Raw genomic sequence first — 56,962 nt, 5'->3', positions numbered from 1 at the left:
ATAACGAGTGTGGCTAATAAAAAAATACTTGGATGGATAAACTCTAACCCATAATAAATAAGTGTTGGTACAACTCCTCCTGCAATCCAAGTCCCAATAAGAGCACCGACCGAAACGAGAATCAATATAGCTTCAAGACCATTCGAGATGCCACTGGTAATAGCTCCTTGTAATTCTTGGTATCGGTGTCCTAAACGTAATCCAAGTAAAATGACAAGGAACCATGAAATAAATAACGCTAGCTGTATAGGTAAGTCAAAAATTACGGTAAAAGAAAAGACGATTCCTAAAAATAATCCCAATGTGCAAATAATCTCTAACATAGACGGTAATCGTACGTTTTTCATAGTAGTTCCCCCCCCCTTAAATAAAGCGTTTTCATAATTTTGCTATAAAAAATATATTTATTTGGCTTTCTTCTCTTAAATATTTCGGAATGAAATATTATTTATAAAGGAAGCATTCAGTATTCCTGTAACCTTCTTGGAATTCAGTTTTTTGTCTAACATGCATATCAATTTAGCAACGCTCACTTCTCGTGTTCATGCTTCTCGAATTTGTAATGATAGCCCGATGTATTTTTTCTTCCTCAATGCATATAGAAACATGCCTTATCTTTTGTTTAAACATGGGTTAGTAATGACGATAGATATTTCTATATTTTTGAAAACACTTAATTGTTTCATCATGTTTATTCTTTAAAATAAAATGATACCGTTTTTAAAATGTGTTAATTAAAATCTCTCTCCATATATTCCCTAGACATTTAAAGAATTCAGGCTCTATTTCAAGATGTAATTTCATTATAGTGAATCTCCTTCTTTTGTATAGAGGAAATATATTGAAGATAATCAGAGAAAAATAGAAAATATACTTCTAAGTTTTAATGTACTCCTTTCGCGTACTTAAGTTACATTATATTTATAAAGAGAAGATAAATCAAGTAATTTATTATTCATTTCGCGTACAATTCATTTGATTTTGATGTAGAGTTAATTTATACAAATGGGAAATATGCAGGGGAAATTGTTCAATAAATAATTGATAATATTAATTAGAATATGTATATATTCAAACAAAAGTAAAGGTAACAAATCTAAAGAATTATCATTCTTGGATTCGTTCTTCTCACCTCCCCAAAAATCCATTATGTTAAGTAAATTGTAACGTATTTTATAAAAATAATTGGTTTAAGTATGTACTTTAACTGACGATGACTACACCTTTTTTCTTCAAAATAAATAGTAGTTAAAAGGTTTTATCATTCAATTAATGATATTGGTGTTTTTTATTTGTCTCACTATAATGGAGCAGTCCCCTCACTGCCACAAGGGTTCTTTTTTGTGGTGTCTACCGGAAAGAGTGATTATGGTAACTAAGATTGTATATTGCATACATTATGGAACATACAATTATAAAGGTGATTTATTCACCAAATATCTATATACTTAACCACTAACAATATAAGTTAACAAAGGGAGTTGATGGGGTTTTGGAACGAGAAATAAATATCCTCGTAATTGATGAATTGACGATTGAGTATTCAATTGTTGGAGAGGGGACACCAATTCTTATGTTTCATGGGGGGCATTCCAATTGTTACGAAGAGTTAGGATACACAGATCTTTTGAAACAAGGATTCTCTTTAATTACCCCTTCCAGACCTGGATATGGAGCAACGTCTAAAGAGATTGGTGAGAATCTTTTTAATGCTTCTAAATTTTATGCGCAATTACTAAATCATTTACACATAGATAAAGCTCATCTATTTGCTGTTTCTGCGGGGGGACCAAGTGGAATAAGTTTTGCAGCTCATTTTCCTGAACGAGCATTAAGCCTTACTTTACAGAGTGCTGTAACAAAAGAGTGGTTGACTAAGAAGGACAAGGAATATAAGGCTGCACAAATCATGTTTCATCCTAATGTTGAGAAGTTTACATGGAAGCTAGTCGCTTTGCTTAATAATTATTTTCCCACATTTACTTTTAGGTGCTTTATTCCTTCATTTAGTAAGCTTTCTTCTAAAGAGGTAATGCTTCAAATTGATAAAGAGAGTATTGAAGCTGTACGTAGAATGAATAATCATTATCGTTCAGGACATGGATTCTTGATTGATTTAGTACAAATCAATCAACTTTCTTCTACAACGTTACAAGCTGTTGCTTGTCCAACTTTTATTATGCATAGTAAAAATGATGGTGCTGTACCGTTAGAGCATGCTTATTTTGCACATAGCAAAATAGAAAAAGCTGAACTCTGTTTGTTGGATTCTTGGGGGCATCTAATTTGGCTAGGCGATAAGGCTTCAGGCGTAAATAAGAAAGTAGTATCATTTCTTCATAGGAATTAATACTACTTTCTTATTTATTAAGGTATTTCTAATAATTGGTACTATGTGAATTAGATATTTATATTATAATCGTCAATTTGAAGAGAAAATAAAAATGCAAAGGAAATTTTGGTATTAATGATTTTTAATAGCTTTTTATTTGGCAGTATACTTTACATCTTATTTGCTACACCATAAAAAAATATAGAAACCTCTTCTTACACTATGTTTATAAAAAATGTGTAATAAAACACCCTACTAATAAAACTTATCATTGACTCCTTTAAACGCTCATTTTCATCTGTAGATCTCTAAAAAAGTAACAATTGACCTGGACAGACTGTTGAATTATTAAGTCCTTTTAAGGAAATGATAAAGGAAGGTTGTATTCAATTCTTTGAGAATTTATAGCGAAAGAAGTTGAAAACGATGGACTTGGTAAAAGAGATGGTGATTGTCTTAGGTAGAATTGTTACGATTATACCTCTACTTCTTATTATTACATTAGTGATGGGCAGAAGATCTATAGGAGAGCTACCAGTATTTGATTTTCTTGTGATTCTTATCTTAGGAGCTGTTGTAGGAGCTGATATTGCAGATCCTAATATTGAACATTTACATACTGCGGTAGCCATTGTTCTAATTGGAGGATTACAAATGCTTATTGCTAAATGGGCAATTACCCATCGGAAGTTTGGTAGGCTAATTACCTTTGAACCTACAATTGTTATTAAAGATGGCCAGCTATTACGGGATAATATGAAAAGAATACGCTACTCTCTAGATAATATCTTACAGATGTTAAGAGAAAACGATATTTTTGATGCGAGTGACGTCCAACTAGGAATTATTGAATCTAATGGTAAACTAACAGTTTATAAAAATCCAAATAAAGGGAATGTTACAGTTGAAGATTTAGGGATTAAAAAACCAAGTGAGGGTATTTCCTATCCAGTGGTTATTGAAGGGGAAATTTATTCCACGGTCCTTAAAGATTTGAATCTCGATAGCAGCTGGTTGAAAAATGAGTTGTCTAAACAAGATATTTCCAATATTGAACAAGTGTTTTATGCGTCGGTCAGTAAAGATAAAAAACTTCATATCTCACTCTATAAACAAAGTTCCTCTGTAAAGCCCGAAATTCTGCATTGAAAATTCTTTTATCCACAATTTGGATTACTAATAATATAAAGGAGTAGTCATAGAAATATGTTTGCTTTCAAAAGAGCACCTGACTGTAATGTTAAGTGCTCTTTGGCTTTTTGTTTAAAATTTTTTTAGTAAGGCTCATCATCACCATAATTAAGCCTATAAAGCTCAATATAAAGTCTAGAACATAAAATTCACGCTCTCGAATATATCCTAGAAAGAATTCACTTCCAAATATTAATAGCAATATAGTTCCTAAATAGATGGCTGGATTTTTCATAAACCAACTTATTTTAGAATCCACCTACTCTCCTCCTTGTAAACTCATCATTGTATATCTGCACCTTTTAAGTGGAGATTATAGAATGATTTATTTCCAGATGGTTATACGGAGCAGCCTGCTAATAAGTTTCAAAAATAAAATCATTTATGTTCTTATTCATCTGCTATCAAGAAAAGGGGCTTATTTTTATATTTATTTTATCCTCAAAATTGAAACTAGCTTTTTTAATGTCGTTCCTTGAACTAACAAGGAGAATACTACGTTACTGAATGTCATGGCTAAGAGAAGATCTCTTCCTGCAAACTCTGGTGTTACACCTAAGATAAGAGCAATCGAAAGAGAGCCCTTTAATCCTCCCCAGGCGATAATAGGTTTCCACAAAGCAGGGATAGACTTATCGAAGGATAAGCTTATATAGACAGCTATAAAACGTGCCAAAATAACGATAAGAATGCTTGTGAAGATAAGCCATCCTTTATCTAAAAAATCAATACGACTAACTTCTAATCCTACTAACAAGAAAATAAGCGTGTTAGAGAGAAAGGCAATGGTTTCCCAAAAGGAATTCACTTTTTCATGCGTTAAGTCTGACATACCAACATTTCTTCCGTAATTCCCTAAGATTATGCCACCTACTACTACAGCTATCACCCCAGAAACCTCAAAGTGTTCAGCTAACTGAAAGGTACCATAAAACAGAACCATGGATAACCCTGTCTCCACTAAATAATGATCTATTTTAGATGTAATACGAGATGCTATAAAACCAAACACTCCTCCAATCAATATGCCTCCACTTACGACTTTTAGAAACTCAAGTAGAGCATCCAATGTACCTGTTAAGCTTAAAACAGTGGTCACCACAGCAATTTGGAATAGTACAACAGCGACTCCGTCATTGGCTAAACTTTCTCCTTCCACCACAATAGAAAGACGTTTGTTTAGTCCCATAGACTTAAAAATACTTAGAACGGATACAGGATCCGTAGCCGCCATAAGTGCACCAAAAATTAAAGATTCTTGTAAAGAAAGGTGCAGTAAAAAATAAGTTAAAGTAGCAACTAGTAAAAAGGTAAGAAACGTACCCAAAAGAGCTAACAATGAAATGGATTTCTTGTTTACTTTCAATTCATTGAAGGGCATCTTAAGCGCCGCATCCCCTAACAAGGCCGATAAAAAAATAAAAATAACGGTAGTTTGAAACACTGCATCATTCACTACATAACTTTTTATTTCTCCCAATCCAGGGACTGGTGTCAAACCAATGATTAACCCCATTACTACAAGAAAGGTTGGATAAGGTTGTTTCATTTTTTCTGCAATAAACACAACACCTACGGCGATAGCTAATAAAATAATCCAGTATGCAATCATTTATTTCCTCCTTTTCACTTAAAAGATGAGTCTATTATAAAAGAAATATGTAGTTATTCATGGGATACGATTTAACTAGATACGCTAGCGAATTTTATTATGGCTACATAAAGCGAATTTAATCCTAAATTAACACTATCACTTATTTACTTAAAAAACTTCGATAAAAGCTTTTTTAAATGAAACCTTTCATACAGTTCATCCGTATATGTATATTGAGCAAAAACAAAACATATATTGCATTAGCTAAACTAGTCTTTGTTTATTGGAGGAGCCTGCCACCAAGGGATAAGTATGTCCTTTGGTAGCAGGCTCTTTTTGCTGTTTAAAAAGATTGAGATTTAGTTATGAGGGAAAGAAAGGTGGTAAATAAATGTTAATTCTTCAATTAGCGATAATTTTAGTTTTTTCTAAAATTGCGGGAGATATAAGTGTAAAGTTAGGTCAACCCTCTGTCTTGGGTAAACTGTTGGTCGGTATTGTAATAGGCCCCTCTGTTTTGGGCTTAGTAACTGAGACAGAAACATTAAAAGAATTTAGTCAGTTAGGTGTAATCCTGCTCATGTTTATAGCAGGATTGGAAACAGATGTAGATGAGTTTAAGCGAACTGGTAAAGCATCTACTTTTGTAGGTGTAGGGGGAATTGTTTTCCCCTTATTAGTAGGGTATTTGGCCGGAATATTGCTAGGCCTTAGCACCATGCAGTCTTGGTTTTTAGGGCTTCTACTTTCGGCTACAAGTGTAAGCATATCTGTTCAGGCTCTAAAAGAAATGAATCAATTAAAATCACGTGAAGGTACAACAATCCTTGGCGCAGCAGTTATTGATGACGTAGTCGTCATTATTGCGTTAGCATTTTTAATGAGTTTTGCCGGTGGAGACATTAATTTAAGTGTAGTTATACTAAAGAAAGTATTATTCTTTGCTGGGGCTATCTTTGTGGGATGGAAAGTAGTACCTTGGTTCTTAAATCGTTTTTCATCATTAAAAGTGACAGAGGCAGTAACCTCGTCTGCCTTAATCATTTGTTTTGTTTATGCTTATCTAGCCGAATACACAGGAGTTGCAGCAATAATTGGGGCCTATATAGCAGGTGTGTCAATTAGCGTAACTAAATTTAAGCATGAAGTATTTAAAAAGGTTGAAACCATTAGTTATTCGATCTTTGTTCCAGTGTTTTTTACGTCTATTGGAGTTACTGCTCAGTTTTCTGGCATTATGGACAATATCGGATTAATCGTTCTTTTAAGCATTGTTGCCATCTTAACTAAACTAATAGGTGCATCGATTGGAGCAAAACTAGCTGGATTCAATTGGAACAGTTCCTTGGGGATTGGTTCAGCAATGATATCTCGAGGAGAAGTAGCTCTAATCATTGCAGCTATAGGACTTGAATCCAAATTATTGACGCAAGATATGTTTGCAATAATCGTCGTAGTTGTTTTAGTTACAACGATTGTTACTCCGCCTATGATGAAATGGTTCTTTAAAAGCGATTCTGAAGTAAAAAATATGACCTATACAGGTTAAGTGTAATAATTCCTATAAATTGAAAAAGCCCATTGATTAATCAATGGGCTTTTTTTGAGGATTCTTATTTTTGTTTTTTTAACTTTCCAACTCCAAATTCTTTCGCTTCTTTGTTAAGAGCTTTAAGAAGGCTAATTGTCATTAGGATCATGACTATTGAAAAAGGAAGGGCAGCAATGATCATGGTATTTTGTAGAGCCTGTAGTCCTCCCGAATAGAGAAGAACAAGCGCTATAGCCGTAAGTAAAACACCCCAAATGACCTTTACGCTATTACTTGGATTTTGAGAACCATCCGTTGTCATCATTCCTAAGACATAAGTTCCTGAGTCAGCTGAAGTAATGAAGAAAGTGGCAACAAGGATAATAGCTAAGATTGATAAGACTGTTCCCATTGGATAGTTTGCAAACACACCAAAGAGTGATTCTTCTGTTGCTAATTTCGAAATAGAAGCAATTCCATTATGTTCGAGCAACATACCTGCGCTACCAAATGTAGAGAACCAGATAAAGCCGATAAGAGAAGGAATTAGTAACACGCATACGACGAATTCGCGAATAGTTCTCCCTCTGGATACTCGAGCAATAAAGATCCCTACGAATGGGGACCATGCAATCCACCATGCCCAATAAAAGATGGTCCAGCCATTGATCCAGTTACGATTTTCTTCATTAAGTGGAGCTATACGAAAACTCATATTAATTAAGTTTTGCAGATAGGCGCCGATTGTATCTGTAAATAAATCTAGCGTAAACAGAGTCGGACCTAATATAAACGTTAATAGAAAAAGTATAAATGCAAGAATCATATTAGCATTACTAAGAATTTTAATCCCTTTTCCTAAACCTGTTAATGCTGAAACTATAAATAGAACAGTAACAACTAAAATAATAAGGAATTGACTCGTAAGGTTTGAAGGAACGTTAAATAAATAAGATAATCCTCCGTTAATTTGGACAGCGCCAAACCCAAGAGTCGTTGCTACACCAATAACTGTGGCAATAACGGCAATAATATCAATTATTTTTCCTACGAATCCCTCTGCATGTTTTCCAATAATCGGTTTTAATGTAGCGCTAATCAAGCTACGTTCGCCTTTTCTAAAGGTAAAGTAAGCTAATGAAAGAGCTATAATCCCGTATATCGCCCATGCATGAATGCCCCAATGAAAGAAAGTAAATCTCATCGCATCTTTCATTGCTTGATCTGTCCCTGTTTCCCCTGTTGGAGAGCTAATTGCATAGTGACTAATTGGCTCAGCTGTACCATAGAACACTAATCCAATCCCCATTCCTGCACTAAAGAGCATGGCAAGCCAGGTTGGGCGTGAAAACTCAGGCTTGTCCTCCTGTTTCCCAAGCTTAATCCGACCAATCGGGCTTACTAATAAATACAAACAAACGACGACAAACAACGTTACAACAATTAAGTAGTACCAGCCAAATGTATTCGTAATAGAATTTTGCAAGCTACTCGTTACATGTTCAAGTTTTGCAGGCATTGTAACTCCCGCAAGAACAAGGAGAGCCAGTATGGCTACTGAAATATAAAATACTATTGAAACTTTTTTCATGTTAAATTAAAAACTCCCATCTTTGATTCATTCGCAGAGGGCATTACTTCGATTGGAGAACATTAAAATATGCAAAACCAATTTAGATAGACATTGTACTTTTTTATGAAGTAATAATAACTAACCCTTAAAGATTGCGTTAATAAGATATCTTGATTAAAGTATTTACACTTTACCTAATTTATCATTCGCGCTTGAGAAAACTCTGTAGTTAAAAACTCTCGATTTACTAATAAATTTATGAGCGTCTCCAAAGCTTTCTTTTCCTTACACTTTAATTAATACTCTTCATTTTCTTTAAAATGTCGTTTACTTGTCTGTTTTTTGTCTAGTGGACATGCTGTTTTGATGTACTTATTTCAGGGGATATTAGTAGGCTGTTTACTAGTATAACATTAATCATGAACAAATGTCTTGTCACCTATTCTTTTTATCACAATAATGTTTTTTTGATAAATATTAATTTTTAATACTGATTTTGTCTAGTTTAAATTAATAATTTCAGTAGGATTAAAGTGTAAATCTTACTGTATTCTATACATTCCCTCAATTCCTGTTAGATTCCTATTGGTAATCTGAAAGGGTTTAAAGTTTCCTATGGAACCTTAACTTTATAATTATGTTACTATGCATATGGCCTGGAAATTCATTAGGAGTACGCTTTCCTTGAAGTGGTACCGTCAATAATTTTGTTTGTAAGTAAGGACTTTTTTATTGTATATTGTTAAAAAGGATATAATTTATTGAATAGTAAGATAAACTAACAAGAGATTTGAATAATAAAAAGATTTAACTCTTTTTACCATTGAATGAATTATATATTAACTCGCGGCTTTATAACTAATACTAAGCTATCAAAATGTTTGAAAATTACTTATATGCAACACCTGAAGGAGGAGCCAATTCGTGAAACTTTATCAGGTAAGAAAAGGACAATTTGTATATTATAATAATGAGTTACACAGGATATATTCCGTGAAACCTTTATATAAACAGTCTGTTCATCTTATTAGGCTGAGAGATTTAACTCAGCATTTAACCACAGCTGCAAGAGTTGAAAGATACAAACCCAAAAGTCTTGATAGTTTTGTGTTTAACCGTCAATTATTTACGCTTTGTAATCATAGAAAAGCTGAAGAGGGAGATTATATTTTAATTACGAATCCACGTCCCGACTCACTGGATTATTATTCGTTAAATGAAATTGAAGTGGTTTCAACTGTTGAAAATAATGGTGTCGTCACAACTAAGCTTAATGGAATTAGACATAGTGAGTATCTATTGATGGTTCCAGGACGTAAAGAGGACAGTCATTCTATCGATTATCAAGATGGTGAAAATATGTTGAGCAAGGATTTAAGCACGTTTGAATCTGATCAACTTGAGACAAATCATCTAAATCTTGAAATGCCTAATATAGGCGATGTTTATAAAAAAAATAACAGCGATATTTTAATTAAAACAATGGTGATTTCCATACATGGCGAAACAATTTTTATGGGAGGCGATTTAAAGTTATCGAAAGAAGAGTTAACCGATACCTCCAAATGGAAGTTTTTGTATAATATCCAAGATAAGTAACATTATATCTAAAATTACTCGATTAGAGTAAATATATTCTGATATCACCCTCTTTAAGTAAAATGAAAAAGAGAAGGTCACTAATGTGATCTTCTTTTTTTAGTTTACAGGTTCCTGTAAATCACATTACGGTAACTAGAAATGACATATACAGATTAAAAGTGAAGAAACTACCTAATGCTTAGGTAGTTTCTTCTATCCTTGTTGTAATTGATTTTTAAGTTGTTGTACAATAGTAGAATTTGCTGGAGCAGCTGGTTGGTAATAATTTTTTTGTTTTGCATACTCATACACACTACGTTGACGTGTCTCGTCCTGATTACGTATTTGAATAAGTGTCTCATATAATTGTTGGTTATTTGTTTGGCTAATAATATTGGCATAACCTGTTAAACTTGCGTTAAGACCTGCTAAATAATCATTTACGATATCCTTTTCATTCATCTTTATCTGTCTCCTATCCTAAAAATGAAATGAGCTGTTGTTTTGTATTTCTAGCGTCACGTGCATCTTTTTGTAGCATTGCTATAAGCTGTGGATCATTGCATTCTTGTGCGTATTGTTCTAATTTATTAACCAGTGTCCCATGTGCTCCAATAAGATGACGCAAATTCTCTACTTCTAGCTCCGTCAAGTTTTGCATATTGATTTCGCTTCCTTTCTTCATTCATTCCTCTTTATTATGAAACATATAAAAAAAGATATGCGTAATAAAAAATAAGATGAATTGATGAGACAGTAGATAGAACTTTTCATAAACGTTACTGTATATAAATCACATTACGTTAAGTGAATAATAAAGTATCTCGTTAAGTTGATTAGTTTTATTCTTTTAATAAAGTGGTGACAAATAGAGATTTTAACCTCTGATCACATACCACTATATCTTCTATTTACCTTTTACAAGATGTTATATTTATAATAACTCAATATAAAACTTACAAGTAATTAATGCTCATAAGCTTTTAATAATGTAATTTTTATCAAAGATAAAAAATGAATATATTTTTTAGAAATAAGTAAATGATAAAAATAATAGTTTTATCATTTACTTAAGGTGACGACAAATAGGAAGTTATTCTCTCTCTATATATAAATCGTATAATTTTATAGAAAATGATACGAGATTAAAAGGGATGTAGATTTATAAGTAAATTTAATTTAACGTTATTAATAGAAGTAATACTTAACGTATTTTATTAAAAAATAGTTATATCATTTACCTATCTTGTAGAAAAACCCACAATTTGTCGTCAAGAAGTGTAAATGATAAAACAATTAATATTTATAAAATAAGTTAATATTTACTTATTAAAGGTTAACTATTTCACCCAATATATTTAATCTATTATTTCCTATCCTGTATAACCAATTTTATATGTAATATATCTGACTCTCTTATCCCTAAGGTATTCATCTCTTCTCTTAACGTTATCTTTTTCCTTATTTTAATGGTTCGCTCACTACCATCCACCAAGGTGTAAACTCTGATTTTACTCATGTGACAGCTCCTCCTTTGGCCAATTGGTCAACAAATAACATCAGTATATTCTTTAGTTGCGATTTTTCCCATAAAAGGCGCCCAACTCAACTATCATATTGACTACTTTTTAACTTATTTAAACAACTGTAATCCCTTCTTATTATGTTTTTTCCCTATATACTACACTAAAAGTTTTAAAAATCCTTTAATTACATAATCACCGTTATCTGTACACAATAAAAAAGCTCTTTTTATTTAAAAGAGCTTTCAAATTAATCTATCTGATGATTAAAGAAAAATAGACATACCTGGCGCTTCAAGTTCTCTTTCTTTAAAACCAACTTTCTTATAAAAGTCTTGTTTACCTTTAGCAGAAAATAACTGTACCCATTTAATATCTTCTGCTTTACACTTGTCTAAAAGCTTTTCTACTACCATCTTTCCTAATCCTTGCTTTTGATATATAGGATGAACAATTACATCGCATATAAGGGTTTGATAAATACCATCCGATATAATTCTTCCAAATGCTATAAGCTGATCATTAGAATATACAGAAACTGCATACCAACTATTACTTATTGCTTGGAAAAGCTGATCATCTGTATATAAACCTTGAGCATTCCAACCTGTAGTTCGATGAAGTTCAATAAAATCTTCTTTTTTAGGTAATGAAGCTTTAAATTCCACATCCATTGGCAATTTTTCTCCTTTTTTTGTTTATTTATCTAAAATATTTTATAATTATACAATAAATTCTGAGTTATTTGCTGTTTTATTGTATAATTATGATAAACTCAATCTAAGTTACCATAATGTACTTTATCGGTAGAAATAAAAAGCAGACCTTTAATTAAAGATCTGCTTCTTTTCTTTGTTCTTTTTTCTTGAAAATACCAATCAATAACACTATAAGTCCTATTAAGAAAATTACGGGAAAGATATACCACATTATTAAGGCTGCCCATCCGTTTTCTGCAATAACTGCGTATGTTAAACCAATTGCAAAAGATAAAAATGGTGCAATAGCCAACATTAGCGCTATTCCCCACACAATATATTTTCGTTTTTTCGTTTTTCCCTTGCTTAGTTGATAAGCTATCATCGCTCCTATGATTGCAATTCCATAACCTACTACAAATGGCATTTTACCATTCCTCTCTTTTTAATTACTATAATTTTATAATAATGGTAATTAGAGTAACAATAAAGGTTATGAATGGTTTAGATTTATTATTGTAGACGATATACAAAGCTAGTTAACATACTCACAATTATCAGAAGCAAAACACATGAATAGAATTTAATGATCCTATATATCATTTTATAAGGAACTGCCAAAGGTGATAGGGGGTCAAAAATAATGAGTGAGTTACTAGATAGACTATTTATATGGCTGTATCTCTTGTTTGTAAGCGTATTTTTAGTTCTTATTTCGATCCTCATGCCAGTTACTATTGATGAACGTGAAGAGCTAAGCGTAGCAATGTTTGGTTATCCTTTTCCATTTGCTCAACAAGATTTAATGATTACTTACGAAGATTATGCAGTGGATTATCCCCATAAGTTCACCATCAGCTTTAACATGTTGGAAAAAACCAGCAGCATTTATTTCCATAACACTCCCTTTTTCTTTTCAGTTCTTATTGTTTATATAGGATTGCTAATTATAAGATATCTACACAATCGATTCTTGTTGTAATTAATCCTAATAAAGACTGTACATACCTTATAAAATCTTAGTTATCATAATGTATCTTATAGGAATTTTTAAATAAAAATTATCTCTTATTCTTGCATTTATCTTATATACTTAAAGATGATATGGATATATTTGGAGGTTATTGCATGAAAGAAGTTATTAAATCAAAAACTATGCAAGAGATTGATGGTATTAAACTTTATTACGAATTCTTTGAAAAGCAAAATGAAAACGTAACTATTGTATTTGAATCTGGATATGGATGTACTTCTGATTACTGGGGACCAATAAAAGAGGGAATTTCAGAATTCGCACAGTTTTTCATTTACGATAGAGCAGGTTTAGGAGAAAGTGAACAAGATGGTAGAATCAAAGATAGTAAACAGTCCATTGAGAATTTACATATGCTCTTACAAAACGCCAACATTAAACCACCATACGTACTTGTAGGTCATTCACTTGGAGGAGCAAATGTAAGATTATATGCTAGTAAATATCCTGAAGAAATAGCAGGAATTATTCTTTTAGATTCCTGCCATGAAGATCAAAACAAAATTATGCCGCCACTATTCACTGAAGAAATGAGGTCTATTTATTTTAATCAGTTTTCAGTCGAAGGTTCTATAGATGACATTGAAAAAAGCTTTGAGCAGATAAGCGAGGTTAAATCATTAGGAGATGTACCTCTTACAGTTGTGAGTGCTGGCCTCCAGTCTTATCACACAAAGGAATCTTTTGCTGCATGGAATCTATTTCAACGAGATTTAACACGTTTATCAACGAAGAGTAATCATATTATTGTTAAAGATGCAGGACATCTACTTCATGTTGATCAACCTCAGATTATTATCGAGATTATAAAAGATGCATTGCAAGAAGCAAAAACCCTGTATTTTTAAATACAGGGTTTTTCATATTACTCTTCAAAATATCTATTTAAAACTTATTATTTTAAAAAAAACCATTCATTTCCTACCTCTATAATACCACATTTTTGTATTTTTTTCCAGACTGGTATTTAAATCTTTTTTCAATAAAATACAGAATAGGGTTGGTATTTATATAAAAGAAATGGGGGAAGAATTTGAAGGTAGCTAGTGGAGTAGAAGTTATAGAATTAAAAATTGAAGCTCTTGGTAACCAGATTGTATTAAACCCTACGTTAGTTTGGGATAATAAGATGTCCATTTTGATTGATACTGGAGTACCTGGACAGTTAAATCAAATAAAAGAAGCCATAGCTAAAGCTGATGTTCGTTTTGATACACTCAAGGCGATTATTTTAACACACCAGGATATTGACCATATAGGGAGCGTTCCTGAACTTTTAAAGGAATCAAATAATCAGATTATAGTATATGCACATGAGGATGATAAACCCTATATTGAAGGAGATTTGCCACTCATAAAAACCGATACTAGCCGGATGAGTAAAGAAGAATTAGCATCCCTTCCGAAAGAAGTTAAACATTTATATGAAAATTCCCCAAAAGTTAAGGTAGATGAATTATTAGAAAATAAACAAGAACTTCCTTACTGTGGGGGAATTGAAGTTATCTATACTCCTGGACATTCCCCAGGCCATATTAGTTTATATTTGAAACACTCAAAAACACTAGTTGCTGGAGATGCTATGGTGATAATCAATAATCGACTTCATGGACCAGTTAAACAGACTACTCTTGATATCAAAACAGCTACAGAATCTTTAAAAAAGTTCTTAGACTATGATATCGATACAGTAATTTGCTACCATGGAGGAGTTTTTAAAGGGGACCCAAGGCCACATATTTTAAAAATATTGAACGAACCATTAGCATAAGTGCTAATAAATTCCTATGTAGACCGGTTCTATATCTAGGACCAGTCTACATGGTATAGCTTATCGGAATAAAAAAAAGAAATATTATAATCAAATATTTCTTTTTTAGAATAGACCAGAACCTTCTATAATCTCTTTTGTAGAAAGAAACGATGCTTCATAAATATTACTACTAGCATTTTTTAAAAACGCTTGAACAACTTCATAACCCACAGCATATCCAGCACAAAAGGATAAGCCTACTGGTTGATATCCTTCCTGTTTAGCAATTTCATCACCAAACATATAACTGCTAACTTCAGCAAAACCTTTTGTGTTTAAAGCTTCTCCGATTACATAAATAGAGTACTCTAGGTCTTCCTTGTCCATACTCGTCACCCAAGGGCCTAGCTGCTCTACACCATATAATTCTTTTGCAAAAGATTCAGCTAAACCCTCTATTACTAAATAATCACCTACTGTGACGTTTCCATGATCCCAATCAAAATAAGAAAAACGAATATTATGATGAAACTCATGAGCAATAACAGCCGGAAGTCTAGGGATATTATAGCTATTTGGATAGACGGTTATCGTAATATACCCTGGTATCCCACCAAATCCAGAATATCCTTTATGAAGATGTAGCTTTATTGGATCTGCAACATATAAACCTACTTTTATTTCTTCTGCATTTATCTTTAAATTGTTCTCTTCTATTTTGTCTATACAATTTTTCATGGTATTATGTACTACGCTAGAAATTTCATGTTTTTTTAAAAGATTTAACGCTTCATCAATCTGACTATCGTTAGATAAATCTGCGTAGCCAAGCATTTTTGAGGCCATAATTACATCATACCCATTTTCTTCTCTTGCTTTTAAAGGGACATTTATCAAATTCCACATCGGTTTAAAGGGCTCCATCATTGTGTAACGAAAGTAATCCTTTTTCCTATCTATATTAGAAATCATTTGTAATTTCTCGTATTGCTTTAGTGTATCCACTACTTCATAAGGAATCTTCATAAACTTATTACCTCCCTCTCACGTATCTATCTATGCTCTTACTGATAGTGTAAAGTATGACGTAACGTCAGAGTCAAAGGTTATTATACGAATCTAATTAACATAATGTGACTTCTAGAAAATAACAAATAAAGAGCCTTAAATAATAAGGCTCTTTATTTGTTCTCTATTTACCTTTGTGCTTGGCCTTTGCTTTTTGTTTCTTCATTAGGTATTTTTGTTCCTTCAGTTCTTCACGATATTGTTTAGCTCTCTTTTTTTTGCTTTTTTTCTTTTCTTCATATTCTTGTTTTATGGCTTCTTCAGCTTTAGTCGACACACCAACTTTATTTCTTTCTTTTGCTACTTGGCGTTGTAAACGTTTAGGATTTATCTTTTTATCGGATTTCCTTCTTACATCAAGACCTGAATGAACCGATTGATTGATAATGTCTAGAAGTCTGTAATAAATAAAGTCTAATATCTCTTTATCTTTAGGTTCTGCTCCAAATACATAACGAAATGCTTTTAACTTACCACCTTCTACAACTTCAATAATTCCTACCCAAAACTGGCCATCATGGTAAATCGTTAGTGACATAACGATTCCCTCCTCTAAACATACTATGAAATGATGGACATCCCGAGGAGGGGAAGGTCACTGACATTAATACATATTAATGCCTCCGGACTACCAACCGAAGTGTGTTTTTACATTCCACATACAAATTTTAACATGAAACATTCAGTATAAATAGTTTCCTTTAAAACGCTACTTAAAATATATATCATATGCCCCTTTAGTTAACGTAAAACGTATTTTCGGCAGCAAAGGTTTAATTAAAACTAAAACCTTACAGTTTTTAACGAAAAATGTGGTTTGAAACTAATTTCTACTTCCTTGTTACCATCATTTCCAAGAATCGTTAAGCGATTATTCTCACCTTTAATTTGGTTAATATCTTCTAATTCAAAATTAAAGATTAACCCTTTAAAGTGCTTATAACTTAAGCTTACACTACACTGACTTTCATGTACCGAAATAGTAAGTGATAACTTAAATCCATAATCATCAATCTTCCTATATGTAAATATACCAGTCTGTTCATCAATCATGACTAAAGGTTCATCTTCAAATAACTCAAGCATTTCGTATTCATCGTACTTCATTACTGTTCAAACTCTCCTATCTTGGTATTACTGTAATAACATCTTCAATATTTTTCACAACGATTTTAAATGTATCAAATATGTTCTGTATGTACGTAGGTTTTGAGCTCAATTTTTATTACATATATATAACCTTAGTTACCATAATAGATTTTCTAGGAGGTAGTAAAAAGAAGTCTCCCATTGAGACTTCTTTTCCATCCTCATTAATTTTTTATTTCCTGACTTAAAGGTTAAGGTTAAAAATTAGATAAGATTAAATAAAATCCTCTATTTTAGCATCCTCTTTAAATTTTAAAATAGCTTCTACTGCCTTTTTGTATCCTCCAGAATCCCTTAAAGATTTTCCAATTACCAAGCTTTTTTCTTTAAATGAAGAGTTTGCTAGTACTTGTTCGGTTGTATTTCGTAATGTAATAGCATCTAGTTCTTGACGATTAAGTTGTAAACCAGCTCCTAATTCTTCAATTCGATTAGCTACTATTGGTTGATCTCCCATAACAGGGATAACAACGAGAGGAACGCCAAAATAAAGCCCTTCACTCGAACTATTCATTCCACCATGAGTAATAAAAACATCTGCTTGTTGTAGTATTTCTAATTGGGGTACATAATTACGCACGATGAAATTAGGTGGAATATCTTTAAACTGGCGAATATCAGTCTGTTTTCCTACTGATAATACAACTGTAGCTTGACTTTCTTGGAATGCTTTAAAACAGGTAGTATATAACTCAGGTTGCTGATTAAATACCGTTCCCATTGAAATAAAGATGAGCTTATTACTAGGGATACTTTTTAAAGGAAGAGTTTCTACATCTTTCCGTGGCGCAATAGAAGGACCAACAAAGATGAAAGACTCATCAAATTTATCAGCATAGGGTTGATATAATTTAGAGGTAAATACAATCGTGATATCCCCAGGACAAGACATCAAGTTTTGTCTATCACTGAGAATTACTCCATATTTATGTTTCCATTTTGTCGATATTTCTTCAATTTCTCGATACCTTGGGGAGGTTTTATCCATTTCTCCTCTGCTCTTTATAAGAGTTGAAAAGATATCCTCATTAATGGCAAATGTTGTACAAGAAGATATTTTAGGTATTCCCAGTACATCAGCAATAATCCATCCTGCGGCGAAATTATTATCATAAATAACATAGTCGTATTTCTCTTCGCTTATTTCGTTTAAAACATCCTCTATAATCTTATCCATTGACCGTCCCATAAATAGCAACATTTCGAGAGGATCTATTTTTTCCGTCATCCTTTTCATTGGATCTATGTTACGTACAAAATTTTCATAAGGTCGAAATAAAGCACCTGTTTTTTCAATTTTGTTTTTATATTCTTCTACACAGTAATAGACCACGTCTTCTCCCTTTTTCACTAGCTCTTCTACGAGTGCAATAGTGGGATTAACATGGCCTTCTCCAGGAAAATTAAAGAATAATACCTTTCCCATTAAAATACCTCCTTTTTTCATCATATAAAATACCAAAATATTAATATAATTACTTATTATACCATAATATTTAATATCCTATATATTCTTAGTTCACATAACCAGCGTTTCAAGAACATATACAAAAAGGCCTCCCCAAAGCCACAAGGGGCTGTTGAGTTTTCATTTTACCGATTATGAAATTCTCTATACATCAACTTTCGGTTTAGTGTGATTAAATATGCCGATAAAGATAGCTTTTAAATATATATAATTTATTTACATTACATCTGTAATGTAAATAATGATTTTGGATTCTATTTGCATCTTATTTCAATGTTATTTAATTCAAATTAAATTCTCAAAGGAACTGAAAAATTTTAGAATAAGGGATGAAAAATAATAAGGGGGGATCAATATTATGACAAATATTTCTTTATCCGGTAATGGAAGTACTCCTTTTCAGCAGCTATTAGGCCATAATACAAATGTATTGAGCGCTTGGAACAATCTAGGAGAAGTTTTAGAAGGGGATAACAGCCTCTCAGCTTCCTTGAAAGAGCAAGTTAGAAGAACATTAGCTCAAAAAAATGGATGCGAATATTGTAAAGCAAAAGGAAAGCCTAACCATGATTTATTTGATGAAAAAACGTCTCTTGCTGTAGGTTTTGCAGAAGTTTTTCTAAAACAAAGAGAGGAAATAAACGAATCCTTTTTTCACGTGTTGAAGGAAACGTTCACAGATCGTGAAATTAGTGAGTTATGTGCATTTATCAGCTTTACTACAGCTTCACAATATTTTGGAGCCTTATTGGCTTTAAAGCCAAATAAGAAGTAAGCATATGATCAAGTAGATTAAGGGTTTTACCTGAATCAATAGGAGTAAAAATAGGTAGAGTTTACATCATCTTTATTATATCCATTTAATAACGATAATTTTGCTCTTAGAGTTAGAGGAAAGGCATGCTTTAAATAAATAGAATTCTGAGCTTTATTAAAATTCCACAATAAATACCTTTAGATATTATTCTTGTTAGTAAAATATAAGGAGGAACCTTTATTGATTTCGGAGCTATATACAAAAAGGTTACATCTAAGAAAGATGCACGAATCCGATGCATCTAATTTATTTAAAATTTGGTCTGACCCTCATGTTACTAAGTACATGAATATTAACAATTTTACCGAGGTAGAACAAGCAAGAGATATGATTAACTTCTTAAATAAACTAGCCTCTGAAAAAAAAGCTATTCGCTTTACTATTATTGAATTAGAAACAAATGAAATTATTGGATCATGTGGCTATAACATGTTAGACTTCGAGCATTCAAAAGTTGAAGTCGGATACGAGCTTTCAAAGGCAGTATGGGGAAGAGGATATGCGTCTGAAGTTATTAACAGTTTATTAAATTATGCTTTTTTAGATTTGGACATAAACCGTGTTGAAGCAAAAGTAGAGCCTTTAAATACTAATTCGATTAAAACTTTACGTCGATTGAATTTTACATTTGAAGGAACACTTAGGCAAGTAGAGAAGTCAAAAGGAAAGTTTATAGATCTTAATGTATATTCCAAATTAAAAACAGATTAATGGCTTAATTCAATTATACATTTACCTATTTTACCAACATTCACCTTTAATTACATCGTGAGTAGAAATACAGTTCTACTTTTGTCAGTAATATTTACGAGATGAAGTATGGCAGGATGTATAGCTTGTTATTAACATTTTAAAAAATTCGCTGGTTGAGAGCAGAAGGAGTAGATAAATAAATGAGTACAAAAGAAATATATCTTATCCCATTTGAAACGCCCCATATTCAACATTTACATAAATGGTTAAATGATGAACAGGCAATGCGAATGGTAGGTAGGACACCTTTAACTTATGAAGAGGTAGTACAGGAAGTAGAAAAGAAAAGAATGAATGACGATTTAATTTTAGGGATTGAAACCAATGAACAAGTATTGGTTGGATGGGTATTCCTAAAAGATATAGATTATGCACATGGAAGAGCTAGTATCGGCATTCTTTTATCTTCCGCAGCTAGAGGTCAAGGGTATGGTCAAATAGCGATGGAGCAAATGATTGATTTAGGGTTTAAACAGCTTCGTTTAAATAAAATCTATTTAACAACAAGGGGATTAAACGAACAGGCTATTGCATTATATAAAAAAATTGGTTTTGTTACAGAAGGTATATTAAGAAATCACGCCTATGTGGAAGGGAAATATGTAGATACATATTTCATGGGTATATTAGCTTCAGAGTGGAACAGATGAACCTAAAGTAATGTATATTATATAACTTCTAGAGCAAACTATTAAAGTCAACGTGGTCTGTTCTTTATAAGAATAGATCAAAAAAGCCACCAACTTATCAGTGGCTTTTTTTCGTTTTAAGCTATATAAAATATAAATCTTTAGTTGACATAAAACCATTTATCGGAAATAAAATCCGTTGGAAACAATGATTCCAACGGATTTTCCTATATCAGAACATGTCCAAACTCTTTTCATTTAACTGCATATTCTACTAGTACAAGCACCTTTTATGAAAGGAGAAAATAAGATTGGCTTTTAACAATATTGAACGAACATTAATCATCATGGAACTGATTCTCCAAGATGTGTTGAAAACAAACTTCGTAATACCTCTTTACCCTACTACATTCAGGGAAACAGCAATCCCTGTCCCTCAACCTCCAGGAGTTACAAACTTACCATCCTTTATTTATTTTGATCTTGATAATCGGTTTACCCTAGCACAAGAACAAGAAATTAAAGATTCCATTGCACTTGTATTATTTAATTGGTCACTTCATCTTACTCAGAAATGGAATGGAGGTGCTAATAATGGGATTTCTGGGTTAGCAGCTTGTACTAATGTATATGCCACTAAAAATTTACGGCCAACTTGGTATATAGGGCCCTCTATTTCTAATGGATTAACAGCTACAAACATTGCTATGGATCAATTTACTCAACTTATCCGTGACAATGGATTTCGTCGCTCCCCACAGGCAAGAATCTTCGCTAGTCCACTCATTGGTGATTCTATTGTCTTTGCTTTAACGGCTTTTACTCAAACCAGGGTACCTTTATCCTTTATTATTGATCCAAGCTTGGTAGATAACCCTAATCTAGGAATTGGTTTTGTTTTAGGTTCTATGATACATGCTTGGCTACATCGTGCAGGCTTCCTTGATCCTAATACAACTAGTTATTTCAACACCGAATGTTCGATGTGTGTTATGAGAGGTTATCAACCAAAATTTCCTGGTGTACCTGATGAAACATTCTATAGATATTTCAGTTAGTAATAAACCATCCTATGGTTTTTAACTTGTATACCCTATACATCCTTTGTTGACATAATCACTCTTTCCGGAACACACCACCAAAAAAAACCCTTGAGAGACAAGGGTTTCAAAACAGCCACTTTTTACAGAGTATGCAGCTTTTTATACATCCTTGATAAATCAACGATGAACTTGAGGATAAATAAAAAAATGATGAATAAAAAGCGCACCTTTTATTCATATGCAACATTAAGAAAAATATAAATAAAATGGAAAATTATTATATAATTTAATGGTTATGGCATTCATTCTTCAACGAGTGTGAATCCTAAAAAGCAACCTCACTCCTATGACAAAAATGAGGTAGCTTTTTATTTTGCTTACCTTTTGACTGGACAAATTATAACCTAATACTATATTTTATATATGTACATGTATATATTTCACTTTTATCAACTATTAAATGCAGCTATGATCAACCACACATGTAAGAAAAGCCCTCAATTAATTTTGAGGGCTTTTCTTGTATTTGTACAGTCACTAAGTGTAAATGATAAAACAATAAAAAGAACAAAAATAAGTTCTTGTTTACTTATATAATTTTATCGGTATTAATAAAAAAAGACTCTTTATAAGAAGCCTCCGTTCATAATAATTTCGGTATTAAAGTACTGCTCCTGAAAGTGTAAGGCTTGTTGAATCTCTTCTAAAGAAAAGCTTTTATTAGATACAATAAGCTTATCTTCTATATCGTTTTTTCTGTGTACTATCCCTATTACAATGCCTTTATATTGGTCTAAAGAATGAGCTTCCCCTAAAATATAAGCATCAACCTCTTCGCCATCGGCAGCCTTCGTTCCAGGGATGTAACCATAATTCAAAGGATAAATATAATTATACGTTGGATGCTTTGACCCTAAAGGTCTGTCTACTTTTACAACTACCTCTTTACCAAGATAATTTTCTAACAAGAAGGATCTCTCCTTTTAAAAATTATTATGCCTAGTTTTACTACTATCATTATTTATAAGTTACCATAACAGACATTACTGGCACTAAGTCACCTTAAAGAATTCATCTCAAGTCAAGCTCACATAAAAAGCGTTCCACTCCAGGATACTTTTCACCCAAGCTAGTTATGCGAAAACCAAAGTTAGCATAAAACAATACTGCATCTTTATCAGTCTCAGCCGAAATCGAATTTAGATTATGTTCCTTACAGATAAATCTAATCATACTGCTTCCCATTCCACTTCCTCTCTCTTTTGGCAAAACAGCAATATGTTTTATTACACCATCTCTGGAATTATGAATTTCAACTCCTATACAACTAATTATTTCTCCATTAACTCCACCACTATATAATTTTCGGTTTGGCGAACAAATGTATTTATTATATTCTTCATCAATCTTCTCTTCTGAAGTCGCATAAGATAATAATCTTTTGATTGTTGGATCAATCCTAATAGAATTAATTTCTTTCATCCCAATTCTTTTGCCCTTTTTAATATGTTGTCCACAAACTTCTTTTTTTCATTTGTGTATGAAACAACATCATTCGGATATTTATTTGCAAGTTCTTCTTTTATTTTTATATACTCTATCTTTGCATCAGGATCTGATCGTAGATAATCTCTAAAGGAAATTTGATCTATCCATAGACTCTGGTTATATATCATTACATGTAAAAAATGAGTGATTTTCTTTTCCTTGTATCTTGCAAAAACATGTTTACCATCTATACTTACTGGCACTTCAACATACCCAAGGTCCTTTACTTTTTCTTTTAATTCTATAATTACATCCAAAGAGCTAACACCAATTGCAATATCAATAATTGGTTTAGCAAAGAGGCCCTCAATAGACGTACTTCCCACATGTTCAATGGCGATAATAAGTTCCTTTATTCGAGAAGATAACAATTCCCTTTCTTCGTCAAATAACTTACTCCATTTATCATTGTAAGGTTCAAGTTTTACTAGACCACGTTCGAGTCCTAACATTATAATTCCTCCTTGGTACCAGAAAGATAAATTGCTTAAACATTTCTACTTAAGACATATCTAGGTGGTGCACCATACCCCTGCTCGGACTCAAAATATGCAAGCTTTCCTGGAATACAGGAAATGATTGAAGGCATACCAAGACCTACTATATGTTCCAGAGCAGATGATAATGGCATCTCTTTGCCATCTATATCTTCATCCCAAGAAATCACATAACACTGCTGAATAGGTCCATATCTCCTCAATAAGGTTTCTAAATCTTCTTTATTAAAGTTAGCTTTTGGAAGTTCAATTAGGTATTTCTTTCTTAGAGTAGTAGTATAGTTATGACAAAGTCGGCTTAGAGCATCTAAACGCTTCTTTGGAGAAGCCAATTCAAGTAGGACTCTTTCTTGTATTCGTTTTTCAAAAAAAGCCTTAACAATTAGCTGTTCTTGTGTTCTGTTCATTTATTTGCCTCCTTGTAGCCACCATTACATAAACTCTTGTTTCTTCAGCTAAAAGAAAACTCCTATATTGCTAAGCAACTTTAGCTAACATAACACTGTTTATAGGAACTTATTTACATATCGACTATAATTGTACCTAAAATATACTTTAGGTATTGAAGGAGAATATATAATGGATATTGAAGTAGGGTTCCTTTCCAAAAGCTACATAAGTGATATTCCCTCAGGCGGTGGTTTGTTTCCCTTTGGAATAGATGGTGATGCATCTTACATTATAGAGTATGAAGGTCATGATGTAGATATAGAAACCTTTTTTAATAACTGGATGAAAGAGTTAAACAAGTTTCCTATATATACACTTTTTACATATATAAGCTATGATGCAGAAGAAATAGGTGATATATTTTCATCTGCTAATATTGAATATTTAAAGCTAAAAGTAGACAGAGAGACTTTTATTAAAGCTAAAATTAAAGATTATACACAATTTGAAGTCGTTATGCCTTTTTTGTATAGCCAAGGAAGTATGAATTGCTTTGCTGCTTGGTCTCTTTCAGAAGATTTATTTAGCTTTGAAAAACGAGATATGAAAACCTTATTTGGAAGAAGAAAAGTTCAAATGCCTATTATTACATTACGAAAAGATTGCACAATGTTTTGGATTTTTTACGATGGAGCATCTGTTATTTCGCTATCTAATGACAATCTATTTTCTTCAACTCATTCAATTATTAGCTCCTTTCCCGAGAATACTAAAGGGACTGAGGTTGAATATGAAGAGTGATCCTTATATTTTATAAGCTCTACAACTTTAGTTCACATAATGTGCGTTATTGATACAAAAAAAGGAACACTCTATGATCGGCGTTCCTTTTCTCTGATCTCCATTTTATTTAAAATATTTGTCCATTCTTTGCTTTAAATCTTCATAATTTTCATCGGTGGCTCGTGCGAAACCATATGTGAGAACATCTTTCGCTTTCTTTTTCTCATTAGCCATTAGATAAAAATCACATACTCTTTCATAAAATACATCTTCCTCATTCAAAGCCATCTCAGCTGCTGTATTCCAATCTATAATCTTTTCATAATGAGGAATACCTATATTTATTACATTTTGAACAAATTTACTAAACTCTTTTTTATCTGACTTTTTATTGTAAAGTGTAAAATGTTCTTCATTACCTTCTAACCAATTAGGAATGTTCCAATCTGCGCTGGCAACAACTACACTATTAGCTTTAGCTAACTGAGTACCCCAAGTTTGCTCATACCATTTCCCATATTCATTTGACGATACATCCCACATAGTCCAAAAAATGCATTCATCTTGGGAGCTATACTGACTAATACAAAAAGATAAACTTAAACTGAAATGCCCTGTCTTTCTAGAGAATTTAGGTGTGCTTTTGGCATATTTGAAGCCCAAAGGCTCTAAGAGAGGAAGGAGATCAGTTTTAATATAAAAATTAAGTAAGTCTTTTGGCTTCATAATTTCTCCTCGATTAGATGCTAAAGTTGATTTCCATTAGGTAGCAGCATGTAGCTAAAATATTCTTGAAAAACACCCGTTCCTTTGAGGCTGTTCTTAACAGTGGTAAAATGCTTTTCTACTGCGTTACTATAAGCCGGATTTCTGGATGGAGTTCGTCCGGAAAGGTAAATAAGTTCTATAAATGGATCTTCTTTGTTCAAATTGAAGGATTTATTAATCATTGAGTCACCGAACTCTTTCGTTTTATCATAATCTTCTCCAAAGTATTCTGGAAACAACTCAATCATAAAACCAAAAACGGCATTAAAAAATGCATCTTCTTTAAAATGGATGATTCCATAATGATAAAGTTCCTGCAGCAATTCTTCATAGTCATCATAGTCACTTTCTTGTACTTTACTCGTGTTTTCTACGCCCCATTCTACAACTAAATACCAACACAAAAAGCTAAGTTTGAGAAAAACCTTTAAGTCCTGGGGATTTTCTTTCCAATTATGATATAACTTATCCCTTGCTGCATTCCAATCAGACTCTTTTTCCAACTGATCAGTATCTTTCAGTTCCCAGTTTTTCATAGATTACCTCCAATTTTCTTTTAGTCTCCTACTATAGATATTTTTTGGATTTCATGATTACTCAATATTCTTATTAATTCGCTCAATGCTGGATGATAATCTCCAGGGATAAATATTTTTATATTCTCTAAATCCTTTATAAATTTATCAATTTCGTCTCGATCAAATTCTACGTCAGTCAAATAGTAATCTCTAATTTTTCTCAGATACAAATAACTTCCCCAGTTATTATTTGTGTGAAATAGAGCATCATGTAATGACTCTTCAATTTCTTTAAAATCAAGATACCGATCTTCTTTACCGTACATCTCAATATGAAGCGAAGCACAGCCCAACAGGAGTTGCTTATTGGCGATATGAGGATATTCCCTTTAAGTTATGGTCGATTCATCCAATGAAGGATTTCTGGAGGATCTCGTCAGCTACAGAAAGACGCTTAAACCGTTTAGGCATCTATACCATAAAAGAACTCGCTCTTTCTTCTAAAGAGATGTTACAAAAAGAATTTGGCATTATGGGAGAGGAACTTCACCAACATGCAAATGGCATTGATTTTAGTCGTATTTCGGATGTGTACATTCCTAGTTCCCGTTCCTTTGGGAAAAGTCAGATTCTCTTTCGGGATTATACAAGCCGAAAAGAAGTGGAATTATTGCTGTTGGAGCTATTGGACGATGTTTGCTTTCGTTTACGCATGCATCAAGTGGTGGCTCAAACGATCCATTTATCGATTGGCTACAGCAAACAAACAGGTGGAGGCTTCTCAAGACAAAAGAAAATGGGAAGAGCTTCAAACTTAAGCCAAGATATTTTTCCTTATTGCTTAACCATCTTACATACATATGATAATGGAATGCCGATTCGCTCCATTGGGATCTCCTTATCAAACACAAGCATTGAAGAAGAGGAGCAAATGAGCTTATTTGAGGATATCGATCAGCGAGAAAGAGCCTATGCTCTTGCCAAAACGATTGATGAAATTCGGCTGCGTTATGGGAAGAATAGTGTTCTACGGGCTTCAAGCTATCTGGATCACTCAACAGCTCGTTACCGAAACGGCCTTATTGGTGGTCACAAAGCCTAAAGGAGGAGATAACATGGACCACTATAGAGGAATGAAAAAATGGCGCCCTTTTGCTACAATGCCAGAGCAATACATAGGGTTACAGGAAATGATAAATAAGCAAGCAGAAGTAGCTCAACCTGTTTTAACAGAAGAGCAAATGGAACAGATTAATTTCACCTTAATTGAAGCCTTACATACAAATAGACAAGTTTATCTTACATATTATAAGCAAGGCCAATGCATAACAGAGATAGGGTTCATTCAGTTTGTTGATTCCCTAGGGGAACTATTTGTTTTCATTGATGACGTATTTAAGTTAAAGAATAAAATGAGGCTAAGTGAATTAATTGATGTTCGCTTTGTGTAAAGATAAGATAAACAAGCTAGACATTTAGATTACATACTAAAAAAGAAATGAAAATAGGGACTGGAGACATTTGTTTACAATAGAAAATCATATTAACTCATTGAAAGAAGGTCTTCAACAACATTCTGATGCACTAATTGAGCGTATAAAAGAAACATGTAAGTTCAATTATTACAAAGAAATTGATTTATTAGACTATACAGCTTTCGTTCAATCATTCGAAATTACCCTTAGAATGTTTTCTATGGACAAAGATGCAAACGAAGTCTTTTATGAAGGAAATGACAGTATTATTTTTTCAGGTAGTTACGACTTACTTGAGGAGATTGAATCTTATAGCATACCTGATGATAAAGAAGATGAATTTTGGGAGTTCTATGAAAAAGCTGATCAAGAAATATCGGAAGCTGAAACAAAAGCTATTGTAGAATGGTTTGTGGAGTGTTGGAATAAGGCAGACGGAAAAAGTATTACGTTACTTGCCTATTTTAGTTTTCATGATTATGATACGTGCTATGATCTGCAAAATGATAAATGAATTACCGATGGAGATAAATGGGATGATTAAGTTCTAACATTTGTTCGCTCTTATGTAGATTAATCTAATAAGAGGCCATAAGAAAAGAGTGATTAACTTCGGGGGAAAACAGCAGCAAGCAATCAATTTTAATAAAGCTTAGGATTGTAAATATAAGGGGTAAAAATAATGAATGAATTTTTTGAGGCGTTAACATATGTAAATGAGAACTTTTATGAACCAAATCACTTCATTATAAAAGCTATTCGAGAAGAAGCTCAGAATTCAGATTATGGTGCTGGTATATTCCAGTTGAATTCAAAATCTGTACGATTTAGGGTGGGGAAAACTACACCGAGTAAGGTAGGGCAGTTTGTATCCTTTTGGGAAAAAGATGAGAATCATAAAAACCAAGCCTTTTCATATGGAAAGGCTACCGATTTATTAGTTATTAATACCTTCACTCGTACAAATAGATTTGGACAATTCGTTTTTCCAAAAGAAGTTCTTTTAAAACAAAAAATCCTTAAAACAGCTTCCACAAAAGGTAAAATGGCAATTAGAGTGTATCCTATATGGGATAAACCAACTAGCAAACAAGCTATTGAAACACAAAAATGGCAATTAGAATATTTTGTTGAAACGAATGGTCCGAATAATTTGCCTCGCCAAAAATTGTTGGAGCTATATTCCTAGAGTGACAACGATTGAAGCCTTACATATGAATAAACGAGTACACCTTACATATTATAAGCAAGGACAATGAATAGCAGGGACAGGATTCATTCAGTTTGTTGATTCCCTGAAGATTTATTTAATTTTATTAATGAAGAAGAACATTTAATTAAAGAGCTATTTTTGTATACTTAAATAAAAAACCTCTCCCTACTTGTAAAAAAGTAAGGAAAGGTTTTTTTATTTATTAGAAATTTTTATAATCAACCTTGATGTTATTTAATTGTTCTGTTAAGTATTGCTCTTTTACCTGACCATTAGACTGGAGCTCTTTTGGATAGTATTTAGTATTAAATACAGGAGCACCTTTCTGAATCCATTTTTTTCTATGAAGTCTATGGGTTTCAGGGATATCCATGAAAACTCCTTCTTCTATCTCTACATCGTCATCATCGCCAAATTGAAAACCGCAGCAAATACAAATTTCAAACGATGCTAGACCAGATTCATCATAAGCAGCTTCCTCTAGATTTTTATATCCACAAACTGGACAAACATATTTCAATACTCTCAGCCTCCATATTATTGTCTATTGAAATATTCTCTACCTTTAGCCTTGTTAGGGTGTTTAGGTTTAAAGAAAGTTTTTATTACATCATTTTTTGTAAGAACTAATAGCTCATTGGTATTAGTATTATACTTTAGTATATCTCCATTAGAGCGCTTCTTTGTCAATACATGTTTAGCATCAACGCCAGCAAGAGATTGCGCTCTTGTTAAATACTGAGATTTAGAAATGTTACCAAATTCAGCTTTATGATCTTTATAATGTGAATCTAATAAACTACTATTAGAGAATTTTAATTTTTTCAAATCTTTAGTAGTAGCTTTTTTACCATACTTAGATACTGCTTTACTTACAATTGATTTACCGTGTTTCTTTATAGCGTAGTTTATACCAAATCTAGCCACTTGTATAGCGATTAAAATTAAAGGATACCAAGAAGCTTGGACCTCTGTAGTATCAACCTTATATTCTTCACCAGTTTCAATATCTCTTAAAGTAGCAACAAAATCTTCTCCGTTAACTTCACTTAGGAAAACTTCAAAATTTTGCTGAACTAGCTCACCAGATTCATTTTCTAGCTCGGCAGAAACCATCATCTCATTGCTTTCTAAATCTAGTTCTAGTTCTCCTTGTGCAGATAAATCATCTGTTTCTATTGTTGTTTCAATAATTTCAGTTTCATCAACGACTGTACTTTCTATTTCAACATTACTATCCTCTAAAGTTTCTCCAAACATATCTTCAGTTTCTGTTTGTAACTCTTCGTTGTCAATTGGAGTTAGTTCTTCATTCTTTTCCTCTGATTTATTGACCTCTGAGATAGCTGAGGCGTAGTATGGACCTGCATTCGAAAAAATAAAAACAGCAGCCAAAAGACTTAATACATATTTCATTTAAAGTATTCCCCTTATTAGTATATTCTAAATAACTCTGGTATTAGCTTTATTTAAACTGTACTAAACCATTACCATATTCGTTATCTAGTCCTTTTTCTCCTAAATCCTTAGAAGACGTTTTTAACTCTGTTAATACAGCATCAAAATTTTGAACGTTCGGTTTTTTAGCTAGAATATTAGCTATAATTCCGGATACATATGCAGCTGAAAAGGAGGTTCCACTAACGGTGATAATTTTTTTGGTTGGAGTTAAAACAGGGATATCTACCCCAGGAGCAACAAAATCTATCTTTCCTTTCGCTGCAAATTTATCTCTCTCCATTTGTTTGTTAACAGATGATACAGAAATAACATTATTATATTTAGCAGGATAGTCGGCAGAAAAACCTAAAGTGTTGCCTGCAGCAGCAACTACTATAATATTATTATCAACTGCATAATCAATAGCCTGCTTCAGAGTTGGATCATCTTTCTGAAATCCAAAACTAAGGTTAAGAATATCTACATTCTGTTTTATACTCCACTCAATACCGTTAACAACATCTTTAATTTCACCACCTCCTTTATCGTTAAGTACTTTGACATCGTATATTTCAACATTTGGAGAAATGCCTTGGATGGTCTGTTTATTAGAAGAACCTCCAATTATTCCAGCTATAGCTGTTCCATGACCAAACTTATCTTTAGTGATATTAGTCTCTCGTCTAGCATCAAAAGACTTTACTATTTTTTCTTTTAATAAAGGGTGAGAATTGTCAATGCCACTATCTAATATGGCTACTTTCACGGGCTCAGTAGGCATAGAGATTCTAGTATTATTAGGAAATAGGGGACATAAAGACCAGTTTTTTTTGCAATCAGTTTGAGAGAACGAAACTTCAATAGATTGGTTGTCACAACTTACTAATAAAAATAGAATTAAAAACGATAATAATAACCTTTGTAACATACAAGTACCTCTTACTTATTTCATAGGATAAAAAAACTATCATTTGGATAAAAAAACTAAAAATACCTTCATTAACCAATACTATTGTATTATATTGTGGTAGGACTTTTATGTAAAGTAAGAATTTAAAAAAGGTGTGGATATCAAAAAATATCTACTATGAATAATAAATCACTATTAAAAGGTGTCTAACAATTCATAGTCAAAGTAGGGCTCATCCATAAGGTTATTTACAATACCGTTAAAATAGCCAAACTTGTTTTGCATTTTTGTGTTATCTTTTACCTTTATCACAAGCTCTTTAAATGCTCTAACACCAATGTTCAGTTCTTGTTGTGGAGTAAATGCTCTTTCAGAAGTAGCATAGTTTACTACTTGGTTGCATTGCTTCACAACTTTCCACAATTCTTGAATCGTTTAAGCTTCTGTATAATAGCAGCTTGTTAAGTCAGCAAATATTTCTGTACCAATGAGCAATGAAGTTTGCTTTTGAAAAAGTTTTAATAACTTTATTTGCTGAAATAGGAACATCATTACGTTTATTATTAATCTTTTGTTTTAGAGAATTAGCAGTTGTTTTAATGGCTGGACACTTCTCGGACTCTTTAGAGATAGTCTTGTCAGTCATATCTTTAATTGGCAAAATTAACACAGGTTTTGTCATAATATATTTTTAAAACTGCCAACTATCTGCCTATTTAGTTATAGGTAAAATAATTGAAAGATAAAGATTAAGTGACGAGGACAACCCATAGCATCTATAATCCAAGCACACCTTAAATCACTCCCTACTCCTCCCTTACTGCAGTAAGGGTAGATTATATCAACATTTATTATAAAAAGATCAATTGTTTTTTCCGTAAAATGTTAAATTATGAAATTTATTGTTTGTTTACTTGTTAATATAACACTTTTATCAACCCAGTAAAAAAAGGGTTCCTAACAAAATACATGATTAGTTGTTCTATTGATCTAGAGAAAGGATATAATTGTATTAGTCTAAAGAGAGACAAATAGAAAAGAGTGATCAACCTGGAAGAAATAAAAGAGCAAGAAATCGATCTTGATAAAGTGTATGACTATGCTGAATTTCCGGATAAGGTCAGTGGCAGATGCGACAACTGCAATTCATCTTACTTCAAAAGTTCTGTAAAAGGTGGCGTTTTTTTACGCGAATGTCGGGAATGCAGCATGAAGAAGAGTATCTAAGTATAGAGGATTATATAGTAAAAGGAGAAGGGTTTTTACTCTTCTCCTTTTTATGTAAATGTTGTTGTATTTACTCATTTTTTAGAATCTGAAATATATACCTTATTACACTGCTGATGTCTTTTATTACAATCTACTTTAGAAGTCAAGGCAGCCGTTGATCGTTCTTCTATTACCCTCTAATGATTACCTATTACTTCCTGTTCTGTCATCGTGAAAGTACGAAGTTTCCGAGGAATAAAAGCTCTTATCTCTTCTTCCTTATATCCGATTTGCATTATTTTACGATCTTGTATAATAATAGGTCGTTTAAGTATAAAAGGATGGTTCTTTATCAAATCATACAGACCCTGTAACGACAGTGCATCTATCTCTATATTTAAATTTTGAGGGATCTTTGACCTTGTAGAAATAATTTCATCTGTACCCTTTTCTGTCATACTAAGAATATTTTTAATTTCATCTTCTGTAATAGGTTCATACGATAGATTTCTCTCAATATAATCAATTTGATGTTCCTCAAGCCAAGCCTTTGCTTTTCGGCAAGAAACGCAGCTGGTTGTCGTATATAGATGAATCATTTTTCACACCTCATCTGTATGTATTTTTTCTATCTTTATTAATCAATGCAAATAAAAGTATATAGATTTCTAATAAGTAAAAGCCACTTGTATACTACAAGTGGCTCTTTGCTACGTTGAATGCATTAGATGATTCACGTATTATTCCCATCACTATTATAGCATAACCTATCTGGTTAATATATCTTTGTTTTAATGCTAATGACAGCAAATGAAGCCATCACATATCCATCTGCTACTGCATTTTGATACGCTGGATGACACATGACTAATCTTGATGAGGAATATATATAGCCCCTACCTCATATTAAAGATTCTGTTCACATTTAAAGATAAGAAAATCATATGTTGTAAAATATGAAGATAGAAAAAAGATTACCTATTAGATGATAAGGTAATCTTTTTTTCTTCATTTTATTAATGTCGAAGGTTATTAATTTCTTCTTGTGATAGCCCTGTAAGGTCACTTATCGTTTTATTGTCTATCCCTTTTTGAATCATGCCAAGAGCCATTGTTTTAATGGTTTCTTTTCTGCCTTCTTCTCTTCCTCTTTTCTCTCCAAGGTTCTCAGCTCTTCTTAAAGCAGATTTTTCATCTAATAAAGCCTTTCTTCTTGCTTCATAAGCGAGTAAGACTTCAGGATCTTGACTGACACGTTCCCATTCATCTATTGCTTTTTTCAATACTTGATCTTCTTGCATCGCAATCTCCTCCAGTACTTGAGTGATTTCTTCATCTTCCGATGCTTCAAGTAACAATAACCAACGTACTAATTGATCTTCCCTTGGATCAACTTCTTTTTTACGCCATTTAATAAGTAATTTAGGAAGTTCCATAAAATGAATTTCTAACATATCCGTTAGTAACAACTTTTCTTCGCGCTCATACAATTGAAACACTGAATGATAATGATTGATATGAGATAAATAACGGAAGTTGACAATGTTAATGGTAATAGTTTGACACAGCTCCCCATAGTCCATGCCTTCCTTCATTTGACTACTATACATCTTAGACCAATAGTAAAGTGTTCTTTTTTCCATATCATGTTTATTATTAAGTTGAATTTCAATGTTTATACGAGTTCCATCTTCTAATCGAGCGTGAACATCAAGAATAGAGCGTTTATCTTCCTGATTTTCTTTATTAAAATGCGGGTCTAATAGATAAACCGTCTTAATTTTCTTTTCTTCTGGTAAACGTAGAGCTGCATTTAAAAATGCAGTTAAAATAGATTCATTTCCATGCGTTCCAAAAAGAGATTTAAAGGCAAAATCGACACGTAGGTCTAATCGTTTTGTCATTATATCCTCCATCAGTTGTTCTTTTCTCTTAGTATAACATGAGTTGTACTTTTTCTTCTTCAGAATGTGTTTCATTCATCATGAAGATGATTTTAAAAAAAAAAGCATTCAGCACCTTAATTGAAACAGCTTAAGGGTTACTAAAGCTATAAAGGTAGTTGAATTTACATAAATCAAATAACTATATGCACTTTATGTTTATACCGATATAAATAAAAAAATACACTCTCCCCAGAATTATATTTCTTTTAACAGACAATAAGAAAGAAGCAGGTTCTTCAAATAAATGTGTGAAATTTAAGTGTAATGAATATTCAAAGCAAGCTAAATGATTACAGAAGAAGCTGAGGATAATTATTCTTAATTATTAGCTAATTAGAAGGTTGAAGAAGAGTGTTTCTTAATAATAATTAGTTTTATATTAATATAAAAAATTAATTATTAATTCTCTAATAAATGGTATTATAAGGTAGTTAAAATAAACTGTCTTGGAGGATGACGAACCTCAATGAACCTATCTCAGCTGGAAAAGGAGATTAAAACTTTACAAAAAATCATCTATAGCTTAGCAAAGGACAATCACGAATATTGTGATGGAGACATCCTTAAAATAAGTCAAGAACTCGATAAGAAAATTTTCATTTATCAAAAAATGATAAATTCCATTGACTAATATATAGCTAGATATCAAACTAGTCATAAAGTAATATAATATCTCGTGAGAGAGTCGATTAATGTTTAAAACTGTACTTTATAAGAAGTGTATTCGGATATATAAATTTGGGAGGCATCAGCTTTGGAAACTACAGAAAAGTATATAATACAATCACATGAAAGATGTGAAACATTATATCATTTAAACCCTAAAGATATACCAATTCCCAAAGTGTGTTTAATAAGAAAAGAATTACAACGACAAAATTCTAAATATGAAAGTATTCTCCAAGTAACAAGGTATTTCATGGAGAAAATTTTAGAATATTCAAAAGGAATCCCTACATTAGTGGTAGTTTCTAATGAAAATGGATTTATCCTAGACATGTATGGAGATAAAACTATTCAACAAATGGTTGATAGCCTAGGAATAACACCTGGGGTACGATTTGATGAGAGAGATGTTGGAACTAATTCTATTTCATTAGCCCTTCAGTTAAAAAAACCTGTTGAGATTATTGGTAAAAACCATTTTCAAGAAGTACTACATAGCGCAGCATGTTTTTCTGCACCTTTTTATTTTTCTCCTTCTCAAGTATTAAGTGGTACTATCTCATTAATGACGACTATTGATTATGCTAGCTCTTTACATTTAGGGCTTTTATCTTCAGCTATTGATTCAATTGAACGCGAATTAAAGCTCCAAGAACAAAATTACAAGTTAGATTTATTGAATCAAATACTTATGCATTCAACTCAAGATGGTATTTTGATTACAGATACAAAAGGGAAAATAAGAAATTTTAATGAGGCTGCAAAGAATTTATTTGAGGCCCAAGAGAATTTCACAGGTTATTTTGAAAACAAACAAGTGGAGATAGTTGAGAAATATATTGACTCTGTTCTCCAAACTAAAAAACCTCTTAAAAATATCGAAATTGAAATAGATAATGAACATAAAGAAAACTTAATAAGGTGCCTGGTAGATGTCTTACCTTTATTTGATAGTTATCAAAAGTTAAATGGGGCTTTTCTACAATTTAGAGATATGAGTGAATTTTATAAACTACAGGAGCAAGTTATTGCATCGGAAAAGCTATCTACCCTAGGGATACTGGGAACTGGCTTTGCACATGAAATTAAAAATCCTCTAACAGCTATTATTGGATTAATTCAACTTTTACAAAATCCAGATATAGACCTCAATACTCAAGAAAAATATTTGAACATTATATCTAAAGAATTGGAAAGAATAAAAGATTTAACTAATCAATTTGCTTCACTAGGGAAGCCTACGTTATTTAAACGAAAATCATGTGATATTGATGTATTAATAAAAAATACAGTTTCCCTTGTAAAAAGTCATGCTTTATTACATAATATTGAAATTAAATATGAAAATAAGAAAAATTCGTTAAAAACTGAAGTGGATGAATCACAAATTAAACAAGTGCTGATTAATCTACTTCAAAATGCTATCGATGCAATGCAAGAGGGTGGAGAAATAACAGTATCTCTAGATTTTAACGAAGAAACAGAACAAATAAAAATTGTGGTTCAAGATAATGGGGTTGGAATGACCGCAAAAGAGTTAGAAAGCATATCTAAGCCCTTCTTTTCTACAAAAGAAAGAGGAATAGGGCTTGGCTTACATATTTCTTATCAAATTATTGAATCCCATGGAGGAAAAATTCGGGTTAACTCTATAAAAGATAAGGGTTCAACTTTTACGCTTTATTTGCCAGCTTACTCTCAACAGGAAGGTATATGACTAACATGAAAACAGTAGTTTCTTTATTAATTGATCATTTTAAAGAATGGGGAGTTACTCACATCTTTGGGATTCCAGGTAAACCTATCGTTCCTATATTAACTGAAATAGAGGATAACGAACTAGAATTTATAGTTACTAGACATGAAAATGGAGCAGGTTTTGCAGCATCAGGCTATTCATTGATAAAAGATACTATTGGAGTTGCAATAGGAACCTCTGGTCCTGGAGGAACAAATCTTTTGACATCTGCTGGGCAGGCTAAAGCTTATCATCTTCCTGTTTTGTTTATTACAGGCCATCCGTCCATAAAAAATACAGGAAAAGCTTTAGGGCAAGATTCCTCAATGTTTGGTACAGATTTAGTGAAAATGTTTGAGCCCGTAACGTTATTTAGTGCACGAGTTGAGCGTAAAGAACAGTTTGAATTATATTTTAAACATGCTATTGAAAAAGCATGTGTGGGGGTTAAAGGTCCGGTCCATCTTTCTATTCCCTTTGAAGTGTTAGTAGAAGAAATTAATCCTTTCAAATTTGAATTACCGAGAGAAGTTCCTGTGGTATCAACACAATTGGAGAACGTAATCCATCAATTAAATCAAGCAGAAAATCCAATATTATTTTTAGGAAAAGGTGTACAGATTTCTAAAGCTTATGAGGAAGTAAAATGGCTTGCTGAAAAATGGGGGATTCCGGTTATTACAACTCCTGGTGGAAAAGGTACTTTTTCTGCTAATCATTCTTTATCTTTAGGTGCATTTGGCTTAGGTGGTACAGAAAGAGCGACGAAGTATTTGCAATCTCATATAGATCTCATGATTGTAATTGGAAGTAAATTAAGCGATATGTCTTTAGCAGGATTCAAAGAGAGTTATAAGCCTAAGAAAATTATTCAATTTGATATAGACATCACCTTTTCAGGGAAATCAATTTCAGTTCCAACCCTAGTTATCCAAGGAGATGCAAAAAGAAACTTAGAAGAACTCAAAAAGAAAGTGAATGACATGGATTCAGCTTCCTTAGCACCAATTAATTTACTTGCCCAAGAACAAGGGAATGAAAAAAATCAAACTGAAGAGCTAAGTGAAAGTTCACATTATATATCAGCAGCTAGTGCAATTAAAGAGCTTCGTAGACATTTACCAAATGACACAATATTATTTGGGGACGATGGAAGTCATACTTTTTTTGCTATTAAGCACTACGATATCTACGAGCCTGGCACTTTCTTTTTTGATGATGTGTTTGGGACTATGGGACATGCTATCGGTTATGCAATAGGTGCTAAAATAGCTTCACCGCATAAACCTATTGTATGCCTCACTGGTGATGGATGTACCCTCATGCACGGTACCGAAATTGCAACAGCTGTAAATGAAGGCATTGCAGTAATATTTATTGTATTTAATAATGGTGGCTTGGATATGGTTGATAAAGGAATGAAACAATGGTTAAATCGCTCGGTTGGAGCGAAGTATAAAGAAAAAACTAATATTAAGAAGTTTGCAGAATCATTAGGAGCTATTGCTTATAGGTGTAGAAATAAAAGTGAAATAGAGGATGCTATTAGACAAACGTTGGAATATAAAACTATCCCTTCAGTTATAGAAGTGATAGTTGATCCCAATGAAATACCACCTATCTTAAACAGAGTATAATAAGAAGCCTTAGTTCAGATTATAAATTTAAACTAAGGCTTCTTATTATCTTTGAAGAATGGGATTTACTCTTTATTTATTTGACGTCCACTCTTTTTCTGGCTCTGTGAATTCGTGTTTCCAACTTGAAATTCATTGCCTAATTCAGTATCATTTCTTTTGTCTTGTTGAAGAGCATGAATAGAAGGTTTAGAGCCATCAAATGCTACTTAAATCTTGTTATACATATCAATTTTCACCTCAATAGTATATATTTTATTATCTCATGAATTATAAAAATAAAAGCTTATTGCTTATTTATTAGACTCCTTTAAGAAAGACTTCCATAAATATTGTAAAAAAGGTCTGTATCTATTTTGATACAGACCTTTTCACATGAAATTTCACGTAATGAGTATCCTTATAAATTCCTTTTACTAATCAGGTAAATAGCCCTTCATTACAGGCAACGTTTTAGGTTAACTTACTACTAATTCTTCCAAACTTCATCAGCCCCCATATTGTATACAGCCTTTAACAGATACTCTTCTACACCTTCATCCTTTATATAAACAGTGAAGCATTCCTTTATTTAATAGCTGTCCTATTTCATTTCATTCCCGTGCATCATCTTCCAAAACGTAATCCCAAGTTTTAATCCCTACAGCTTTAGATTTTAAAGAGAGGGAAGTAATTTAATAGATGACCTGAAACATAGAATGGAAGAACTTGCAGCAAGATTTTTAAAATTTATTATTGAGTATAAAAATGATTTTTATTTCTTAGAAATGGGTACATATTATTTAACTATAAAAGGAGGTTGTTTTATGAAAAATGTAAGAGTAGTAGAAAACGGAGTTCAAGCAAAAGAAGTAATTGAACAATTTCTAAATCGAGGATATACAAGAGACGAAGTATATTTATTAGCTCATGATAAAAATCGTTCTAAAGATTTAACGGAAGCATTGGAGACAAATGATGTCGGTGTTTCAGAACAAGGAGCATTCGATTTAATGGCCAACGTTTTCCGATCCCGTGGAGATGAATTACGTTCTAAAATCCACTCTTTAGGATTATCAGATGTAGAAGCTCAGCAATATGAAAGGGAATTAGATCAGGGACGTGTACTAGTAATTGCAACAAAAGCAGGTTAATGAAAGAGGACCTACTAAGTAGGTTCTCTTTCATTAACCTTTGATTACATTCCCTTTAGTAAGATTAGATTATGACCATCGTTTTCACATATTACATCGTTAAATCGGTTTATTTGTCACATTTGTTATCAGCTTTTAAAAGATTAAGGAGTTAATTTTCAGTTCCATATTGAAAGAAAGGAAGTAGGCTAATGAATAATATCGAAAAGAAAAAATGTGAAATTATTAATTTAAAAAAGCAAGATGAAGTGAACAAAAATTTGATAAAAGTCTCAGAGTCTCTTATAGCTATGCTAAAGCAACTTAAAGAAGAACCTCAGAATCCAGAAGCTTTGACTGCAGTTGCGGATTTGGAAGGTCAAAAAGAACAACTAAAGGCTAAATCAAAAAAGTTATCTGAAGAACTTGCTCAATTATAAGAATGTATAGAAACAATTTGAATAAACGCCCAAAGAAACCTTATACAATATGTAAGATTTCTTTGGGTGTTTATATTAGAAATTACTTTTTATATGTTAAATCATGATCTAATAGCAAATTTGAAATCTCGGGTTTAAGGACTGAGCCGTTTACTAAAAACTTTAGAATATACGCATAAACATTTATCTTCGGATCTGGAAGGTTCCACGCTTTATGCACTGCTAATTTCGTCTCAGCTTTGAAAAGGTTGAGGGCGACTCAGTGAACCTATCCGTCTGGAACCCTTATTTCCCCTGTCATTAATACTGACGATAGGGTTTATTTATAGATAATTCTTAATGTCTCTTTTTACTCTACTTCGTTTATATCTATTTCTTTTTCTCATAGAAAGAAGATAAATAAAAAAGTTATTAAAAGAATGATCGCAGGAAATATAAATGACCGATGCGAGCAGAAAACAATTTAGTCAAGCTAATCAGGTCTTTCAATTTTATATTTAGTTAAATGATTTATAAGATGTTTTTTCTTAAATACCCTTCGTTGTAAAGGAGAAACATCACGTTAGTATCTAACATAGCAATGGTGGGTTACTCTAAATTGTTATGTTGGGTGGATAAGATTTCTCTTCCCCTCTCTTCCATTCCGTTCCGTGAAAAATATAAGTGACTAGTCCAATACCCAAGATATAAAAAAGAGTACATACTCCATAATCATCTACTCATCACCTACTGCGAGAGTATTTAGTCTTACTTTGTGATTTTATGTAAGTTTAAAGGAAGTTTTGTAGAAAGTATTTCATTAATCAAAAAAGGATACCATAATATACCTAATACTAGTTTTTATGGGGAGTTATTACAGTGAATAATGAATACAGTCTTTTGTGTTTTAGAATCGCTTGAGAGAAAAATCCAAGAATTGTGGAAAGGAACTTCTTAAAAGTGAAACTCATAGGGACATTTTTTTACTATGGGTTGAGGCGATAAACATTGACTTTAAAGTAAATAGATAGGACACATATACACACTTATCTAATCGAATTTACTTATTTATTACATCAGTTTTACTTTATTTTCATTTTCTTGTAACTAGCGAGCTGTATAATGAATTAAAATAGTTCGACAATCATACCAAAGACCATTCTGAAATTAGGCGGTGGAATAATGAGTGAACAAATCTACCCTGATATACAACGTAGAAAAAACTCGATTATAGATTCTTTAATCCATTTAGGAATCTATAAAAAAGGAAACAAACAGCTTTATGAATTAACCTTACATGAGTTAGAAACAGAGTATCAAATAGTTAATCCGGCAATCCAAGATCTATCTTTTTAGATTTTTGCTAATTGCAATTCATTTGTTAAAAGGAGGGTTAATCTATGTTTTTGAAAAAGCTAATCAAAAATGGAGCAGTTACGGTTCATTATTATGAAAATGGGTCACTACAAACGTGTAAAGGTCGTGTTTATAATCTTAATCTTCATGAACAGACCCTGTCTTTAAAAGATGAAAAACAAAATATTCTTTTTATTAATTTATCTGGCATTGAAGATATTTATTGATTTCAATTTAGTAGAAAGTGTTCTACATTTTTTTACAAATGGTCACTCTGTACGTGCAAAAGATTACTAGCTAGAAAACCGTAAAGATAAAGAAATGAAATAAAAAAGGAGGAGAAAGAATGGGCGAAGACAAACAAATATGGTCTGCCTTTATTCAAAAGGACCGATTTGAACTGCATTCGTACCTTACTTATTTATTTAATCAATGTCATGATGAGAGTCCAAGGCAGTTAGAAGATGAAAATATAGAGGAATAAAGCTATTGATAAAGTAAGCTGAAAGGATAAAAAAATGAATATGAAAATAATGTAGGCGACCTCACGTTTCTAATCCGAATGAATAGGTCGTCTATTGCTGTTAAAAACCTCTTTCAATATATATAGTAGATGCATCAATTATGTTTATGATCTTATCCAAGCAAGCTTATGTGAAATTCAGTTTTTACCCGTATAAAGCTTAGAAGGAGGCAGAGATTGTGAATACAACTGTTAATGAGTTGTATGATTTTGGAATAATTTTAAGAAGGAAGCTATTGAATAATAATCTTTATGCTTACTATTTAATTGATGCAATGAGAAGAGAAAATCATTTTGATTTTTTATATTATTTTTTGACAGCAACTGTAGATAGTCAAACACCTATACCTGAACATGTCTCCAATGTTTTTTTGAAGATCCTTAGCGATAAAGAAAAATTGAGTGACCTTACTCCGTTTGTCATGGGTCTGGTTGAAAAATAAATAGAGTTAAAGGTATATATATACGCTTCCTCAGATATCTAAATTTCTTTATTAAATGCAGTCATTGTTTTTGGTGCTAGACATTAGTATTGGCTTTGATCCGAAATAAATCAGCTTGTTACTTAAATATTATTTTTGCGCGGTATGGATTATATATTTTTGTTTATAGTTTAATAAAATTCGAGATATGCACCCAAATCATATGAATTAAAACCCCAACTGAAATTCCTTTCATGCTATCTGTAATAGTTGTTATAAGAACTAGAAATGAAGAGGTTGTACACTATAACTATATAAATGAACAAACTAAAGGAGGATACCTATCTTGAAAGCAACAAGCATTAAATTTTATGAATTCGGAGAACCTCAACAAGTTTTACAAATAGAAAATAAACAAGTGAAAGATCCTGGAGTTGGCGAAGTGCTAGTACGAATGAAAACTCGACCAATCAATCCATCGGATTTAATTCCTATTAGAGGGGCCTATTCAAATCGGATTTCTTTACCTGCCATTCCGGGATATGAAGGAGTTGGTACCGTAGAAGAAGTAGGTCCATCTGTTTCTAAATGGTTTCTTGGCAAACGAGTATTACCCTTACGGGGTGAAGGTACATGGCAGGAGTTTGTAAAAACATCAGCTGAACTAGCCATTATAGTTCCAGATTATCTAGAGGATTACATAGCTGCACAGCTTTATATCAACCCTATCACAGCATGGGTGATTTGTACGGAAGTATTAGCGTTAAAACCAGGAGATGACCTAATTGTAAATGCCTGCGGCTCTTCTATTGGTCGTGTTTTTGCTCAATTATCCCGTATTTTGGGGTTTCGTTTGATTGCAGTAACTCGAAATAATATCTACACAGAGGAATTAACTCAACTTGGTGCTTCATATGTAATTAATACAGGGACGACCCCACTCTACGATACGGTTATGGAATTGACGAATGGTCGTGGAGCCAAAGCAGCAATTGACTCTATTGGTGGACCTTCTGGTACAAACTTAGCCTATTGTGTCAGTCCAAATGGAATATTTTTGACTATAGGTCTTCTATCAGGAATACCTGTCAATTGGGCAGAAATTATGAATAATAATAAAATAAAAACAAATATATTTCATTTACGTCATTGGAACCAAAAAGTCTCTACACGTAAATGGCACGAAACATTTTATCAGCTTATACAATTTATTCATAAGAAACAGTTAACATTCACAAAACCCCAAGCTCAATATCATCTTCCAGATGTAAAAAAAGCTCTTACTACTAAAATTAAGGGCAAAATACTTTTAACTAGTTAAAATTAAGTAATATTTTTCATAAAATGCAAAATAATGATATTAAGATAGTTCCTTTAAAAAGCGAGAGAATGTTTATATCCTTGGCTGTTCAGTAAGTTTCTTATTTATTTTTTGAATGGACAGCAAGTTTACTGAAGTAGCTACATGTATCTAAGAAATAATCACTACATTTATTAATTAGTATCTATTTCGTTAGTGTTACTGTATTCATACAACGTCGATCTTCATCAATTATCGGTGCAGGTTAGTTGATGAGATTATAAATTGAATATTTACATTTATAGAGCATTTCTTTGTCATAAGAAATGCTTTTTATATTTTTAAGAAATGAAAAGCATATTCCCATCTCAACAATAATACAATAATAAACAGAAAAAATTTATTGTAAAACGATAAATTATATGTTAAATTCATATTTGAAATTAATAAGTGAGGTGCTTTATTTTGAAACGAAGTTCAACAATATTTTTGAAAATAGCTCTTTTTCTTATGGGAGCTCCAGTTCTTACTTTAGGCATATTCGGCCTATTTTATTTAGCTAATAATATAGCAAATCCAGATTATTCCTACATACTATATCCTGCTGTAAGCATTATGTATCTTTCAGCTATCCCGTATTTTTTTACGTTGTATCAGGCGTTCCGACTTTTAATCTATATTGACAAGAACAAAGCGTTTTCTAACATCTCCGTAATAGCTTTAAGGAAAATAAAATACTGTGCAATGACAATTAGTGGCCTGTATGTGGTAATGATGCCATTTGTTTTTCTTGCGGCAGAGAAAGATGATGCTCCAGGTCTCGTAATAGTTGGAATGGTCCCGATCTTTGCTTCATTGGTAATTGCAGTCTTTGCTGCGGTTCTTAAAAGACTTTTACAACAAGCGATTGATATAAAATCAGAAAATGACTTAACGGTCTGAGGTGATTAACATGGCAATAATAATTAATATTGATGTGATGTTGGCTAAAAGGAAAATGAGTGTTACAGAACTTTCGGAAAGGGTTGGAATAACAATGGCCAACCTTTCTATTTTGAAAAATGGAAAGGCAAAGGCAATTCGGTTTTCAACTTTAGAAGCAATTTGTAAAGCCTTAGAGTGCCAACCTGGGGATATTTTAGAATACCGAAGTGATAAAGACACCCAAGATTAATAAAGTGGGAATATTTAATATGGAAAGGAAAAGAAAGTTATTCGGTGATGAACTTATGTATACAATCCAAAATCTATTTAGCTACTATACCAAGCAGCACTTACATATATACAGAAAGAACCTTTGGAGGAACAAGTCATGAGAGCACTAAAACAACTGGTTCGTTTTGGTTGGGAGCAGGCCCTATCATGTTTGTTTCCTGTCGTTATTTTTGCCTCTCTGGCTCTTACGCAAGCTATTCCACTTCCCTTCCTACCAAGGTATGACTGGCTGCTCATTATCTGCCTTCTGATGCAGTGGTGGATGGTGCGTTCTGGTCTTGAAACCCGGGATGAACTAAAGGTTATCACAGTCTTCCATCTTATTGGACTTGCTCTTGAACTTTTCAAAGTACATATGGGCTCTTGGTCTTATCCGGAGGAAGGATATTTCAAAATTTCAGGAGTGCCTTTGTATAGTGGTTTCATGTACGCAAGTGTAGCGAGTTATCTTTGTCAGGCATGGAGGAGGTTTAAGGTTGAGTTGGTTAAGTGGCCACCGTTTTTGGTAGTTGTACCTCTTGCAGCTGCGATTTATTTGAATTTTTTCATCCACCATTACTGGATTGACGTTCGTTGGTGGTTATCTGGACTTGTAATTATCGTCTTTTGGCAATCGTGGGTCACATACGAGGTTAATGGAACTCGCTACCGTATGCCAATCGCACTTTCTTTTGTTCTCATTGGATTTTTTATATGGCTAGCTGAAAATATTGCAACGTTCTTTGGGGCTTGGGAATATCCAAACCAAACTGATGCATGGAGTCTCGTTCATTTAGGGAAGGTAAGTTCATGGCTCTTATTAGTGATTGTTAGCTTTCTTATAGTAGCGACGTTAAAGCAGGTTAAGGAGAGAAATTCTACTAGGATAGAGACTAGTCAATCTTTATAACTGAAAACAAAAGCCACTAGTCCAACCCTCAGCATATAAAAGCCAAGCACATGTTGCATCACCACCTACCCCTTACCTACTGCGGTAAGGGTTCTTTTTTATTTTTCGATTGGACAGGCAAGCTTACTGCAGTAGCTACATAGTATCTAAAGGACCTTACCTTCATTACCTAATCAGTAGCTAGTTCAGTAGCGCTACCGCGTTAATACAAGCTTTGTAAGCGTTAGTATGATTCATACTATGATTTACATAAAGACAAATGAATTACTTATGGGGATATATGGGATAATTTAATTATATTTTTAGTCTTTTTTAAATAAAAAACACTCACCAAAAAGGCTGCTATTTAAAAGAAATAACAGCCTTTCTTTCATTGGAAGTCATTAAGTCTTCAAATCGACTTAGTACTTCTATACCTAACTCTGTAATCTCTGTACCTTGTTTTCTAACTCCAACTTTAATACAGTTAACCTTGTTTAACATAGATAATCGATGTTTCAATTGTGAGTCAGACAAGAAATAAGGAAGCATTTCTTGTATAATGCCTCTTCCTACACTTGTTTCCTGCTTTTTATAAATTGTTAGTATTTTTAATATGGCTTTATAATCTTCTGCGAAACTGCCTCTTTTTAAAAAGATAATAGCCTCTTCGATCTCAGACAATGAATCATTTGTTAAATTAGAAGTCTCTTGAGATAACAAAATTTGATCTGGCATATGATCTTTAATTACTTTATTTCCTTCCACAATAACCATTAAATAATGAATGAAATTTTCAAGTTCACGTATATTTCCTGGCCAATTATAATTTATTAAAAGATTTTTTACATCTGAGTCAAATACTAAATTTTTCTTATTTGACTTAAAAAAGAAGTCTATTAGTGTAAATAAATCCTCTTTTCTTTCTCGAAGTGGTGGAATGTTTAATGGTAAGACGTTGAGAAGGTTGCTTTAGGAATGATTCAAGAAGGTATAGATAGTAAAATGATAAGTAAATTGACAGGTCTTACAATAGAAGACGTGGAGAAACTTCGTTACCAATAAATATCAATAAAAAGAGCTGTATCGTAAGATACGGCTCTTTTTATTATAGATTAGGTACTTATTTTTCGTTACTCAGATAAAATAACAAACCTCTTGTTCTAGAAGGAAGCTTGTTATTTTTAAACTTTGATTCATATAATTGAATTTCTGCTACTTATTATTTTATTCTATGGTCTAATATTTTGAGGCAAACATCTTGCCGTTAGATATAAAGTGCTTAAAATACGCTGCGTACTAGTCCTCCATCTATCCGCAGTGCTGAACCATTAATAGCTGATGAAAGTGGACTACTTAAGAAAGTAACAAAGGTTGCGATTTCTTCTGGACGGATAAACCTTTGGATAATAGAGGTGGGGCGATTTTCTTTCATAAATCTCGTTTCAGCTTCTTTTAGAGTTAATTGTTCATTTGGATAAAGACTATTTAGCATTGTTTCTACTCCTTCAGTTAGAGTTGAGCCAGGCATAACGGTATTAACTGTCACATTTGTGCCTGTGCATAATTCAGCTAAACTACGAGAAAGAGACAATTGCATGGTTTTAGTTGCACTGTAATGAGCCATTTCTTGAGAAGGCATAATAGCTGCCTCACTTGCAATGAAGATTACTCTTCCTTCTCCTCTTTGAATCATTTTCTTGAGGTAAGAGCGTGTTAATCGAACACCACTCATGATATTCACTTCAAATAATCGAAACCAATCTTCATCTGGTATATCAAAGTATTCAACAGGTTCAAAAATACCAAGATTATTAACGAGAATATCTACTTCTGGATACTGCTCCATTAGCTGTTGACATCCTTGCTCTGTTCCTAAATCATGTACAGCAGGATGAAGAATAGCTTGAGGATACTGAGTTTGAATATCTGTAATGGTTTCATGGACCTTTTCCTCTCGTCGTCCATTAATCAGAACTGTAGCTCCCTCTGCTACTAAGGACAACGCAATGGCTTTGCCTATACCAGCAGTTGACCCCGTAACTAGGGCTGTTTTTCCTTTTAAATTCAACTTCATATGAATGCCCTCCAATTTTTATATAAAATTATATTTGTCGGTTAAATAGAGTAGTGATGTAAATACATGCTGTCATTAGTTTGGATAATTCTCCTGCTTTTAAACAGAGAAGGAGATAGACAAATTAAGCATGGCTATCTCCTTCCTCCTTCATTAAAAATCAAAGTTGTCAGGGTCTGGACCTACACGATGATTTTGATTTAATTCATCAATGCGTTCCATTTCTTCTTTTGTTAATTCAAAATCAAAAATTGACGCATTCTCTACAATACGATGTTCTTTTGTTGATTTTGGAATGGTAATAATACCATTCTGTACATCCCAACGTAGAATGACCTGGGCTACAGATTTATTATGCTTATTTGCAATCTCTGTTAAAACCTCATTATCTAATAATTCTCCTTGCATTAGTGGAGACCATGCTTCAAGTTGAATATGATGTTTCTCACAGAATGCTTGAAGTTCTTTTTGCGTTAGACGTGGGTGATATTCTACCTGGTTAATTACAGGATTGATTTCTGCATCTTCCATTAAATCTTTAAGGTGATGAGCTTGGAAATTACTTACCCCAATTGCTTTAACCTTGCCCTCTTTATAAAGGGTTTCTAAAGCTCTCCATGCTTCTTTGTATTTTCCTTCAACTGGCCAGTGGATCAGATAAAGGTCTAAATAGTCTAATCCAAGTTTTTTTAGGCTTGTTTCGTAAGCTGCAATTGTTGCGTCATATCCTAAGTCTGCGTTCCATACTTTTGATGTGACAAATACGTTCTCTCGTGAGATACCAGCTTCTTTTAGACCTTCACGAATCCCTTGACCTACACCTTCTTCGTTACCATAAATGGCTGCTGTATCAATACTACGATACCCATGTTTCATGGCTACTTTAATTGCATTTACTAATTCAGGACCTTCTTCTACTTTAAATACACCAAGGCCAAAGCCAGGCATCTTTACTCCATTGTGTAAAGTGACTGTATCCTGTAAATTTTTCATCATAACAATACTACCTCCTGTTTACTATCCATTAATTTTATTTGTATTTATATCATTTCTTTTCTTGAATTAAGCTTAGAACCATCGCAAAGACATAATATAAATGAGCTATCATCAATTAGTTCCTCTGACAAAAGTTATTATCCAATATAAAAACCGAAAAAAAAGTACGCACTTTAAAGTAATATAGGTACCAAAAAGTAATAAAAGCCGTATCTTTTAGATACAGCTCTTTTTTCGCACATGGCAAATGTTTAATTTTCATGACAAGGAAATGATACAACTAATCCCACTTTTTAAAGTGTCATTTGTTTCTAAGAGTTAGTATAGGAAGTAGGTAAGGGAATGATACATCCTTTATTTACCACGAATGCAATCCTCCTACAATAGGAAACTTAAAAGAAACAAGGAGGTGACACAACATGGCAAACAACAAAAGCAGCAACAACAACGAATTATTAGTATACGGTGCTGAACAAGCAATCGATCAAATGAAATATGAAATCGCTAGCGAATTTGGTGTAAACCTTGGTGCTGATACAACTGCACGTGCAAACGGATCAGTAGGTGGCGAAATCACTAAGCGTCTTGTACAAATGGCTGAGCAACAACTTGGCGGCGGACGTTTCTAATACAACTTTATAAAATGATGGCTGAAGGAAGAATGGGTTCCATTCTTCCTTTTTACTTGTGAAGAAATGATTTGAGGTATCCTGAATAGTTTACTAATTTGTTTGAGGAGAACACTTTTCCGAAGTTAATAGAAGCTCTCTACAAACTAAAATAAGCGACCTTATATACGTAAAGAACGTTATTAAGATCGCTTATACTCTATACCTATTTATTATTTTTGGTTTCTTTTCTTTGTAATAACATACCTGGCTTTTCATTAAGCTTCCGATGGAATTTCACCCTCATGGTTGATTTTATCGAATAAATAAGTAAGGTAAGAATCCAATTCAAATTGATTATCTTCAACAAAACCTGATAACACAGACTTACTTTCTTCTCTCATTTTTGGTCCCTCCATTTTATATATGTTACATTATTTTGCATGACGACCATGACTCTTGTTCTGACCCATTTTTCGCAAAATGAAGCTTACAATAAGCACTAAAACGACAGATCCGATAATTGCTGGGATAATGGCAAAACCACCGATAACAGGTCCCCAACTTCCTAAAATAAGGCCGCCTAACCATGAACCGATAAAACCGGCGATAATATTACCGATAATTCCTCCAGGAATGTCGCGCCCTGTAATTAAACCAGCAAGCCATCCAATAATTCCACCTACAATTAGTGTCCATAGAATGCTCATGCATTATTCTCTCCTTTCAAAATAGTTAGTTGACTTTACCCTCAACTAAGAACCTTCAATCTTGTTATTTTTTTCCTCACCAAAATTTTTCTTCGAATTGAATAGGATTATATAGCTATGCTAGTACTTTTATTAGCTTTTGACATACTTGAAGATCACGTTTATTCCACAAGAGGAATAAGCGTCTTAGACAACTCCTAGCATATAAAAAGCCCATTCCTTCTTACATAATCAGCTACCCCTTACCTACTGCGGTAAGGGTTCTTTTTTATTTTTCCAGTGGACAGGCAAGCTTACTGCAGTAGCTACATAGTATCTAAAGAATCACGACTTCGTTGCCTAATCAGTATCTAGTTCACTATCGCTATCGCGTTAATACAAGCTGTATACGCGTAGTGAAGACCTTTGTGGAACCTGTAAGGGAGCTGAGCCGAAGAGGCGAAGGGGGCGACCGGATGCGAAGAGCTAAAAAAACAGGTACGTAAAAAGCAAAAAAATTAAAAGAATGAAAGAAGGTATCAACATGAGAAAAACTCATTATATTGGTTTTCGAAACTTCCTCCATCAACCATCCTTTAAGCCTTCCACAAAGTCTCGTCCATTCAAGGCATATTCCTTTGTCCCATTTAGTCCACTTGCCATGCTTGACCCCACTATTTTGACCATAGGAGGGATTGTCTTAGGAATAGCTATCATCGAACGGATATTAGAGAGATGGGGTGTCATTGATCTTGTGGATCAGTTCGCAAAGGTCATGCGCTTTATCTTGCCTGTTACCTTCTATAGCGCGTTGATTTACTTTTTTGCGACTTTTATGTTTTGAGGAGGAATATGGATGTTTGAAAAACTAAAACTGCGTGGCCAATTGATTAAAGCGTTTCGTACGGCAGAGATTTACCGGATGGTGAAACGAGGAGACCGTACCTCTTATCTATTTCCAAAAATTCATCAAATCGATAACCATCATACGTACACCCGGTACGCCTTTTCCTTACTAAATGGCATTGATCCTGAACTTTTAATGAAGAAAAGATGGGCCTTACGACAAGTATTAGGCAGCAATATTGAAATAAACGGCAGCTTAAAGAACTTTAGTATTACCGTTCATCACAAAAGCCTACCTAAGATGCTCCATTATAGGTATGAAGTCATTCATCCTCATATTGAGAAAATGGAGCTTCCCGTATGCATTGGTCAAGATATCTATGGAAATCCCGTTTCATGGGATTTTGCTGATTTAGAAACCTTATTGATATCTGGTGAAATTGGAGCTGGAAAAAGCAGTCTCATGCGTGTGATCCTCACCACATGGGTGAAATATACATCACCTAATGATCTGCGATTAGTATTAGTGGATCTCAAGCGAGCTGATTTAGGGCTGTTTCATGGGATTGAGCATGTGGATGCGCTTTGCTTCGAGGCCAAGGAGATGAGAAAACCTTTTGCTTTATTACGAGCTGAAATGTATCGACGGGGTGATTTATTGTTGGAGCATGGTGTAACTCATATCAGCAGACTTCCGTTTAAGCTGCCTCGGATTGTCGTGGTAATTGATGAAATGAGTATAGTGAAGAGAGAAACAGATCTCGTAGAGATCATCCAACAGTTTGCGAGTCAAGGTCGTGCCTTAGGTGTTCATACGATTATTGCGATGCAGCGTCCCGATGCCGATTTGTTGAATTCAGCACTAAAAGCAAACTTACGGGTTCGGATCTCTGGAAGGCAGGCCGATGCCATAAATGCGAAAGTAGCCGGAGTAATTGGCGCAGAAGAAATCGATGCTGCAGCTAGAGGGCGCATGAAAATTAAAATTGATGAGGTCAAAGAGTTCCAAGCTTATTTCTTAGATGAAGGAGCTTGTAAGGAACTACTTTCGCCTTATAAAACGCTCATGAAAGATCCTGAACCAGAACTTGAAGTGGTATCACAGTCTATTTTTGGTTTATTAGAGAAGGAGGAACAGCGATGAGTTTCCGGTTATCTCAACGTGATAAAGACATCATCGCGTTTATTGACCAGTTTAGAGCCGTTGATCGAGACTCATTCGTTGACCTATTCTTTAAACACCTTAAATCGCCCGTAAATGCGTGTAATAGTGTGATGGTACGTTTGTATCGACTGGGGTTAATTGAACGCACACAGCAGTATTCTCCAACCGTCTATTTACCTGTGGATGCAAAGATTAAAAAGAATTCTCAAAAAATATTACATTTCCTTTCTATCTTGGACGTCTATAAACAAATGTGTACGTATAGTGTACCAAAACACGTCATTGTGGAAGATAAACCAACGGGAAGAAAAGGAGGCATTGAACCGGATCTCTTTTGTATTTTTAAAGGATCTCCATTTTGGTTTGAAATTCAGAGAAATCAGTATTCTGAACAAAAAATGCAGGATAAGATCAATTTATACGAGGAATTTTTCTTTTCAGATGAGTGGAAAGCATTGCAGTGGCAACCAGAAGATCGAGTACCAATCTTCCCTTCCGTCATTTTAATTACACCTGTTCGGTATGCAGTATCTTCGAATCATATCCGTATCATACAAGTAGCAAACATTCACGAACTTATGGAGAAATATAAGGGGGCTCCCAAACAAACAAAAGAAGTAAGCTCAAGAACCACCTCCTCTTCTGGGAGAATTAAAATCAATTTAAAATAGAGTACTAGAAAAGCGTTTGTAATCACACAAAAACAGGCTACCTCAAAATAATGAAAGGTAGCCTGTTTATACACCTTTCATCCGCGCATTTGCAAAGGGTTCTGGAAACAGCATAATCACTAACATAGAAAGAGTTAGATAAAGTTGAATCAATCCAGGCGCCTGCAGGAGACGAAACTGTCATACGCGGAGAAGGCAATGGATTTGCATACTGGTATCGAATGGAATTAATTCGTATAATAAAAGTGGATAAGTAGCAATACTAAGGCAACCGAGGAGGTGAGCGAATATGAGTCTACGAGAAGAACTACTGGCGCAGGAATATGAGGAAAGAAAAAAGCCGAGAGGATTCGTATACTTTACAGACGCTGACGGACAAGTTGTCGCTAAGACTTGCCGTGAATGCGGCGAATTAAAATATGCAAAGAACTATCATCATAAAAACGATGGGTTTGGTCACCTTGGACCATACTGTAAAGCTTGCGTTTCTATTCGTGACCGAGATTATTACATTGAAAATAGAGAACGAGTAAAACGAGTTAAAAATGCTTATTACCATAGGAAAAGAGCCGAGCAACTTTCTTTTAATTTATTTGAAAATAACGAGTAGGATTAAGGCGGCCAATAAATAAGGTCGCTTTTTTTGTTTAAATACTGATAAATTGACTAAAAGCTACCATTATTGCAATTACGCCTATGTGGTATGCATTATCCTTGGAACACATTCGTATTATACAAGTAACAAGCATCATAAATTGATGGGGAAATAGAGAGTTCTGCATCAAAAACAAGAGAAGCAAGGGTAAAACCGTCAGCTTCTTCTGGTGGAATTAAAATTAATTTAACATAAGGTAGCTAGGTAGCTATACGCAGAAAACAAGAAAAGCCCTTAATTAGTTAAGGACTGAAAGGGCTCTTCTTCGCTACGAATAAGTAATGGTTTTATAGTGGAACCATCGAGTCTATTTTATCATGTTTTCAACGTAAAAAAGTAATTTTTATCCTTTAAAAAGAAAATTTTCAAAATGAATAAAGCTAGTTAGAATCAACATTTAGGCTATGACTGTTAAACAGAGGAGATATAAGAAAACAAAGAGAAATTTTATGAAGGGCAATAAACTGAATGGAAAAAAGAGAACTAGCCATTTCCTTAACGATAAAAAAACGCTACGTAAGCGTTTTTACTTTTATTCTACATCAGTTAGAGGCCGATATTGCTCAGAGGTAATTAAATCACCTTCCATGAGAACATAAGGGTGTGTTTTCATTAAAATAGTTTGGAGATACTCCGGCATCCTCTCTCCTTTGTATACACAAATTAACGGAAAAGAGAGTTTATTCACCGCATGATCCACGATTCTTTCAAAATCTTCGATTAGATGTAACGGATCTTCCATCGTACTCCATTCTACATGTGCCCATGATCTAAAAGAAAGTTTATTTTCTAGATAGGGCTGTACGCTCTTATCAAAGTAAGCAAGAATAGCAGGAGGATGATAACTACCACTTGAATAATAGAAATCAAAGTTATTTATACGATGAATCATTTTCATTTGATCCGTGGTCAAGAGTGCTTTTAAATGGGTATGAATAAAAGGATAAATACGGTCATTTTCGATAAGCAGAATGCAATCTCCAGCAAGAATCCCCTCGTGAATATAACTTACTGCTTGTTGTATATACGTTTCTTGTTGGTCATAAGAATACAGTATATGAACACTCTTTTGTTCTGCAAACAACTGATTCATTTTACTTTTCAACACACAATCCCTTCTTTCTTCTTGCTTTCTTATTATACGTGGATTGTGTAGGTAGAATATAGTGGCAATTTATTGAATTTTCAAAAATCAATTACGTACAAAAGGCTCATTTTTTATACATTTCTCTCACCTCCATCTTAAACAAATGTCTTGTTAAAACAAGAAGGTATAAAAAGGTGTATACTCTGTAAAAAGAACCCCAGACAAAACCATGGGGACTGCACCCTGTTTGTGAGACAGGAATCAAAGCACCTTTTAAACAGCCAGCTGCCGGTATTGTACTGGTGACTGGTTGTTTAGTTTCGTTTGAATACGGGCATTGTTGTAATAAGTAATATAGTTTTCGACGATTTGTTCGACGATGGTGGTCGTCGTATATGTTAACTCGTCGAGGTAGAACGTTTCAGACTTTAGCGAGGAATGAAACGATTCAATGGAGGCATTATCTGCGGGTGTCCCTTTACGGGACTCATAGTAATGCCTCTTTCTTTAATTTTTTCTTGATAGAGATGCGATGTGTACACAGATCCTTGGTCATTGTGCAACGTACATCCTTTAGGCAAAGAAGGAAGTTGGCTTAACGTATCTAAGACAAATTCTACGTTTTGATGATCACCAATCGAATACGCAATGATTTCCCCATTAAATAAATCTTGAATACTTGAAAGATACAACTGTTTAGGACCGAAAGGCAAGTAGGTAATATCAGTTACTAATTTCTGCAGAGGGCGATCAGCTTGAAACTCACGATTTAATACATTCTCTGCAACCTGATAAGGTTGCCCTGTTTGCTTTCGTTTTTTTCGTTTCACACGACATTGCCAACCGTATTTCTGCATGACACGTTGTACAAATTTATGGTTGATCTTCATCGTTCGATTGAGTAATGCTGTAATTTTTCGATAGCCATATCGGAACTTGTGTTTCCGACACTGCTCACCAACTTGTTGTTCCATCCATTTCTTTTTCTTTGTCCGTTCTGATTGTTCCTGTTGCTTCCAGCGATAATAAGTCGATCGAGGGATATCAAGGTACTGACAGATTTGATAGACTGGTATCTTATCTTTTAACTCTTCTACTACGTTCACTACGATTTCTGGGATCACTTCCTCTCCAATTCCTTGTACTTTTTTAAGACCTCAATCTGTTGTGTTAAATACCGGTTTTCTGCTTTCAATTTGGATATTTCGTCTTTAAATCCAGGTCCCTTTCCGTATGAATACTGCTTGCCTACAGGCTGTTCAAATCGATGCATTTCTCCATTTTTATACCATCTCATCTACCTTTTTAATTGGGTGTACCTACGAATATTTAATTGGGAAAGCACTTCTTTGACAGGTACATCAGCTAATCTCATCTCAATAGCTTTTATCTTTATCTCTGCTGGATAACTAACTCTTGTCCCCATAGAAAAAACACCTCCAAGTGATTGTTAGGTAGTATATACCCGTTTCTTAACTTAAAGGTGTTTTTTATTTGTCTCACAAACAGGGGTCAGTCCCCATTTATCCAGGGAGTTCTTTTTGTGATATGCACCAGAAGAGGTTTTATGTTAACTAACCATTAGCAGAGAAAAGTTGTATTGGAGATGAATGGACTGGTTTTTGCGGGGATTTACCATTACAAGGCATACATTAACCAATGACTTCTATTAGTTAGAATAGAGAATCTTATATACTTAAATTATTAATCTATATATGTACGTATATAATATGTCTACCTCATATATCAAAAAAGTCATTGGCTTTTTTATTCTTGTCTATTGTTCTAGCCGTTCTCATAATCCTTTTTAGAGTAGATGCACTCGGAATGTATTCATTATTATTGCATAGTTTTGAAATTGTTGTACGAGATACTTTACTTTCTTCTGCAAAATCACTTTGAGAGATACCTTTTTTTTCTAACCATCTACCAAACTTTGAGCGTCTTGGATTCTTCCACCACATTATCCTAAACCTCCTTTTTTAGTATTCTGTCCATTCTGTTTAACTTTTTATACATCTTTTCAAAAAAAATGAACATATTGGACAAGGTATCTCTCATATTGTTTATTAAGACTTAGAAAGGTGCTCTATGAAGAACTGGGGTGATTACATATGACCAAGGAATTAGCTCTTTCTTTATTAAACTCAAAGCATGCCTATTTGACTCTAAAGGGAAAACAGATGTTAGAGGATATTTTAAAGAAATTGAGTGATGAGGAAAAGAAATAAGAAGTTAAGATAACCTATAAGGATATTCAATTAATGATTGGGATAAACTGATAGAAATAGTTTTAACGATTTGAATATGATTTAATGCCCTATTGGAATAATGTCGATATTTTGGTCATAGTCATATAGCATGAATACAGTTAAGACCGCCTTATACACTGATACATAATGGGCGGTCTTTGTTATAGGTATGAATAGTTTTTGAGTATCATAGAAAATAAAAAGCAACCTGGCATGAAGCAGTTTGC

General features: G+C 33.2%; 68 protein-coding genes and 1 pseudogene (1 of these 69 cut by a window edge). 35 read left to right on the top strand and 34 right to left on the bottom strand.

The genetic code is table 11. From position 1 onward, the window contains the following. Nucleotides 1-347: the beginning of a Na+/H+ antiporter NhaC gene (nhaC, locus tag AC0C45_RS27025; protein ID WP_257064528.1), read on the bottom strand. It extends 1,060 nt beyond the left edge of the window; the window shows 347 of its 1,407 coding nt (coding positions 1-347); the start codon lies at nt 345-347; the stop codon falls past the left edge of the window. Nucleotides 348-1,492: 1,145 nt separating this feature from the next. Here nhaC and AC0C45_RS27020 point away from each other — a divergent pair. Together AC0C45_RS27020 and AC0C45_RS27015 are read left to right on the top strand one after the other, a co-directional pair. Next, nucleotides 1,493-2,350, top strand: coding sequence for an alpha/beta fold hydrolase (locus tag AC0C45_RS27020; protein ID WP_472929107.1), 858 nt, complete (start codon nt 1,493-1,495; stop codon nt 2,348-2,350). Nucleotides 2,351-2,758: 408 nt separating this feature from the next. Further along, entirely contained in the window at nt 2,759-3,481 is a 723-nt protein-coding gene (locus AC0C45_RS27015; RefSeq protein WP_237894533.1) for a DUF421 domain-containing protein, read from the top strand. A gap of 91 nt (nt 3,482-3,572) precedes the next feature. On the opposite strand, the gene AC0C45_RS27010 is transcribed toward AC0C45_RS27015, so the two are convergent. Both AC0C45_RS27010 and AC0C45_RS27005 read right to left on the bottom strand, forming a co-directional pair. Beyond that, nucleotides 3,573-3,782 (bottom strand): hypothetical protein, encoded by a 210-nt coding sequence (locus tag AC0C45_RS27010; RefSeq protein WP_237894534.1) that lies wholly within the window; start codon nt 3,780-3,782, stop codon nt 3,573-3,575. A gap of 171 nt (nt 3,783-3,953) precedes the next feature. After that, entirely contained in the window at nt 3,954-5,135 is a 1,182-nt protein-coding gene (locus AC0C45_RS27005; protein ID WP_237894535.1) for a cation:proton antiporter, read from the bottom strand. Between the two features lie 373 nt (nt 5,136-5,508). Between AC0C45_RS27005 and AC0C45_RS27000 the strand changes: the two genes are divergently transcribed. After that, complete coding sequence (locus AC0C45_RS27000) at nt 5,509-6,666, top strand: cation:proton antiporter (RefSeq protein WP_237894536.1); 1,158 nt, start codon at nt 5,509-5,511, stop codon at nt 6,664-6,666. Between the two features lie 64 nt (nt 6,667-6,730). Here AC0C45_RS27000 and AC0C45_RS26995 read toward each other — a convergent pair whose 3' ends face one another. Further along, nucleotides 6,731-8,239, bottom strand: coding sequence for a glycine betaine uptake BCCT transporter (locus AC0C45_RS26995; protein ID WP_237894537.1), 1,509 nt, complete (start codon nt 8,237-8,239; stop codon nt 6,731-6,733). 906 nt (nt 8,240-9,145) lie between these two features. Here AC0C45_RS26995 and AC0C45_RS26990 point away from each other — a divergent pair. Beyond that, the gene (locus AC0C45_RS26990) at nt 9,146-9,820 is read left to right on the top strand and encodes a hypothetical protein (RefSeq protein ID WP_472929106.1); all 675 of its coding nucleotides are present in this window, start codon (nt 9,146-9,148) and stop codon (nt 9,818-9,820) included. 195 nt (nt 9,821-10,015) lie between these two features. On the opposite strand, the gene AC0C45_RS26985 is transcribed toward AC0C45_RS26990, so the two are convergent. From AC0C45_RS26985 to AC0C45_RS26965, 5 genes are all read right to left on the bottom strand, one after another. Then, nucleotides 10,016-10,264, bottom strand: a complete 249-nt coding sequence (locus tag AC0C45_RS26985) for a spore coat protein (RefSeq protein WP_013060045.1) — start codon at nt 10,262-10,264, stop codon at nt 10,016-10,018. A gap of 13 nt (nt 10,265-10,277) precedes the next feature. Next, nucleotides 10,278-10,463 carry a hypothetical protein gene (locus tag AC0C45_RS26980; protein WP_237894610.1) on the bottom strand — a complete coding sequence of 62 codons (186 nt, stop codon included), beginning with the start codon at nt 10,461-10,463 and terminating at the stop codon, nt 10,278-10,280. Between the two features lie 705 nt (nt 10,464-11,168). Continuing rightward, nucleotides 11,169-11,321, bottom strand: a complete 153-nt coding sequence (locus AC0C45_RS26975; RefSeq protein WP_237894191.1) for a hypothetical protein — start codon at nt 11,319-11,321, stop codon at nt 11,169-11,171. A 270-nt stretch (nt 11,322-11,591) separates the two neighbouring features. Next, nucleotides 11,592-11,999, bottom strand: a complete 408-nt coding sequence (locus tag AC0C45_RS26970; RefSeq protein WP_237894190.1) for a GNAT family N-acetyltransferase — start codon at nt 11,997-11,999, stop codon at nt 11,592-11,594. Between the two features lie 157 nt (nt 12,000-12,156). Next, entirely contained in the window at nt 12,157-12,450 is a 294-nt protein-coding gene (locus AC0C45_RS26965; RefSeq protein WP_237894189.1) for a hypothetical protein, read from the bottom strand. Between the two features lie 216 nt (nt 12,451-12,666). On the opposite strand from AC0C45_RS26965, the gene AC0C45_RS26960 reads away from it, so the two are divergent. The 3 genes from AC0C45_RS26960 (at nt 12,667) to AC0C45_RS26950 (ending at nt 14,827) form a co-directional block, all read left to right on the top strand. Beyond that, nucleotides 12,667-13,005 (top strand): hypothetical protein, encoded by a 339-nt coding sequence (locus tag AC0C45_RS26960; RefSeq protein WP_237894188.1) that lies wholly within the window; start codon nt 12,667-12,669, stop codon nt 13,003-13,005. Between the two features lie 146 nt (nt 13,006-13,151). Further along, on the top strand, nt 13,152-13,904 hold the full coding sequence (locus AC0C45_RS26955; protein ID WP_237894187.1) for an alpha/beta fold hydrolase: 753 nt from the start codon (nt 13,152-13,154) through the stop codon (nt 13,902-13,904). A 185-nt stretch (nt 13,905-14,089) separates the two neighbouring features. Further along, entirely contained in the window at nt 14,090-14,827 is a 738-nt protein-coding gene (locus AC0C45_RS26950; protein WP_472929105.1) for an MBL fold metallo-hydrolase, read from the top strand. Nucleotides 14,828-14,932: 105 nt separating this feature from the next. Here AC0C45_RS26950 and AC0C45_RS26945 read toward each other — a convergent pair whose 3' ends face one another. The 4 genes from AC0C45_RS26945 to AC0C45_RS26930 all read right to left on the bottom strand — a co-directional run bounded on the left by AC0C45_RS26945 (nt 14,933) and on the right by AC0C45_RS26930 (nt 18,452). Then, nucleotides 14,933-15,835 carry a DUF2268 domain-containing putative Zn-dependent protease gene (locus AC0C45_RS26945; RefSeq protein ID WP_280169296.1) on the bottom strand — a complete coding sequence of 301 codons (903 nt, stop codon included), beginning with the start codon at nt 15,833-15,835 and terminating at the stop codon, nt 14,933-14,935. Between the two features lie 166 nt (nt 15,836-16,001). After that, nucleotides 16,002-16,415 (bottom strand): YjdF family protein, encoded by a 414-nt coding sequence (locus AC0C45_RS26940; protein ID WP_237894185.1) that lies wholly within the window; start codon nt 16,413-16,415, stop codon nt 16,002-16,004. Between the two features lie 245 nt (nt 16,416-16,660). After that, the gene (locus AC0C45_RS26935; protein WP_237894184.1) at nt 16,661-16,984 is read right to left on the bottom strand and encodes a hypothetical protein; all 324 of its coding nucleotides are present in this window, start codon (nt 16,982-16,984) and stop codon (nt 16,661-16,663) included. A 256-nt stretch (nt 16,985-17,240) separates the two neighbouring features. Continuing rightward, nucleotides 17,241-18,452 (bottom strand): macrolide family glycosyltransferase, encoded by a 1,212-nt coding sequence (locus AC0C45_RS26930; RefSeq protein WP_237894183.1) that lies wholly within the window; start codon nt 18,450-18,452, stop codon nt 17,241-17,243. 400 nt (nt 18,453-18,852) lie between these two features. On the opposite strand from AC0C45_RS26930, the gene AC0C45_RS26925 reads away from it, so the two are divergent. The 4 genes from AC0C45_RS26925 (at nt 18,853) to AC0C45_RS26910 (ending at nt 21,751) form a co-directional block, all read left to right on the top strand. Continuing rightward, nucleotides 18,853-19,269, top strand: a complete 417-nt coding sequence (locus AC0C45_RS26925; protein ID WP_237894182.1) for a carboxymuconolactone decarboxylase family protein — start codon at nt 18,853-18,855, stop codon at nt 19,267-19,269. Between the two features lie 222 nt (nt 19,270-19,491). Next, on the top strand, nt 19,492-20,022 hold the full coding sequence (locus tag AC0C45_RS26920; protein ID WP_074898661.1) for a GNAT family N-acetyltransferase: 531 nt from the start codon (nt 19,492-19,494) through the stop codon (nt 20,020-20,022). Between the two features lie 182 nt (nt 20,023-20,204). Further along, complete coding sequence (locus AC0C45_RS26915; protein ID WP_074898662.1) at nt 20,205-20,714, top strand: GNAT family N-acetyltransferase; 510 nt, start codon at nt 20,205-20,207, stop codon at nt 20,712-20,714. A 290-nt stretch (nt 20,715-21,004) separates the two neighbouring features. Continuing rightward, complete coding sequence (locus AC0C45_RS26910) at nt 21,005-21,751, top strand: hypothetical protein (RefSeq protein WP_280169295.1); 747 nt, start codon at nt 21,005-21,007, stop codon at nt 21,749-21,751. Nucleotides 21,752-22,362: 611 nt separating this feature from the next. Here the strand turns inward: AC0C45_RS26910 and AC0C45_RS26905 are convergent. From AC0C45_RS26905 to AC0C45_RS26890, 4 genes are all read right to left on the bottom strand, one after another. After that, the gene (locus tag AC0C45_RS26905) at nt 22,363-22,704 is read right to left on the bottom strand and encodes an inorganic diphosphatase (protein WP_257064876.1); all 342 of its coding nucleotides are present in this window, start codon (nt 22,702-22,704) and stop codon (nt 22,363-22,365) included. 103 nt (nt 22,705-22,807) lie between these two features. Then, nucleotides 22,808-23,218: a GNAT family N-acetyltransferase gene (locus AC0C45_RS26900; RefSeq protein WP_257064874.1), complete on the bottom strand. Its 411-nt coding sequence runs from the start codon at nt 23,216-23,218 to the stop codon at nt 22,808-22,810. Next, entirely contained in the window at nt 23,215-23,736 is a 522-nt protein-coding gene (locus AC0C45_RS26895; RefSeq protein WP_280169293.1) for a GrpB family protein, read from the bottom strand. Before AC0C45_RS26895 ends, AC0C45_RS26900 begins: the two co-directional genes overlap by 4 nt. Before the next feature lie 35 nt (nt 23,737-23,771). Then, a complete protein-coding gene (locus AC0C45_RS26890; RefSeq protein ID WP_257064872.1) occupies nt 23,772-24,188 on the bottom strand; it encodes a hypothetical protein in 417 nt (138 codons plus the stop codon). Nucleotides 24,189-24,360: 172 nt separating this feature from the next. Here AC0C45_RS26890 and AC0C45_RS26885 point away from each other — a divergent pair, with 172 nt between their 5' ends. Then, a complete protein-coding gene (locus AC0C45_RS26885) occupies nt 24,361-24,972 on the top strand; it encodes a hypothetical protein (protein ID WP_257064870.1) in 612 nt (203 codons plus the stop codon). Between the two features lie 105 nt (nt 24,973-25,077). Here AC0C45_RS26885 and AC0C45_RS26880 read toward each other — a convergent pair whose 3' ends face one another. From AC0C45_RS26880 to AC0C45_RS26870, 3 genes are read right to left on the bottom strand one after another with little or no spacing between them, the layout of a single operon-like run. Beyond that, complete coding sequence (locus tag AC0C45_RS26880; protein ID WP_257064868.1) at nt 25,078-25,680, bottom strand: DUF4304 domain-containing protein; 603 nt, start codon at nt 25,678-25,680, stop codon at nt 25,078-25,080. Between the two features lie 20 nt (nt 25,681-25,700). Further along, complete coding sequence (locus AC0C45_RS26875; RefSeq protein WP_207372594.1) at nt 25,701-26,258, bottom strand: hypothetical protein; 558 nt, start codon at nt 26,256-26,258, stop codon at nt 25,701-25,703. A gap of 20 nt (nt 26,259-26,278) precedes the next feature. Continuing rightward, nucleotides 26,279-26,593, bottom strand: coding sequence for a hypothetical protein (locus AC0C45_RS26870; RefSeq protein ID WP_257064865.1), 315 nt, complete (start codon nt 26,591-26,593; stop codon nt 26,279-26,281). A gap of 59 nt (nt 26,594-26,652) precedes the next feature. On the opposite strand from AC0C45_RS26870, the gene AC0C45_RS26865 reads away from it, so the two are divergent. The 4 genes from AC0C45_RS26865 to AC0C45_RS26850 all read left to right on the top strand — a co-directional run bounded on the left by AC0C45_RS26865 (nt 26,653) and on the right by AC0C45_RS26850 (nt 28,904). Next, nucleotides 26,653-27,342: a DinB/UmuC family translesion DNA polymerase gene (locus AC0C45_RS26865; RefSeq protein WP_257064862.1), complete on the top strand. Its 690-nt coding sequence runs from the start codon at nt 26,653-26,655 to the stop codon at nt 27,340-27,342. A 13-nt stretch (nt 27,343-27,355) separates the two neighbouring features. Beyond that, the gene (locus tag AC0C45_RS26860) at nt 27,356-27,691 is read left to right on the top strand and encodes a YolD-like family protein (RefSeq protein ID WP_257064859.1); all 336 of its coding nucleotides are present in this window, start codon (nt 27,356-27,358) and stop codon (nt 27,689-27,691) included. 70 nt (nt 27,692-27,761) lie between these two features. Next, nucleotides 27,762-28,229: a hypothetical protein gene (locus AC0C45_RS26855; RefSeq protein ID WP_252282099.1), complete on the top strand. Its 468-nt coding sequence runs from the start codon at nt 27,762-27,764 to the stop codon at nt 28,227-28,229. A gap of 168 nt (nt 28,230-28,397) precedes the next feature. Next, nucleotides 28,398-28,904: a MepB family protein gene (locus tag AC0C45_RS26850; protein ID WP_252282100.1), complete on the top strand. Its 507-nt coding sequence runs from the start codon at nt 28,398-28,400 to the stop codon at nt 28,902-28,904. 226 nt (nt 28,905-29,130) lie between these two features. Here AC0C45_RS26850 and AC0C45_RS26845 read toward each other — a convergent pair whose 3' ends face one another. From AC0C45_RS26845 to AC0C45_RS26830, 4 genes are all read right to left on the bottom strand, one after another. After that, a complete protein-coding gene (locus AC0C45_RS26845) occupies nt 29,131-29,448 on the bottom strand; it encodes a hypothetical protein (RefSeq protein ID WP_182528085.1) in 318 nt (105 codons plus the stop codon). 17 nt (nt 29,449-29,465) lie between these two features. Beyond that, a complete protein-coding gene (locus AC0C45_RS26840) occupies nt 29,466-30,344 on the bottom strand; it encodes an SAR2788 family putative toxin (RefSeq protein ID WP_050690766.1) in 879 nt (292 codons plus the stop codon). A 49-nt stretch (nt 30,345-30,393) separates the two neighbouring features. Then, nucleotides 30,394-31,296 carry a S8 family peptidase gene (locus AC0C45_RS26835; protein WP_472929104.1) on the bottom strand — a complete coding sequence of 301 codons (903 nt, stop codon included), beginning with the start codon at nt 31,294-31,296 and terminating at the stop codon, nt 30,394-30,396. 177 nt (nt 31,297-31,473) lie between these two features. Then, on the bottom strand, nt 31,474-31,689 hold the full coding sequence (locus tag AC0C45_RS26830) for a hypothetical protein (protein WP_050690765.1): 216 nt from the start codon (nt 31,687-31,689) through the stop codon (nt 31,474-31,476). A 639-nt stretch (nt 31,690-32,328) separates the two neighbouring features. On the opposite strand from AC0C45_RS26830, the gene AC0C45_RS26825 reads away from it, so the two are divergent. Then, entirely contained in the window at nt 32,329-32,505 is a 177-nt protein-coding gene (locus tag AC0C45_RS26825; protein WP_098113993.1) for a DUF8096 family protein, read from the top strand. Between the two features lie 179 nt (nt 32,506-32,684). On the opposite strand, the gene spxA is transcribed toward AC0C45_RS26825, so the two are convergent. Continuing rightward, nucleotides 32,685-33,086, bottom strand: a complete 402-nt coding sequence (gene spxA / locus AC0C45_RS26820; RefSeq protein WP_034656338.1) for a transcriptional regulator SpxA — start codon at nt 33,084-33,086, stop codon at nt 32,685-32,687. A gap of 417 nt (nt 33,087-33,503) precedes the next feature. After that, nucleotides 33,504-34,391 carry an Rpn family recombination-promoting nuclease/putative transposase gene (locus tag AC0C45_RS26815; protein ID WP_034656339.1) on the bottom strand — a complete coding sequence of 296 codons (888 nt, stop codon included), beginning with the start codon at nt 34,389-34,391 and terminating at the stop codon, nt 33,504-33,506. Between the two features lie 508 nt (nt 34,392-34,899). On the opposite strand from AC0C45_RS26815, the gene AC0C45_RS26810 reads away from it, so the two are divergent. The 13 genes from AC0C45_RS26810 to AC0C45_RS26750 all read left to right on the top strand — a co-directional run bounded on the left by AC0C45_RS26810 (nt 34,900) and on the right by AC0C45_RS26750 (nt 45,710). Then, entirely contained in the window at nt 34,900-35,064 is a 165-nt protein-coding gene (locus AC0C45_RS26810; RefSeq protein WP_080743146.1) for an aspartyl-phosphate phosphatase Spo0E family protein, read from the top strand. A 123-nt stretch (nt 35,065-35,187) separates the two neighbouring features. Next, on the top strand, nt 35,188-36,816 hold the full coding sequence (locus AC0C45_RS26805; protein ID WP_034656228.1) for an ATP-binding protein: 1,629 nt from the start codon (nt 35,188-35,190) through the stop codon (nt 36,814-36,816). Between the two features lie 5 nt (nt 36,817-36,821). Continuing rightward, complete coding sequence (locus AC0C45_RS26800; protein WP_034656342.1) at nt 36,822-38,474, top strand: thiamine pyrophosphate-binding protein; 1,653 nt, start codon at nt 36,822-36,824, stop codon at nt 38,472-38,474. A gap of 806 nt (nt 38,475-39,280) precedes the next feature. Beyond that, a complete protein-coding gene (locus tag AC0C45_RS26795; protein WP_034656345.1) occupies nt 39,281-39,607 on the top strand; it encodes a YflT domain-containing protein in 327 nt (108 codons plus the stop codon). Nucleotides 39,608-39,798: 191 nt separating this feature from the next. Next, entirely contained in the window at nt 39,799-40,026 is a 228-nt protein-coding gene (locus AC0C45_RS26790) for a hypothetical protein (RefSeq protein WP_034656231.1), read from the top strand. A gap of 1,161 nt (nt 40,027-41,187) precedes the next feature. Beyond that, nucleotides 41,188-41,361: a Fur-regulated basic protein FbpA gene (locus AC0C45_RS26785; RefSeq protein WP_080967643.1), complete on the top strand. Its 174-nt coding sequence runs from the start codon at nt 41,188-41,190 to the stop codon at nt 41,359-41,361. A gap of 44 nt (nt 41,362-41,405) precedes the next feature. Then, nucleotides 41,406-41,588, top strand: a complete 183-nt coding sequence (locus AC0C45_RS26780) for a YolD-like family protein (RefSeq protein WP_016766014.1) — start codon at nt 41,406-41,408, stop codon at nt 41,586-41,588. Nucleotides 41,589-41,707: 119 nt separating this feature from the next. Then, nucleotides 41,708-41,845, top strand: a complete 138-nt coding sequence (locus AC0C45_RS26775; protein ID WP_162837708.1) for a hypothetical protein — start codon at nt 41,708-41,710, stop codon at nt 41,843-41,845. Between the two features lie 218 nt (nt 41,846-42,063). Then, nucleotides 42,064-42,327 carry a hypothetical protein gene (locus AC0C45_RS26770; protein ID WP_034656234.1) on the top strand — a complete coding sequence of 88 codons (264 nt, stop codon included), beginning with the start codon at nt 42,064-42,066 and terminating at the stop codon, nt 42,325-42,327. A 325-nt stretch (nt 42,328-42,652) separates the two neighbouring features. Next, nucleotides 42,653-43,627 (top strand): zinc-dependent alcohol dehydrogenase family protein, encoded by a 975-nt coding sequence (locus AC0C45_RS26765; RefSeq protein WP_034656238.1) that lies wholly within the window; start codon nt 42,653-42,655, stop codon nt 43,625-43,627. Between the two features lie 444 nt (nt 43,628-44,071). Then, complete coding sequence (locus AC0C45_RS26760) at nt 44,072-44,548, top strand: DUF2975 domain-containing protein (protein WP_075422206.1); 477 nt, start codon at nt 44,072-44,074, stop codon at nt 44,546-44,548. 10 nt (nt 44,549-44,558) lie between these two features. Next, on the top strand, nt 44,559-44,780 hold the full coding sequence (locus tag AC0C45_RS26755) for a helix-turn-helix domain-containing protein (protein WP_034656243.1): 222 nt from the start codon (nt 44,559-44,561) through the stop codon (nt 44,778-44,780). Nucleotides 44,781-44,918: 138 nt separating this feature from the next. Beyond that, a complete protein-coding gene (locus tag AC0C45_RS26750) occupies nt 44,919-45,710 on the top strand; it encodes a DUF817 domain-containing protein (RefSeq protein ID WP_034656245.1) in 792 nt (263 codons plus the stop codon). Between the two features lie 342 nt (nt 45,711-46,052). Here AC0C45_RS26750 and AC0C45_RS26745 read toward each other — a convergent pair whose 3' ends face one another. The 3 genes from AC0C45_RS26745 to AC0C45_RS26735 form a co-directional block, all read right to left on the bottom strand. After that, on the bottom strand, nt 46,053-46,631 hold the full coding sequence (locus AC0C45_RS26745) for an AAA-type ATPase lid domain-containing protein (protein WP_472929108.1): 579 nt from the start codon (nt 46,629-46,631) through the stop codon (nt 46,053-46,055). A gap of 340 nt (nt 46,632-46,971) precedes the next feature. Next, entirely contained in the window at nt 46,972-47,766 is a 795-nt protein-coding gene (locus AC0C45_RS26740) for an SDR family NAD(P)-dependent oxidoreductase (protein ID WP_095380545.1), read from the bottom strand. A gap of 153 nt (nt 47,767-47,919) precedes the next feature. Then, on the bottom strand, nt 47,920-48,762 hold the full coding sequence (locus AC0C45_RS26735) for an aldo/keto reductase (RefSeq protein ID WP_237894342.1): 843 nt from the start codon (nt 48,760-48,762) through the stop codon (nt 47,920-47,922). Between the two features lie 419 nt (nt 48,763-49,181). On the opposite strand from AC0C45_RS26735, the gene AC0C45_RS26730 reads away from it, so the two are divergent. Beyond that, a complete protein-coding gene (locus tag AC0C45_RS26730) occupies nt 49,182-49,391 on the top strand; it encodes an alpha/beta-type small acid-soluble spore protein (protein WP_013084404.1) in 210 nt (69 codons plus the stop codon). Nucleotides 49,392-49,648: 257 nt separating this feature from the next. On the opposite strand, the gene AC0C45_RS26725 is transcribed toward AC0C45_RS26730, so the two are convergent. Both AC0C45_RS26725 and AC0C45_RS26720 read right to left on the bottom strand, forming a co-directional pair. Continuing rightward, complete coding sequence (locus AC0C45_RS26725) at nt 49,649-49,774, bottom strand: hypothetical protein (protein WP_257064836.1); 126 nt, start codon at nt 49,772-49,774, stop codon at nt 49,649-49,651. 30 nt (nt 49,775-49,804) lie between these two features. Further along, the gene (locus AC0C45_RS26720; RefSeq protein WP_257064835.1) at nt 49,805-50,080 is read right to left on the bottom strand and encodes a GlsB/YeaQ/YmgE family stress response membrane protein; all 276 of its coding nucleotides are present in this window, start codon (nt 50,078-50,080) and stop codon (nt 49,805-49,807) included. A 523-nt stretch (nt 50,081-50,603) separates the two neighbouring features. Between AC0C45_RS26720 and AC0C45_RS26715 the strand changes: the two genes are divergently transcribed. The 4 genes from AC0C45_RS26715 to AC0C45_RS26700 all read left to right on the top strand — a co-directional run bounded on the left by AC0C45_RS26715 (nt 50,604) and on the right by AC0C45_RS26700 (nt 53,351). Beyond that, on the top strand, nt 50,604-50,903 hold the full coding sequence (locus AC0C45_RS26715; RefSeq protein WP_237894344.1) for a hypothetical protein: 300 nt from the start codon (nt 50,604-50,606) through the stop codon (nt 50,901-50,903). Between the two features lie 12 nt (nt 50,904-50,915). Further along, nucleotides 50,916-52,049 carry an FtsK/SpoIIIE domain-containing protein gene (locus tag AC0C45_RS26710; RefSeq protein ID WP_257064833.1) on the top strand — a complete coding sequence of 378 codons (1,134 nt, stop codon included), beginning with the start codon at nt 50,916-50,918 and terminating at the stop codon, nt 52,047-52,049. Continuing rightward, a complete protein-coding gene (locus AC0C45_RS26705) occupies nt 52,046-52,741 on the top strand; it encodes a hypothetical protein (protein WP_472929103.1) in 696 nt (231 codons plus the stop codon). Before AC0C45_RS26710 ends, AC0C45_RS26705 begins: the two co-directional genes overlap by 4 nt. A 289-nt stretch (nt 52,742-53,030) precedes the next feature. Next, nucleotides 53,031-53,351: a hypothetical protein gene (locus tag AC0C45_RS26700; protein WP_016766664.1), complete on the top strand. Its 321-nt coding sequence runs from the start codon at nt 53,031-53,033 to the stop codon at nt 53,349-53,351. 577 nt (nt 53,352-53,928) lie between these two features. Here the strand turns inward: AC0C45_RS26700 and AC0C45_RS26695 are convergent. From AC0C45_RS26695 to AC0C45_RS26685, 3 genes and pseudogenes are all read right to left on the bottom strand, one after another. After that, on the bottom strand, nt 53,929-54,504 hold the full coding sequence (locus AC0C45_RS26695) for an MEDS domain-containing protein (protein ID WP_472929102.1): 576 nt from the start codon (nt 54,502-54,504) through the stop codon (nt 53,929-53,931). Nucleotides 54,505-54,756: 252 nt separating this feature from the next. Further along, a pseudogene (locus AC0C45_RS26690) lies at nt 54,757-55,909 on the bottom strand (IS3 family transposase). 313 nt (nt 55,910-56,222) lie between these two features. Further along, entirely contained in the window at nt 56,223-56,447 is a 225-nt protein-coding gene (locus tag AC0C45_RS26685; RefSeq protein WP_016766661.1) for a helix-turn-helix domain-containing protein, read from the bottom strand. Between the last annotated feature and the right edge of the window lie 515 nt (nt 56,448-56,962).

It is taken from the genome of Priestia sp. VA7, from assembly GCF_055710015.1.
Note: the sequence above shows the minus strand (reverse complement) of the source record. Positions and strands in the feature narration are given on the sequence as shown.

Bases quoted from the DNA above. Each gene is read 5' to 3' on its own strand.
- AC0C45_RS27015 (WP_237894533.1), top strand. From the start codon at position 2,759: ATGGACTTGGTAAAAGAGATGGTGATTGTCTTAGGTAGAATTGTTACG.
- AC0C45_RS27005 (WP_237894535.1), bottom strand. From the start codon at position 5,135: ATGATTGCATACTGGATTATTTTATTAGCTATCGCCGTAGGTGTTGTG.
- AC0C45_RS27000 (WP_237894536.1), top strand. From the start codon at position 5,509: ATGTTAATTCTTCAATTAGCGATAATTTTAGTTTTTTCTAAAATTGCG.
- AC0C45_RS26995 (WP_237894537.1), bottom strand. From the start codon at position 8,239: ATGAAAAAAGTTTCAATAGTATTTTATATTTCAGTAGCCATACTGGCT.
- AC0C45_RS26985 (WP_013060045.1), bottom strand. From the start codon at position 10,264: ATGAATGAAAAGGATATCGTAAATGATTATTTAGCAGGTCTTAACGCA.
- AC0C45_RS26980 (WP_237894610.1), bottom strand. From the start codon at position 10,463: ATGCAAAACTTGACGGAGCTAGAAGTAGAGAATTTGCGTCATCTTATT.
- AC0C45_RS26975 (WP_237894191.1), bottom strand. From the start codon at position 11,321: ATGAGTAAAATCAGAGTTTACACCTTGGTGGATGGTAGTGAGCGAACC.
- AC0C45_RS26970 (WP_237894190.1), bottom strand. From the start codon at position 11,999: ATGGATGTGGAATTTAAAGCTTCATTACCTAAAAAAGAAGATTTTATT.
- AC0C45_RS26965 (WP_237894189.1), bottom strand. From the start codon at position 12,450: ATGCCATTTGTAGTAGGTTATGGAATTGCAATCATAGGAGCGATGATA.
- AC0C45_RS26960 (WP_237894188.1), top strand. From the start codon at position 12,667: ATGAGTGAGTTACTAGATAGACTATTTATATGGCTGTATCTCTTGTTT.
- AC0C45_RS26955 (WP_237894187.1), top strand. From the start codon at position 13,152: ATGAAAGAAGTTATTAAATCAAAAACTATGCAAGAGATTGATGGTATT.
- AC0C45_RS26945 (WP_280169296.1), bottom strand. From the start codon at position 15,835: ATGAAGATTCCTTATGAAGTAGTGGATACACTAAAGCAATACGAGAAA.
- AC0C45_RS26940 (WP_237894185.1), bottom strand. From the start codon at position 16,415: ATGTCACTAACGATTTACCATGATGGCCAGTTTTGGGTAGGAATTATT.
- AC0C45_RS26935 (WP_237894184.1), bottom strand. From the start codon at position 16,984: ATGAAGTACGATGAATACGAAATGCTTGAGTTATTTGAAGATGAACCT.
- AC0C45_RS26930 (WP_237894183.1), bottom strand. From the start codon at position 18,452: ATGGGAAAGGTATTATTCTTTAATTTTCCTGGAGAAGGCCATGTTAAT.
- AC0C45_RS26925 (WP_237894182.1), top strand. From the start codon at position 18,853: ATGACAAATATTTCTTTATCCGGTAATGGAAGTACTCCTTTTCAGCAG.
- AC0C45_RS26915 (WP_074898662.1), top strand. From the start codon at position 20,205: ATGAGTACAAAAGAAATATATCTTATCCCATTTGAAACGCCCCATATT.
- AC0C45_RS26900 (WP_257064874.1), bottom strand. From the start codon at position 23,218: ATGAAAGAAATTAATTCTATTAGGATTGATCCAACAATCAAAAGATTA.
- AC0C45_RS26895 (WP_280169293.1), bottom strand. From the start codon at position 23,736: ATGTTAGGACTCGAACGTGGTCTAGTAAAACTTGAACCTTACAATGAT.
- AC0C45_RS26890 (WP_257064872.1), bottom strand. From the start codon at position 24,188: ATGAACAGAACACAAGAACAGCTAATTGTTAAGGCTTTTTTTGAAAAA.
- AC0C45_RS26885 (WP_257064870.1), top strand. From the start codon at position 24,361: ATGGATATTGAAGTAGGGTTCCTTTCCAAAAGCTACATAAGTGATATT.
- AC0C45_RS26880 (WP_257064868.1), bottom strand. From the start codon at position 25,680: ATGAAGCCAAAAGACTTACTTAATTTTTATATTAAAACTGATCTCCTT.
- AC0C45_RS26875 (WP_207372594.1), bottom strand. From the start codon at position 26,258: ATGAAAAACTGGGAACTGAAAGATACTGATCAGTTGGAAAAAGAGTCT.
- AC0C45_RS26865 (WP_257064862.1), top strand. From the start codon at position 26,653: ATGAAGGATTTCTGGAGGATCTCGTCAGCTACAGAAAGACGCTTAAAC.
- AC0C45_RS26860 (WP_257064859.1), top strand. From the start codon at position 27,356: ATGGACCACTATAGAGGAATGAAAAAATGGCGCCCTTTTGCTACAATG.
- AC0C45_RS26850 (WP_252282100.1), top strand. From the start codon at position 28,398: ATGAATGAATTTTTTGAGGCGTTAACATATGTAAATGAGAACTTTTAT.
- AC0C45_RS26840 (WP_050690766.1), bottom strand. From the start codon at position 30,344: ATGAAATATGTATTAAGTCTTTTGGCTGCTGTTTTTATTTTTTCGAAT.
- AC0C45_RS26835 (WP_472929104.1), bottom strand. From the start codon at position 31,296: ATGTTACAAAGGTTATTATTATCGTTTTTAATTCTATTTTTATTAGTA.
- spxA (WP_034656338.1), bottom strand. From the start codon at position 33,086: ATGATTCATCTATATACGACAACCAGCTGCGTTTCTTGCCGAAAAGCA.
- AC0C45_RS26815 (WP_034656339.1), bottom strand. From the start codon at position 34,391: ATGACAAAACGATTAGACCTACGTGTCGATTTTGCCTTTAAATCTCTT.
- AC0C45_RS26810 (WP_080743146.1), top strand. From the start codon at position 34,900: ATGAACCTATCTCAGCTGGAAAAGGAGATTAAAACTTTACAAAAAATC.
- AC0C45_RS26800 (WP_034656342.1), top strand. From the start codon at position 36,822: ATGAAAACAGTAGTTTCTTTATTAATTGATCATTTTAAAGAATGGGGA.
- AC0C45_RS26795 (WP_034656345.1), top strand. From the start codon at position 39,281: ATGAAAAATGTAAGAGTAGTAGAAAACGGAGTTCAAGCAAAAGAAGTA.
- AC0C45_RS26790 (WP_034656231.1), top strand. From the start codon at position 39,799: ATGAATAATATCGAAAAGAAAAAATGTGAAATTATTAATTTAAAAAAG.
- AC0C45_RS26785 (WP_080967643.1), top strand. From the start codon at position 41,188: ATGAGTGAACAAATCTACCCTGATATACAACGTAGAAAAAACTCGATT.
- AC0C45_RS26780 (WP_016766014.1), top strand. From the start codon at position 41,406: ATGTTTTTGAAAAAGCTAATCAAAAATGGAGCAGTTACGGTTCATTAT.
- AC0C45_RS26775 (WP_162837708.1), top strand. From the start codon at position 41,708: ATGGGCGAAGACAAACAAATATGGTCTGCCTTTATTCAAAAGGACCGA.
- AC0C45_RS26755 (WP_034656243.1), top strand. From the start codon at position 44,559: ATGGCAATAATAATTAATATTGATGTGATGTTGGCTAAAAGGAAAATG.
- AC0C45_RS26750 (WP_034656245.1), top strand. From the start codon at position 44,919: ATGAGAGCACTAAAACAACTGGTTCGTTTTGGTTGGGAGCAGGCCCTA.
- AC0C45_RS26740 (WP_095380545.1), bottom strand. From the start codon at position 47,766: ATGAAGTTGAATTTAAAAGGAAAAACAGCCCTAGTTACGGGGTCAACT.
- AC0C45_RS26735 (WP_237894342.1), bottom strand. From the start codon at position 48,762: ATGATGAAAAATTTACAGGATACAGTCACTTTACACAATGGAGTAAAG.
- AC0C45_RS26730 (WP_013084404.1), top strand. From the start codon at position 49,182: ATGGCAAACAACAAAAGCAGCAACAACAACGAATTATTAGTATACGGT.
- AC0C45_RS26725 (WP_257064836.1), bottom strand. From the start codon at position 49,774: ATGAGAGAAGAAAGTAAGTCTGTGTTATCAGGTTTTGTTGAAGATAAT.
- AC0C45_RS26720 (WP_257064835.1), bottom strand. From the start codon at position 50,080: ATGAGCATTCTATGGACACTAATTGTAGGTGGAATTATTGGATGGCTT.
- AC0C45_RS26715 (WP_237894344.1), top strand. From the start codon at position 50,604: ATGAGAAAAACTCATTATATTGGTTTTCGAAACTTCCTCCATCAACCA.
- AC0C45_RS26710 (WP_257064833.1), top strand. From the start codon at position 50,916: ATGTTTGAAAAACTAAAACTGCGTGGCCAATTGATTAAAGCGTTTCGT.
- AC0C45_RS26705 (WP_472929103.1), top strand. From the start codon at position 52,046: ATGAGTTTCCGGTTATCTCAACGTGATAAAGACATCATCGCGTTTATT.
- AC0C45_RS26700 (WP_016766664.1), top strand. From the start codon at position 53,031: ATGAGTCTACGAGAAGAACTACTGGCGCAGGAATATGAGGAAAGAAAA.
- AC0C45_RS26685 (WP_016766661.1), bottom strand. From the start codon at position 56,447: ATGTGGTGGAAGAATCCAAGACGCTCAAAGTTTGGTAGATGGTTAGAA.